General features: G+C 62.8%; 56 protein-coding genes (1 of these 56 running past the window's edge). 20 read left to right on the top strand and 36 right to left on the bottom strand.

Translation table 11 applies throughout. The features are described from left to right. The 9 genes from PVZ78_RS26905 to minC all read right to left on the bottom strand — a co-directional run. On the bottom strand, positions 1–1084 hold the 5' portion of the coding sequence (locus tag PVZ78_RS26905) for an amidohydrolase (RefSeq protein WP_124314212.1). It extends 263 nt beyond the left edge of the window; 1084 of the gene's 1347 nt are visible here — the first part of the coding sequence; the start codon lies at positions 1082–1084; the stop codon falls past the left edge of the window. A gap of 107 nt (positions 1085–1191) precedes the next feature. Beyond that, complete coding sequence (locus PVZ78_RS26900; protein WP_009050224.1) at positions 1192–3348, bottom strand: mechanosensitive ion channel family protein; 2157 nt, start codon at positions 3346–3348, stop codon at positions 1192–1194. A gap of 79 nt (positions 3349–3427) precedes the next feature. Continuing rightward, positions 3428–3604: a hypothetical protein gene (locus PVZ78_RS26895; protein WP_007927853.1), complete on the bottom strand. Its 177-nt coding sequence runs from the start codon at positions 3602–3604 to the stop codon at positions 3428–3430. A 202-nt stretch (positions 3605–3806) separates the two neighbouring features. Further along, positions 3807–5096 (bottom strand): M18 family aminopeptidase, encoded by a 1290-nt coding sequence (locus tag PVZ78_RS26890; protein ID WP_007928670.1) that lies wholly within the window; start codon positions 5094–5096, stop codon positions 3807–3809. A gap of 105 nt (positions 5097–5201) precedes the next feature. Next, positions 5202–6038: a hypothetical protein gene (locus PVZ78_RS26885; RefSeq protein ID WP_009050223.1), complete on the bottom strand. Its 837-nt coding sequence runs from the start codon at positions 6036–6038 to the stop codon at positions 5202–5204. A 157-nt stretch (positions 6039–6195) separates the two neighbouring features. Next, positions 6196–6831: an RluA family pseudouridine synthase gene (locus PVZ78_RS26880; RefSeq protein ID WP_007928667.1), complete on the bottom strand. Its 636-nt coding sequence runs from the start codon at positions 6829–6831 to the stop codon at positions 6196–6198. Between the two features lie 117 nt (positions 6832–6948). Continuing rightward, positions 6949–7203, bottom strand: a complete 255-nt coding sequence (gene minE / locus PVZ78_RS26875; RefSeq protein ID WP_007928666.1) for a cell division topological specificity factor MinE — start codon at positions 7201–7203, stop codon at positions 6949–6951. Then, positions 7204–8016, bottom strand: a complete 813-nt coding sequence (gene minD / locus PVZ78_RS26870) for a septum site-determining protein MinD (RefSeq protein WP_009050222.1) — start codon at positions 8014–8016, stop codon at positions 7204–7206. Positions 8017–8184: 168 nt separating this feature from the next. Next, on the bottom strand, positions 8185–8922 hold the full coding sequence (minC, locus tag PVZ78_RS26865) for a septum site-determining protein MinC (RefSeq protein ID WP_009045065.1): 738 nt from the start codon (positions 8920–8922) through the stop codon (positions 8185–8187). A 121-nt stretch (positions 8923–9043) separates the two neighbouring features. Between minC and PVZ78_RS26860 the strand changes: the two genes are divergently transcribed. Together PVZ78_RS26860 and PVZ78_RS26855 are read left to right on the top strand one after the other, a co-directional pair. Continuing rightward, the gene (locus PVZ78_RS26860; RefSeq protein WP_009050221.1) at positions 9044–9976 is read left to right on the top strand and encodes a lipid A biosynthesis lauroyl acyltransferase; all 933 of its coding nucleotides are present in this window, start codon (positions 9044–9046) and stop codon (positions 9974–9976) included. A gap of 229 nt (positions 9977–10205) precedes the next feature. Further along, positions 10206–11378 (top strand): patatin-like phospholipase family protein, encoded by a 1173-nt coding sequence (locus PVZ78_RS26855; RefSeq protein WP_025805599.1) that lies wholly within the window; start codon positions 10206–10208, stop codon positions 11376–11378. Between the two features lie 90 nt (positions 11379–11468). Here the strand turns inward: PVZ78_RS26855 and PVZ78_RS26850 are convergent, their stop codons facing one another. From PVZ78_RS26850 to puuE, 10 genes are all read right to left on the bottom strand, one after another. After that, a complete protein-coding gene (locus PVZ78_RS26850) occupies positions 11469–12323 on the bottom strand; it encodes a pirin family protein (RefSeq protein ID WP_016704393.1) in 855 nt (284 codons plus the stop codon). 142 nt (positions 12324–12465) lie between these two features. After that, the gene (locus PVZ78_RS26845) at positions 12466–13251 is read right to left on the bottom strand and encodes an outer membrane protein OmpK (RefSeq protein ID WP_009050218.1); all 786 of its coding nucleotides are present in this window, start codon (positions 13249–13251) and stop codon (positions 12466–12468) included. 41 nt (positions 13252–13292) lie between these two features. Beyond that, a complete protein-coding gene (locus PVZ78_RS26840) occupies positions 13293–13634 on the bottom strand; it encodes a hypothetical protein (protein ID WP_138984941.1) in 342 nt (113 codons plus the stop codon). Between the two features lies 1 nt (position 13635). After that, positions 13636–14421 carry an outer membrane protein OmpK gene (locus tag PVZ78_RS26835; protein WP_016704392.1) on the bottom strand — a complete coding sequence of 262 codons (786 nt, stop codon included), beginning with the start codon at positions 14419–14421 and terminating at the stop codon, positions 13636–13638. A gap of 145 nt (positions 14422–14566) precedes the next feature. Next, positions 14567–15925: a nucleobase:cation symporter-2 family protein gene (locus tag PVZ78_RS26830; protein ID WP_009050216.1), complete on the bottom strand. Its 1359-nt coding sequence runs from the start codon at positions 15923–15925 to the stop codon at positions 14567–14569. A 157-nt stretch (positions 15926–16082) separates the two neighbouring features. After that, positions 16083–17402: a urate hydroxylase PuuD gene (locus tag PVZ78_RS26825; protein WP_273829572.1), complete on the bottom strand. Its 1320-nt coding sequence runs from the start codon at positions 17400–17402 to the stop codon at positions 16083–16085. Positions 17403–17453: 51 nt separating this feature from the next. Next, positions 17454–17957 carry an ureidoglycolate lyase gene (locus PVZ78_RS26820; RefSeq protein WP_009050214.1) on the bottom strand — a complete coding sequence of 168 codons (504 nt, stop codon included), beginning with the start codon at positions 17955–17957 and terminating at the stop codon, positions 17454–17456. Between the two features lie 148 nt (positions 17958–18105). Beyond that, positions 18106–19101 carry an allantoicase gene (gene alc / locus PVZ78_RS26815; RefSeq protein ID WP_009050213.1) on the bottom strand — a complete coding sequence of 332 codons (996 nt, stop codon included), beginning with the start codon at positions 19099–19101 and terminating at the stop codon, positions 18106–18108. A 78-nt stretch (positions 19102–19179) separates the two neighbouring features. Continuing rightward, a complete protein-coding gene (uraD, locus tag PVZ78_RS26810; RefSeq protein ID WP_009050212.1) occupies positions 19180–19695 on the bottom strand; it encodes a 2-oxo-4-hydroxy-4-carboxy-5-ureidoimidazoline decarboxylase in 516 nt (171 codons plus the stop codon). Continuing rightward, complete coding sequence (gene puuE, locus PVZ78_RS26805; protein ID WP_009050211.1) at positions 19692–20618, bottom strand: allantoinase PuuE; 927 nt, start codon at positions 20616–20618, stop codon at positions 19692–19694. The genes uraD and puuE overlap by 4 nt, the downstream gene beginning before the upstream one ends. Before the next feature lie 421 nt (positions 20619–21039). On the opposite strand from puuE, the gene uraH reads away from it, so the two are divergent. Continuing rightward, positions 21040–21393: a hydroxyisourate hydrolase gene (uraH, locus tag PVZ78_RS26800; protein ID WP_009050210.1), complete on the top strand. Its 354-nt coding sequence runs from the start codon at positions 21040–21042 to the stop codon at positions 21391–21393. A 184-nt stretch (positions 21394–21577) separates the two neighbouring features. Here the strand turns inward: uraH and PVZ78_RS26795 are convergent, their stop codons facing one another. The 3 genes from PVZ78_RS26795 to PVZ78_RS26785 all read right to left on the bottom strand — a co-directional run bounded on the left by PVZ78_RS26795 (position 21578) and on the right by PVZ78_RS26785 (position 24361). Beyond that, positions 21578–22204, bottom strand: coding sequence for a LysE family translocator (locus tag PVZ78_RS26795; RefSeq protein WP_009050209.1), 627 nt, complete (start codon positions 22202–22204; stop codon positions 21578–21580). Positions 22205–22267: 63 nt separating this feature from the next. Beyond that, positions 22268–23617 carry an NCS2 family permease gene (locus tag PVZ78_RS26790; protein WP_009050208.1) on the bottom strand — a complete coding sequence of 450 codons (1350 nt, stop codon included), beginning with the start codon at positions 23615–23617 and terminating at the stop codon, positions 22268–22270. Between the two features lie 309 nt (positions 23618–23926). After that, complete coding sequence (locus PVZ78_RS26785; protein WP_009050207.1) at positions 23927–24361, bottom strand: MarR family transcriptional regulator; 435 nt, start codon at positions 24359–24361, stop codon at positions 23927–23929. 82 nt (positions 24362–24443) lie between these two features. On the opposite strand from PVZ78_RS26785, the gene PVZ78_RS26780 reads away from it, so the two are divergent. Both PVZ78_RS26780 and PVZ78_RS26775 read left to right on the top strand, forming a co-directional pair. Beyond that, complete coding sequence (locus PVZ78_RS26780) at positions 24444–25610, top strand: aminotransferase-like domain-containing protein (RefSeq protein ID WP_273829571.1); 1167 nt, start codon at positions 24444–24446, stop codon at positions 25608–25610. Between the two features lie 12 nt (positions 25611–25622). Then, positions 25623–26225, top strand: coding sequence for a glutathione S-transferase family protein (locus PVZ78_RS26775; protein WP_053269691.1), 603 nt, complete (start codon positions 25623–25625; stop codon positions 26223–26225). Positions 26226–26397: 172 nt separating this feature from the next. Here PVZ78_RS26775 and PVZ78_RS26770 read toward each other — a convergent pair whose 3' ends face one another. The 5 genes from PVZ78_RS26770 to PVZ78_RS26750 form a co-directional block, all read right to left on the bottom strand. Next, on the bottom strand, positions 26398–26769 hold the full coding sequence (locus tag PVZ78_RS26770) for a glutathione S-transferase N-terminal domain-containing protein (RefSeq protein ID WP_101283139.1): 372 nt from the start codon (positions 26767–26769) through the stop codon (positions 26398–26400). A gap of 100 nt (positions 26770–26869) precedes the next feature. Further along, complete coding sequence (gene folE / locus PVZ78_RS26765) at positions 26870–27415, bottom strand: GTP cyclohydrolase I FolE (RefSeq protein ID WP_003204506.1); 546 nt, start codon at positions 27413–27415, stop codon at positions 26870–26872. Positions 27416–27492: 77 nt separating this feature from the next. Then, positions 27493–28050 carry a Smr/MutS family protein gene (locus PVZ78_RS26760; protein WP_009050203.1) on the bottom strand — a complete coding sequence of 186 codons (558 nt, stop codon included), beginning with the start codon at positions 28048–28050 and terminating at the stop codon, positions 27493–27495. 75 nt (positions 28051–28125) lie between these two features. Beyond that, positions 28126–28446: a hypothetical protein gene (locus PVZ78_RS26755; protein WP_007932271.1), complete on the bottom strand. Its 321-nt coding sequence runs from the start codon at positions 28444–28446 to the stop codon at positions 28126–28128. A 130-nt stretch (positions 28447–28576) separates the two neighbouring features. Next, positions 28577–29167 carry a cysteine hydrolase family protein gene (locus PVZ78_RS26750; RefSeq protein ID WP_273829570.1) on the bottom strand — a complete coding sequence of 197 codons (591 nt, stop codon included), beginning with the start codon at positions 29165–29167 and terminating at the stop codon, positions 28577–28579. Positions 29168–29404: 237 nt separating this feature from the next. Here PVZ78_RS26750 and prmB point away from each other — a divergent pair, with 237 nt between their 5' ends. Continuing rightward, entirely contained in the window at positions 29405–30313 is a 909-nt protein-coding gene (prmB, locus tag PVZ78_RS26745; RefSeq protein ID WP_009050201.1) for a 50S ribosomal protein L3 N(5)-glutamine methyltransferase, read from the top strand. Between the two features lie 126 nt (positions 30314–30439). Here prmB and PVZ78_RS26740 read toward each other — a convergent pair whose 3' ends face one another. Beyond that, on the bottom strand, positions 30440–31228 hold the full coding sequence (locus PVZ78_RS26740) for a hypothetical protein (RefSeq protein ID WP_041987628.1): 789 nt from the start codon (positions 31226–31228) through the stop codon (positions 30440–30442). A 98-nt stretch (positions 31229–31326) separates the two neighbouring features. After that, complete coding sequence (locus PVZ78_RS26735) at positions 31327–32280, bottom strand: alpha/beta hydrolase (protein ID WP_009050199.1); 954 nt, start codon at positions 32278–32280, stop codon at positions 31327–31329. Between the two features lie 141 nt (positions 32281–32421). Here PVZ78_RS26735 and aroC point away from each other — a divergent pair, with 141 nt between their 5' ends. The 5 genes from aroC to mtnC all read left to right on the top strand — a co-directional run bounded on the left by aroC (position 32422) and on the right by mtnC (position 36644). Beyond that, positions 32422–33513, top strand: a complete 1092-nt coding sequence (gene aroC, locus PVZ78_RS26730) for a chorismate synthase (RefSeq protein WP_007932265.1) — start codon at positions 32422–32424, stop codon at positions 33511–33513. Between the two features lie 34 nt (positions 33514–33547). After that, positions 33548–34696: an MFS transporter gene (locus tag PVZ78_RS26725; protein ID WP_273829569.1), complete on the top strand. Its 1149-nt coding sequence runs from the start codon at positions 33548–33550 to the stop codon at positions 34694–34696. Next, positions 34693–35313, top strand: coding sequence for a methylthioribulose 1-phosphate dehydratase (locus PVZ78_RS26720; RefSeq protein ID WP_124301960.1), 621 nt, complete (start codon positions 34693–34695; stop codon positions 35311–35313). The genes PVZ78_RS26725 and PVZ78_RS26720 overlap by 4 nt, the downstream gene beginning before the upstream one ends. 97 nt (positions 35314–35410) lie before the next feature. Further along, positions 35411–35956, top strand: coding sequence for a 1,2-dihydroxy-3-keto-5-methylthiopentene dioxygenase (locus tag PVZ78_RS26715; protein WP_053269685.1), 546 nt, complete (start codon positions 35411–35413; stop codon positions 35954–35956). A 4-nt stretch (positions 35957–35960) separates the two neighbouring features. Next, entirely contained in the window at positions 35961–36644 is a 684-nt protein-coding gene (gene mtnC, locus PVZ78_RS26710; RefSeq protein ID WP_016704386.1) for an acireductone synthase, read from the top strand. A gap of 95 nt (positions 36645–36739) precedes the next feature. Here the strand turns inward: mtnC and PVZ78_RS26705 are convergent, their stop codons facing one another. Further along, positions 36740–37018: a DUF3509 domain-containing protein gene (locus PVZ78_RS26705; protein ID WP_016704385.1), complete on the bottom strand. Its 279-nt coding sequence runs from the start codon at positions 37016–37018 to the stop codon at positions 36740–36742. 612 nt (positions 37019–37630) lie between these two features. Between PVZ78_RS26705 and PVZ78_RS26700 the strand changes: the two genes are divergently transcribed. From PVZ78_RS26700 to PVZ78_RS26680, 5 genes are all read left to right on the top strand, one after another. Then, a complete protein-coding gene (locus tag PVZ78_RS26700) occupies positions 37631–39463 on the top strand; it encodes a long-chain-acyl-CoA synthetase (protein ID WP_124301959.1) in 1833 nt (610 codons plus the stop codon). A gap of 97 nt (positions 39464–39560) precedes the next feature. Next, positions 39561–40079, top strand: a complete 519-nt coding sequence (locus tag PVZ78_RS26695; RefSeq protein WP_009045037.1) for an ankyrin repeat domain-containing protein — start codon at positions 39561–39563, stop codon at positions 40077–40079. Positions 40080–40193: 114 nt separating this feature from the next. After that, positions 40194–40724 (top strand): hypothetical protein, encoded by a 531-nt coding sequence (locus PVZ78_RS26690; protein ID WP_009050191.1) that lies wholly within the window; start codon positions 40194–40196, stop codon positions 40722–40724. Positions 40725–40822: 98 nt separating this feature from the next. After that, entirely contained in the window at positions 40823–41014 is a 192-nt protein-coding gene (locus tag PVZ78_RS26685) for a PLDc N-terminal domain-containing protein (RefSeq protein WP_009050190.1), read from the top strand. A gap of 322 nt (positions 41015–41336) precedes the next feature. Further along, positions 41337–43430 (top strand): LTA synthase family protein, encoded by a 2094-nt coding sequence (locus tag PVZ78_RS26680; protein WP_009050189.1) that lies wholly within the window; start codon positions 41337–41339, stop codon positions 43428–43430. 80 nt (positions 43431–43510) lie between these two features. On the opposite strand, the gene PVZ78_RS26675 is transcribed toward PVZ78_RS26680, so the two are convergent. Continuing rightward, on the bottom strand, positions 43511–43663 hold the full coding sequence (locus PVZ78_RS26675) for a DUF3309 family protein (RefSeq protein ID WP_009045034.1): 153 nt from the start codon (positions 43661–43663) through the stop codon (positions 43511–43513). A gap of 302 nt (positions 43664–43965) precedes the next feature. Between PVZ78_RS26675 and PVZ78_RS26670 the strand changes: the two genes are divergently transcribed. Together PVZ78_RS26670 and PVZ78_RS26665 are read left to right on the top strand one after the other, a co-directional pair. Continuing rightward, a complete protein-coding gene (locus tag PVZ78_RS26670) occupies positions 43966–44781 on the top strand; it encodes an SDR family oxidoreductase (protein ID WP_009045033.1) in 816 nt (271 codons plus the stop codon). 64 nt (positions 44782–44845) lie between these two features. Beyond that, positions 44846–45178 (top strand): YnfA family protein, encoded by a 333-nt coding sequence (locus PVZ78_RS26665; protein ID WP_007932246.1) that lies wholly within the window; start codon positions 44846–44848, stop codon positions 45176–45178. Between the two features lie 51 nt (positions 45179–45229). On the opposite strand, the gene PVZ78_RS26660 is transcribed toward PVZ78_RS26665, so the two are convergent. The 5 genes from PVZ78_RS26660 to mnmC form a co-directional block, all read right to left on the bottom strand. After that, complete coding sequence (locus PVZ78_RS26660) at positions 45230–45457, bottom strand: YheU family protein (RefSeq protein WP_007932245.1); 228 nt, start codon at positions 45455–45457, stop codon at positions 45230–45232. A gap of 101 nt (positions 45458–45558) precedes the next feature. Further along, entirely contained in the window at positions 45559–46743 is a 1185-nt protein-coding gene (locus tag PVZ78_RS26655; protein WP_273829568.1) for an osmoprotectant NAGGN system M42 family peptidase, read from the bottom strand. 127 nt (positions 46744–46870) lie between these two features. Then, on the bottom strand, positions 46871–48616 hold the full coding sequence (gene ngg / locus PVZ78_RS26650; RefSeq protein ID WP_273829567.1) for an N-acetylglutaminylglutamine synthetase: 1746 nt from the start codon (positions 48614–48616) through the stop codon (positions 46871–46873). Between the two features lie 3 nt (positions 48617–48619). Then, positions 48620–50392 (bottom strand): N-acetylglutaminylglutamine amidotransferase, encoded by a 1773-nt coding sequence (locus tag PVZ78_RS26645; RefSeq protein ID WP_273829566.1) that lies wholly within the window; start codon positions 50390–50392, stop codon positions 48620–48622. A 251-nt stretch (positions 50393–50643) separates the two neighbouring features. Continuing rightward, positions 50644–52650, bottom strand: a complete 2007-nt coding sequence (gene mnmC / locus PVZ78_RS26640) for a bifunctional tRNA (5-methylaminomethyl-2-thiouridine)(34)-methyltransferase MnmD/FAD-dependent 5-carboxymethylaminomethyl-2-thiouridine(34) oxidoreductase MnmC (RefSeq protein WP_273829565.1) — start codon at positions 52648–52650, stop codon at positions 50644–50646. A 141-nt stretch (positions 52651–52791) separates the two neighbouring features. Between mnmC and pap the strand changes: the two genes are divergently transcribed. Both pap and PVZ78_RS26630 read left to right on the top strand, forming a co-directional pair. Continuing rightward, positions 52792–54312 (top strand): polyphosphate:AMP phosphotransferase, encoded by a 1521-nt coding sequence (pap, locus tag PVZ78_RS26635; protein ID WP_009050182.1) that lies wholly within the window; start codon positions 52792–52794, stop codon positions 54310–54312. Between the two features lie 143 nt (positions 54313–54455). Continuing rightward, the gene (locus tag PVZ78_RS26630; protein WP_009050181.1) at positions 54456–55640 is read left to right on the top strand and encodes a thiolase family protein; all 1185 of its coding nucleotides are present in this window, start codon (positions 54456–54458) and stop codon (positions 55638–55640) included. Positions 55641–55694 lie beyond the last annotated feature (54 nt).

Raw genomic sequence — 55694 nt, 5'->3', positions numbered from 1 at the left:
TTTTCTCGGTCAGGGCCGGGTCGTTGATGGTCGGGTCGTACTTCTCGATGATGCTCACCTCGGCCTTGGCGCCACCGCTTTCGGCGATCTTTTCCACGGTCTGGCGCACATCGCTGTGCAGCTTCTGGCGGATGCCGTAGTCGTAGGAGCGGATGGTGCCGGTCATGTCCAGCGACTCGGGGATGATGTTGTAGCGCGTGCCGCCGTTGATGGTGCCGATGCTGACCACCGAGGGAAACGATGAGATATCGGTGCGCCGGCTGACCACGGTTTGCAACCCGACGACGGTCTGGGCGCCGACCGTGATCGGGTCGATGCCGTCCCAGGGGCGGCCGGCGTGGGTCTGCTTGCCGAGGATCCTGATACGCAGGTCGTCGGAGCTGGCCAGGGTCGGGCCCGGGCGATAGGCGATGCGCCCGGCCGGAATCCCGGCCCAGACATGCAGGCCGAACACCGCGTCCGGCTTGGGCGATTTCATGACGCCTTCCTGCACCATCATCTTCGCGCCCCAGGTGTTCTTGCCGTCGGGGACGAAATCGCTCGGGCCTTCTTCGGCGGGCTGGAAATAGAACACCACGGTGCCGGGCAGGCGCTCGCGCATGTCGCTGAGGATTTTCGCCGTGCTCAGCAGGATGGCGGTGTGGGCGTCATGGCCGCAGGCGTGCATGACGTCCACTTCCTTGTCCAGGTAGCGACCCTTGGCCTTGGAGGCGAACGGCAGGTCCGCGACTTCCTTGACCGGCAGCGCGTCCATGTCGGCGCGCAGGGCCACGGTCGGGCCGGGCAGGGCGCCCTTGAGCACCGCCACCACGCCGGTACGGGCGACGCCGGTCTTGACCTCCAGGCCCAGGGCGCGCAATTGCGTGGCCACCAGTTCGGCGGTGCGTTGTTCGGTGTTGCCGAGTTCCGGGTGGGCGTGGATATCGCGACGGGTTTCCAGCAGCGCCGGCTCCAGGGCCTTGGCCTGTTCGGCGATGTGCTGGCGTGCCTGTTCCATGGCGCTGTCGTCGACGGCGTTGGCGGCCTGGCTGGACAAGGCCAGGACGCCGATCAGGCAGGCTTGGGCGATAGCGGATAACTGCATAGGGACTCTCTCCATGATTATTGTTGTGCTGCTCAGGTGGCAAAACCTGTGACCGCCCCAACCGTGGAGAGTGCGGCCGCGCCCTTGCCAGTGCGCGGCCGGACGCCTTACTCCTCTTGCTGGGGCCCGCCGCCGGCGGTGATCACTTGCACGCTCATGCGTGGCGTGGCCAGGTCCATTCCGGCTTCGTCGAGGTGGCGCTTGAGGGACAGGTTGAAGGCCCGTGACACCTCCCATTGCTTGATCGGCGCGGTCTTGAAGCGGGCGCGCAGAATCGCGTTGCCGGACTCGAAGCTTTCCACCCCCTGGAACTCCAGCGGCGACCAGATGTTGCGCCGTTGCAGCGGGTCGGTGCGCATCTTCTGGCCGACATCGCGCATCAGCTTGATGGCCTCGTCTATGTCCATGTTGTACGGAATGGCCACCCGGAAGATCGCGTAGCCGAACTCCCGGGAGTAGTTCTTGATGCTCTTGATTTCGCTGAACGGGATGGTGTGCACGATGCCGTCGATGTCCCGCAGGCGCACGGTGCGGATGGTCAGGCCTTCGACGGTACCCAGGTGGCCGCCGACGTCCACGTAGTCGTCGATGGCCAGGGAGTCCTCGATGATGATGAACAGGCCGGTGATCAGGTCGGCCACCAGCGACTGGGCGCCAAAACCGATGGCCAGGCCGATCACACCGGCACCGGCCAGCAGCGGCGTGACGTTCATGCCCATGTTCGCCAGGGCGACGATCAGGGCGATGATGAAGATCGCCACGAACAGCACGTTGCGGATCAGCGGCATCATGGTCTGCGCCCGGGCATTGGCCAGGCCTTTGCGCGAACGGGTCAGGGCGTGATGCACCGCGGTGTCGCTGAGGATCCAGATCAGCCAGGCGAACAGCAGGGTGCCACCGAGGCTGAACAGCTTGACGCTGATTTCGTGGCCGTCGCCTTCGGTGAAGCGGATCAGCGACATGCCCCAGACCCGCAGGCCGAGCTCGATGAACACCAGCCACACCATCAGGTGGGCGAGGGTGTAGAAGAAGCCTTTCAGGCGCTCGGAGTACAGGGCGTGGCGCTTGTGCCCGCGCTGGGGCTTGAGGGAATGGCGGCGCACCAGGCCGTTGATCACCATGCACAGCACCAGCAGCACGGTGCAGATCAGCGACTGGCGCAGGGCAGTGCTGGTGTCGCCGGCGGAAATGAAGGTGGCGAACAGAGAGATGGCCACCAGCACCAGCGCTGGCAGGTACCAGAAGGTGCCGATGATCTCGATGGTGTCGCTCAGGGCGCGGCGGGTCAGGCGGCGGGACAGCGGCTGGTTGCGGATCAGGTGCGCGATCGGCCGCCGGAAACGCAGGATGAACACCCCGGTGGACAAGGCCGCCATGACATTGGCGAAGGTGGCCGCGGTGTGCGCCAGGTGGCTGCCCAGGCTGGCGATCAATCGTGGGTCGCTCAAGGCCTCGCCGAAGGCGGCGAAACTGCCGATCAGCCACAATGGGCGGAACGCCTGGCGGCGCAGAATGTACAGTGCGCGGTGACGGTTCGGACCGTCCAGCACGGAAAAGGCGATCACGCAGATCGCCGAGAAACAGGTGCCGACCACCAGTGCGTAAGCCAGGACCATGGCCAGGTCCTTGCCCAGGGACGACGGCAGTTTGTAGGTCATGTACACGGTCATGATCAGCGCGATCAGCCAGGGCCCCAGTTTGCGCAGGGCGAAGCGCAGCAGGTCCCAGGTCTTGGGGTGCTGCGGCAGTTCTTCGGTGAGGCCGAAACGCTCCCGCAGGCGGTGGCTGAGCCAGATCAGCGCCGCCGCCAGCAGGCTCCAGACCATCAGGATCAGGGCGAAGGCGAAGATGATCGGCAGCCATTCGCTGGCCGGCAGCATCAGGGCCGCCAGTTCATCCTGGGCCTGATCGAATTCGTTCGACCAGCGGGTGATCGGGCTGTCGGCGCCGGAGAACTGTTTTTCGAAGCTGGACAGGGTGCCGCCGATCAGGCCGAGCACGCCTTCTTCGGCGGGCGTCTGGGCTTTTTTCGTGGCGTCGCGGAGCTTTTTCAGGTCGGTCAGCAACTGGCTGCGTTGCTGGTCGTTTTCCAGGGATTTGATGACCTCGTCCAGCGACTGTCCCAGGGGCTGCTCGGCTTGTGGCTGGGTTTTACCGCTGTTGAGCAGGCCCGGCAGACCCACCGCCTGGGCTGATGACAGCGGCAATAGTGTCAGGAGACAGAGAAACAGGCAGTAGGGCAGAACGGAAAGACGAGCGAACACTGGGCGGTCAACCTCAGAAAAAGCGGATCGACCGAGTGTACGAGGCAGCTAATACCAATGCGAGCCTGGACGGCGCATTTTATTCGGCGAGTTTGGCGAGGATCTTGTAGATCACGGTGCCAAGGATCAGCAGCATACCGGCCCACATGCTGAAGATGCCGGCATTCTTGTCGCGGAAGTTGTAGCCGATGGCCAGCAGGATCATCCCCGAGAGAATGGGAATGAGCATGGCGTGGAACGAAGACATCGAGATCATGGCGACAGCCTTGTCGGAGGGGATACTCACCAGTCTAGGTGGCTTTGGCGGAGTTCGGGTTGATGTGCATCAGAAATGCCTCGATGCCTGGATTTTCGCGTCTTGTAGGAGCGAAGCTTGCTCGCGATGGCGGCGACGCGGAGGTACTGGACGACCGCATCATCGTTCATCGCGAGCAAGCTTCGCTCCTACAGAAGAGGGCTTACGGCAGGTCGCGGCTGGCGTAGAACGCGCTCAGTACCTTCACCAGATGCGCCAGGTCGTGGCTGCCGCACAGTTCGCGGATCGAGTGCATGGCGAAGGTCGGCAGGCCGATATCCACGGTGCGCACGCCCAGGTGGCTGGCGGTGATCGGGCCGATGGTCGAGCCGCAGCCCATGTCGCTGCGCACCACGAAGCTTTGCACCGGCACTTCCTCGGCCATGCACAGATGGCGGAAGAAACCGGCGGTTTCGCTGTTGGTGGCGTATCGCTGGTTGCTGTTGACCTTGATCACCGGGCCGGCATTGAGTTTCGGGCCGTGATTGGCATCGTGCTTGTCGGCGTAGTTGGGGTGCACACCGTGGGCATTGTCGGCCGAGACCAGCAGCGACTTCTGGATGGTACGCACGAATTCGTCGCCTTCGGGCAGCAGGCGGCGCAGGGTCTGCTCGAGCATCGGGCCGTCGGCGCCGCAGGCCGAGCAGGAGCCGACTTCTTCGTGGTCGTTGCAGACCAGCACGCAGGTTTCCTCGGTGTCGGCGTTGAGCAAGGCTTGCAGGCCGGCGTAGCAGGACAGCAGGTTGTCCAGGCGCGCGCCAGCGATGAAGTCGCCGTGCAGGCCGATCACCGCGGCGCTTTGGGTGTCGTAGAAGCTCAGCTCGTAATCGAGCACCACATCGGCGTTCAGGCCGTGTTCGCGAGCCAACTGGTCGGTCAGCACCGCGCGGAAGTCGACCCGCTCGTCGCCGGCGAATTGCGCGAGGATCGGCGGCAACTCGGTCTGGGCATTGATGGCCCAGCCCTGGTTGGCTTCGCGATTGAGGTGAATGGCCAGGTTGGGGATGATCGCGATGGGCGCCTTGAAGTCGATCAGCTGGCTTTCGACCTTGCCGTCGCGACGGAAGGTGACGCGGCCGGCCAGCGACAGGTCGCGGTCGAACCAAGGCGCCAGCAAGGCGCCGCCGTAGACTTCCACGCCCAGTTGCCAGAAGCCCTGGCGTTGCAGTTCCGGTTGCGGCTTGACCCGCAGGCACGGGCTGTCGGTGTGCGCGCCGACCATGCGGATCCCGCCTTGCAGGGGCGAATGCCGACCCAGCTTGACGGCCACGATGGAGGAGTCATTGCGGGTGACGTAGTAGCGACCGTTGGCTTCGGTGGTCCACGGCTCGCGCTCGTCGAGACGCTGGTAGCCCGCGGCCTCCAGGCGTTGAACGAGGCTGGCGGTTGCATGGAAAGGGGTAGGGGAGGCCTTGAGGAAGTCGATCAGGCCCTGGTTCAACTCTTCGCGCATAAGTAACTCCAGACAGCAGTGGCGCGAGTTTACCGTATCGGCTCGCGGCATTGCAGGCGCAATGCCGTTGAGGGAGACAACATTCATCGCGGCAGGGAGAACGGCTCAGCCGGTGATCAGGTTGCCTTTGAGGAACACTTCGCGGCGTTGCTTGCGGCCCACATATTCATGCTTGCTGGCCTGGTAAACCTGGTTGAATTTCTCTGCGCAAATGCCCGGCAGTTGATCGAGGTATTCCTCCACCAGCGCGTCGTACTGCGCTTCGGTGATCAGTTTGTAGACTTCGCGACGGTAGAAGAACCCCAACTGAAAACCCAGGGTTTCGCTGGGATGGGGCGTGATGGTCGCGAAGCAGTTCTCGAAGTCGATGGCCTTGAGTGGAGCCTGGGGGCTGATCATGATGTTGCCGGCCCAGAAGTCCATGTGGGTGATGTTCTTTTGCGCGAGGGAGTGCAGCAGGCCGAATGCATCGCGGATAAAGGGCTCGATCTTGTCCGGGTTGTTGCGCAACCACTGTACGCCGTCGACGTAATCGTCCAGCAGGCGGGTAAGGATGAAGTATTCCTGTACCAGTCCCAGGCGATCCCGGGTATAGCCGAATCCTTCAAGGTCGGACATCTGTACGCCGCGTCGCTGGGCTTCGACGGTGTTGATCAGCTCTTCCAGCGGCCAGTCGAAGCGGCCGTTGCGCTGGGGCTTGCCCAGGGTGACGCGAACTTTCGCCTTGAGTGTATCCAGAGGCTGCACCTTGGCGAACAGCGGTGTCTCGCCGTTCGCCAAAGGCGCGCTGGCGCGGGTCTGTTTGTGTGCGTGACGTTGGCGGATAAGTTGTTCGAGGGCTGTGCAGGCGTTTGCCGAAGGTTTTTCGCGAAGGTGCAGGGTGGTATTCAGAAAGCAGAAGGTGAAAGGGTAATCGCGTTGAAATGGCTGACTGCTGAGCACGAGGGCTTCCTGCCTTAATATCGAATAGCCACTATTTTAATATTTTTTTCACAAATTCATAACAAATTATTCGGATTAATCTTAATTTTTGGTCGGATTTTTCTGAGGTTGTGTGCCCCTCAATCGAGGGGCGTCCCGCTACGGTGGCCGCTCTCGATCAGAACGGTGCCGGGCATTCGAAGCGCAGGCGTTCGCCACTCTGCGGATGGGTGAAGCTGAGCATGCTGGCGTGCAGGCACAGGCGTGGCCAGGCGGCCAGCGCTTGTGGATGCGCATACAGACCGTCGCCCAGCAGCGGGTGACCGATGGACAGCATATGCACCCGCAACTGGTGCGAGCGCCCGGTGATCGGGGTCAACTCGACACGGCACCAGTCGCCGCAACGTTCCAGCACGCGCCAGAAAGTCAGGGCGTTCTTGCCGAATTCGTGGTCCACCACGTGCCGCGGTTTGGTCGGCGGGTCGTAGCGCAGTGGCAGGTCGATGCTGCCGCTGTCCAGTTCCGGTTGGCCCCAGCACAATGCGGTGTAGGCTTTTTCGGTCTCGCGGTCGTGAAATTGCCGGGACAGTTCGCGGTGGGTATCGGGGTCGCGGGCCAGCAGGATGATGCCGGAGGTTTCCCAGTCCAGCCGGTGGACGATGCGGGCTTCCGGGTAGCCATTTTCCTGCAGGCGGGTGATCAGGCAATCCTTGTTGTCATCGGCCCGGCCAGGCACTGAGAGCAGCAGGGTAGGTTTGTCCACCACCAGGACAGCGGCGTCCTGGTGAATGATGCGGATATTCGACAGCGGCATTAAAACAGCCTCGTAACAAACGCCAACGGCGGCTCGATCAGCCCGGCTTCTACAGGAGCAGGCTTGCTCCTGTAGAAAAACCGAGGGATCGAGCCGCCGTGGCTCCAGCCTGGTCGATCAGCGATCAGGCAGGGTGATATTGAGTTCCAGGATCGAGCAGCTGCCCTGGTTTTCCAGAGCGACGTGCACGTCATCGGACCCGATATTGACGTACTTGCGGATTACTTCCACCAGTTCCTTCTGCAAGGCAGGCAAGTAATCGGGGGTAGTGCGTTGGCCGCGTTCATGCGCCACGATGATCTGTAGACGCTCTTTCGCTACCGACGCGGTGCTTACTTTTTTGCTGGCACGAAAGAAGTCAAAAAGGTTCATTTACCTACCTCCAAACAGGCGCTCGAAGAATCCCTTCTTCTCGACATTGAGGAACCGGTGTTCCTTTTCCTTGCCCAGCAAGCGATCAACGGTATCGCTGTAGGCCTGGCCGGCGTCGCTCTGGTCGTCGAGAATCACCGGCACGCCCTGGTTGGAGGCCTTGAGCACCGCCTGGGATTCCGGGATCACGCCCAGAAGGCGCACTGCAAGGATTTCCTTGACGTCTTCGACACCGAGCATTTCCCCTTTTTCGACGCGCTCCGGGTGGTAGCGGGTGATCAGCAGGTGTTCCTGGATCGGCTCTTCGCCTCTTTCGGCGCGGCGGGACTTGCTGGCCAAAAGGCCGAGCATACGGTCGGAGTCGCGCACCGAGGAAACTTCAGGGTTGGTCACGACAATCGCTTCGTCGGCGAAGTACATGGCCAGGTGGGCGCCTTTCTCGATACCGGCCGGGGAGTCGCAGACCACGAAATCGAAGGTCTCCTTGAGCTCCATCAGCACTTTTTCCACGCCTTCCTGGGTCAGCGCGTCTTTGTCGCGGGTCTGGCTGGCGGCCAGTACGTAGAGGTTTTCCAGGCGCTTGTCTTTGATCAGGGCTTGCTGCAGGTTGGCTTCGCCGTTGACCACGTTGACGAAGTCATACACCACGCGACGTTCGCAACCCATGATCAGGTCGAGGTTACGCAAGCCGACGTCGAAGTCGACGATGACAGTTTTGTGGCCGCGCAGAGCGAGGCCGGTACCGATAGCGGCGCTGGTGGTGGTCTTACCCACACCACCCTTGCCGGATGTAACCACGAGAATCTTGGCCAAGGTGTTTCACCCCTAAGGAAGAAGGACTTTTTAGCCCCTGAAAAACATCTCTATGAAAACTACTGCAGTCGGACAGCCTTGGCTGGAGGTCGGTTAACACCTGCTCCTACTTCGTTTGAGCCGTATTCGCTAGGTTTTAGAGATGCCTGGAAAATGCGGCAGTATCCGTTAAAGACGTGTGATGTTCAACACGTCACCCGACAGGCTGACCTGGACCCCGGCGCCCCACAACGGGTCGCGCCGCAGGTCCTCGGAAACCTTGTACTGGCCGGCGATGGACACCAGTTCAGCGCTCAACTGCTGACAGAAAATCCGTGCCTTGGTGTCGCCCTTGACCCCGGCCAGCGCTCGACCGCGCATCGGGCCGTATACATGGATGTTGCCATCGGCCAGAAGTTCCGCACCCGGACTGACCGACGAGGTCACTACCAGATCACCACCCTGGGCATAGATCTGCTGTCCGCCGCGTACTGGCGAAGTGATGATGCGGGTGGGCTTGATGGTCGGCTCAGGCGGTTTTTCAGGCTTTTTCCGGGCTTCGTTTTCCTGCGGTTCCAGCGGCCGCTCGCGGGCGCCGGAGGGAGGCAGGACCGGCAGATCAACGGCGATCGCCGCGGCGATGTCTTCGATGCGGCTGGCGCGGATCGCCAGGGTGCGCAGACCATGGTGACGGCAGACGCGCATCAGGCCGGGCAGATCGACGGCGCCTTCGCTGGCCGGCAGTTTGTCCAGCGCCAGCACCAGCGGGGCGTTACTGAAGAAATTCGGGGCTTGCGCGACCTTCGCCGCCAGTTGGCGATCGAGGCCTTCGAGGTCGTTGCGGGCCAGTTCCAGCACGGTGATGGCCAGCATGCTGCCCTTCAACTGGAACACAGGATCCAGGTCTTGCGATTCGGTTTGGCTCATGGTCGGCATAAAGCGGCTTGTCACTAAAAGTGCCGAGACTTATAACGAGAACGCCCGCGGGCCGCAAGCCGGGTCGAACCGATGTAGAATGCGCGACCTTGTTGTCTGTCCGGAATCTGTAATGGATCGCCCGCGTTTTCGAGCTGCATTTCTTTATCCCCGTTTTTGGCCGCTGTGGCTGGGCCTGGGCCTGCTATGGCTGGTGGTCCAGTTGCCCTATCCGCTGCTGCTGTGGATCGGCCGTGCCCTGGGCGCGTTGATGTACCGGGTGGCCGGCGAGCGTCGGCGGATCGCCAAGCGCAACCTGGAACTGTGTTTCCCCGAGAAGTCCGCGGCCGAGCGCAAGCGCCTGCTCAAGGAAAACTTCGCCTCCACTGGCATCGCCTTTTTCGAGATGGCCATGAGCTGGTGGTGGTCCAAGCCGCGCCTGGCGCGCCTGGCCCATGTCGAAGGGCTGGAGTACCTCAAGCAGGCGCAGCTGGAAGGCAAGGGCGTGATCCTCATGGCCCTGCACTTCACCACCCTGGAAATCGGCGCGGCGTTGCTGGGCCAGCAGCACACCATCGATGGCATGTACCGCGAGCACAAGAACCCGCTGTTCGATTTCATCCAGCGCCGTGGCCGCGAACGGCACAACCTGGATTCCCTGGCCGTGGAGCGTGAAGACGTGCGCGGCATGCTCAAGCTGCTGCGTGCCGGGCGTGCCATCTGGTACGCACCGGACCAGGATTACGGCGCCAAGCAGAGCGTGTTCGTGCCGCTGTTCGGCATCCAGGCGGCGACGGTTACCGCCACCAGCAAGTTCGCCCGGCTGGGCAAGGCCCTGGTGGTGCCTTTCACTCAGCAGCGGCTGGCCGATGGCAGTGGTTATCGCTTGGTGATTCACCCGCCGTTGCAGGATTTCCCGGGTGAGACCGAAGAGGCCGATTGCCTGCGCATCAACCAGTGGATCGAAGGCGTGCTGCGCGAGTGCCCGGAGCAGTACCTGTGGGCGCATCGCCGTTTCAAGAGCCGCCCGCCAGGCGAGCCGAAGCTGTATAAGAAGCGCGGTTGAAATTATCGCGTTAGGCTCTAGGACGAAAGGTCGGCGAGCGAAGGTCAGGCAAGGCAAAAACAGGCGAGGAACGGCCGGGGTCGCGTTCGACTGTAGGGGCCTACATGAGCATTCCGAGCCTGTTTTTAACGCAGCATGACCTGCGTAGCGCCGAAGGCGCCCAGCGCGTAGCCACTTTTCGTACAGAGCCAAGATTGAAAGCCCTTTATCAGCGCCATGGAGTGTAGCGATGAGCCCAGCGGAACCGGTCACAGGATTGATTCTTTCCGGCGGTGGGGCTCGTGCGGCATATCAGGTGGGGGTATTGGCGGCAATTGCCGAGTTGCTGCCGGCGGGGACGAGCAATCCGTTTCCGGTGATTGTCGGGACCTCGGCCGGGGCGATCAACGCGGTCAGCCTGGCCAGCGGCGCGCTGGATTTCACCGCGGCCATCGAACGTCTTACGGCGTTCTGGCAGGGCTTTCGCAGCCATCAGGTGATCCGCAGCGACTGGCCCGGGGTGATCCGCCAGGCCACCCGGTTCGTCGGTCACAGCCTGCTCGGCCTGGGCGCGCAGGTGCCGGTGGCGCTGCTCAACAGTTCACCGCTGCGGCAGTTGTTGAACGATAAGCTGCAGCTGTCCGGCATTCGTCAGGCGATCGCGCAAAAGCACCTGCAAGCGGTGGCGGTCACGGCCTTCGGTTACGAATCGGGCCAGGCGGTGACCTTCTACCAGGGCGGCGGCACCATCGATGCCTGGCTGCGCCATCGGCGTATCGGCCTGCCCACCGAACTCACGGTTGAACACTTGCTGGCCAGTTCGGCGATTCCGTTGCTGTTCGCGCCGGTGAAAATCGACCAGGAGTTTTTCGGCGACGGCGCGGTGCGGCAATCGGCGCCCATCAGTCCGGCGTTGCACCTGGGGGCCAGCCGGGTGCTGGTGGTCGGGGTCAGCGGCAACCCTCGCGGCATCGATCCGCAGGCGCCCCAGCAACGCAGCTACACCGGGCAGCAGCCGACGCTGGCGCAGATCGGTGGCCACATGCTCAACAGTACCTTCATTGACAGCCTGGAGAGCGACATCGAACTCTTGCAGCGACTCAACCAGTTCAGTCATCTGCTGCCGTCGGGCACGCCCGTCCGCGCCCTGGGCGTGGCGCCGGTGGAGGTGCTGGTGATTGCGCCCAGCCAGCCGATCGACGAGATCGCTGCCCGGCACCGGCATGAGCTGCCGGCGGCACTGCGCCTGTTTCTGCGCGGGCCGGGGGCAACCAAGACCAGCGGTGCCGGAGTCCTGAGTTACCTGTTGTTCGAGTCGGGGTATTGCAGCGAACTGATCGAACTGGGACGCAGCGATGCCCTGGCCAAGCGCGACGAGCTGCGGCGCTTCCTGGGATTGGCGGCAGAAGTCGAGACGGCCTGAAAAAGCATCGCGAGCAAGCTCGCTCCTACAGGGAGTTCATTATCTCTGTAGGAGCGAGCTTGCTCGCGATAGCGTTTCTAAGGGCAATGCTCAGGCCGTCAGTTTGTCATCGCGAAAATCCCGCAACGCCTGCTCGATCTCTTCCCGGGTGTTCATCACGAACGGGCCGTACTGCACGATCGGCTCGCCCAGGGGCTTGCCGGCGATCAACAGCACACGGGCGCCATTGGCACTGCTCAACTGGATCTCGCCCTGGTCGGACAGGCGCACCAGCTTGCTGCTGGCGACCGGTTGCGGATGCCCGGCCAGCTCAACCTGGCCTTCATAGACATACAGCAGGGCCCGATGTCCTTCAGGCAGACGCGGGCTGATGCTGGCGCCAGCAGGCAGGCGCAGGTCGAAGTAGTGGGGCTCGGTGTCTGGTCGCTCCACGGCGCCGGTCTGTTGCACCTGGCCGTCATCGAAGCGGCCGGCGATCACCACCACTTCCACGCCATTGGCGGTGGTCAGGCGCGGGATGTCCTGGGGTTGAATGTCCCGGTAACCGGCCTTGTCCAGCTTGTGCTTGCCCGGCAGGTTCAGCCATAGCTGGAAGCCGCGCATCACGCCTTCTTCCTGCTCCGGCATCTCGCTGTGGATGATGCCCTTGGCAGCGGTCATCCACTGCACGCCACCGCCTTCCAGCAGGCCGACGTTGCCCAGGTGATCCTCATGGCGCATGCGGCCTTCGAGCATGTAGGTGACGGTTTCGAAACCGCGATGGGGATGGGGCGGGAAGCCGGCGATGTAATCGTCGGGGTTTTCCGAGCCGAACTCGTCGAGCATCAGGAACGGGTCGAAACGCTCGACACCCTGGCCACCGAAGACCCGGGTCAGTCTGACGCCGGCGCCGTCCGAAGCGGGCTGGCCGGTATGGACGCTGAGTACTTTGCGAAATTGAGTCATCGATGCAACTCCTGATCAGATTGGAATGAGCGACATGCTATGCCAGCTCAACTGATCGATGGTTGCGAATATCGGCGCGTTACTATCGATTTGTTCGATGTAATCCGTTCCCGCGACCCGCACGGGAACGGTGCTCACAGCATCAGAAGTGGTACTTGAGCAGCAGGCTGGCGGTGTTCTGGTCGGTGTCGAAGTACGGGGTGTCCTTGACCCCGTACTTGTTCTTCCAATAGTCGTATTCGATACCGACATACAGCTGTTTGTCGCCCAGTTTCAGCGCCTTGCCCAGGTCGTACTTGATCTGCGGGTTGATGTGCAGGTTGGCGTGGTACTCGCCTTTGGAATTCTTGTCGTTGTCCACTACCCAGTCGATGAAGCCGTCGATCAGGATGTCCGAACGGCCCACCGGAATGGTGTAGGACCATACCGGGGTGATCTGCCAGACATTGTCGCCGGCACGGCTGCCTTCGGTCTGGCGGTTGTAGAAGTTCAACTGGAAGTAATCGAACCCGGGGATCGCCAGGTCAAAACCCGGACCGATCAGGTAGGACTCGTTATCGCCTTCGCCGAACTCGTAAGTCATGGCCAGTAATACATCCTTGATCGGACCGAACTCCAACTTCTGATCAAAGATCTTGCCGAATGAAAGACGCGGGCTGAACTCGCCGTAATAAGTATTCGGACCGACGTTGCCGTCCTTTTTACCGTTGTAGAAGATCTTGTCGATAAACAGGAAGTTGTCGCCGTACTTCCAGGCATCGGCATGTTCGAACGTAACGGTCTGTTGGATTTCTGGATTGATCGCGAAGTCTTTGCCGTAGAGGTAAGTCAGGCTGTTGTTCTGCCATTGCAGCAGATCGCCGGCGGTGGCCTGGGCCCCTGCCAGCAAGGATCCGGCAAGCATCAGGCCTTTACAGATGCGGTTCATTCGGTTGCTCCCAAAAAGTAAGTGGTTCCACGTTTTTTTCTTTAAAGCCGGTGCTCTGGTGTGGCACCTTCCAGTGGCTGAAAAATCATCCGATCGGTCAGCTTTGTTGCTGATAGCAAGAGCTGAGCCAAGGCGAAAAAAAACGCAAAAACTCCCGCGCGGCTGTACGAATACAGTCGATCGAGAGTGAATTCGGTTCTAAATCGGTACGCCTTGGTACTTTCCAGAGGCCTGGATAAGTTGGCTTTCTGGTCAGTTTTTAAATCCGGGCTTTTTTTTTCACCGGATTCAGGCGGCCGCGGAGAATACTGACTCCCACGGCCTTGCTCAAGTGCTCTGCAATAGCGCACTTGAAACAACTTTGGAGCACGTTTGCCGGCCATCCTAGAAATGCACCTTCACCAGCAGGCTGGCGGTGTTCTGGTTGGTGTCCAGGTTCGGACTGTTCTGGATGCCGTACTTGTCTTTCCAGTAGCTGTATTCGAGGCCGACATACAGCTGCTTCTCGCCCAGGCGCAGGGCCTTGCCCAGGTCGTATTTGATCTGTGGGTTGATATGCAGGTTGGCGTGGTAGGTGCCGCGGTCGTTCCGGTCGTTGTCCACCACCCAGTCCAGGTAGCCGTCGATCAACAGGTTCGAGCGACCCAGCGGGATGCTGTAGGACCAGGAGGGGGTGATTTGCCAGACACCGTCGCCGGGGCGCGGGCCTTCGGTCTGGCGGCGGTAGAAGTTCAGGGTGAAATAGTTGAAGCCCGGAACGGCGAGGTCGAAACCGGGGCCGATCAGGTAGGCCTCGCTGTCGCCTTCGCCATATTCGTAGGTCATGGCCAGCAACACATCCTTGACCGGGCCGAAGGCCAATGAGCGGTCGAGGATCTTGCCGAACGACAGCCTGGGGCTGAACTCGCCGTAAAAGGCGTGGCGGCCTTTGTTACGGTCTTCCTGGCCGTTGTAGAAAATCTTGTCGACGAACAGGAAGGTGTCGCCGTACTTCCAGCGGTCGGCGTGTTCGAAGGTCACCGTCTGCTGGATCGACGGGTTGATCGCGAAGTTCTTGCCGTACAGGTACGTCAGGCTGTTGGTCTGCCACAGCAGCAGGTCGCCAGCCATGGCCTGGGTTGTCGCCAGCAGTGTGCCGCCGAGCAGCAGGCGTGCGTGTGCATGTCTCATCGTGTTGCTCCCTGTTTGTTTTTATTGTCAAGGCGCAGGCAGCCGCCGACTGCGACCGGGCGCGGTGCCGGGTCTGCCTGTCGTGCGTGTATTTCGGGTATCGACGGTCAAGCAGGGGCGACCGCCAGGCCGCCCCGTTCAGGCTTCAATGCTGGTGGGCGTGTCGGGGATTGCTGGCGGCCCGTTCGGTACCGCCCAGGATGTTGAACAGCAGGTTCAGGGCCAGGGCACTGAGAGTGGCCATGGCGATTCCGCTGTGGGTGATCGGGCTCATCCACAGCGGCAGGTGGGCGAAGAATTCCGGGCGGACCACCGGAATCAGGCCCATGCCGATGCTCACCGCCACCAGCAGTTGATTGCGGCGGTCGGCGATGTCGGCTTCCTGGAGGATCTTGATCCCGGTCGCCGCCACCATGCCGAACATGGCGATGGCTGCGCCACCCAGTACCGCCGGTGGAATCGAGGCCACCAGGAAAGCCGCCTTGGGTAGCAGGCTCAGGACTATCAGCAGGCCGCCGGCGACTAGGGTCACCGAGCGGCAACGCACGCCGGTCATCTGTACCAGGCCGATGTTCTGGGCGAACGAAGAGTGGGTGAAGGTGTTGAGGAAACCGGCGAAAAACGAGGCGCCGGCATCACACAGCAGGCCGCGACGTAGCATGCGCGGGGTGACTTCCTGGCCAGTGATCTTTCCCAGGGCGAGGAACATCCCGGTGGACTCGACGAAGATGATCACTACCACCAGGCACATCGAAAGGATCGGCGCCAGATGGAACTGCGGCATGCCGAAATGCAGCGGAGTGACCACCTGCACCCAGGGCGCCTGGGCCATGCCGCTGAGGTCGACCATGCCGATCAGGCCGCAGAGCACGTAGCCCAGGCCCATGCCGATCAGCACGGAAATATTCACCCAGAAACCGCGCATGAAACGGTGCACCAGCAGGATGGTGCCCAGTACCAGCGCGGCGATGGTCAGGTAGATCGGGGAACCGAATTCGGTATTGTGGCTGCCGCCGCCCGCCCAGTTCACCGCGACCGGGAACAGCGACAGGCCGATGGAGGTGATGACGGTGCCGGTGACCAGGGGCGGGAAGAAACGCACCACCTTGGACATGAAGGGCGCGATCAGCATGCCGAAGAAACCGGCGGCGATGGTCGCGCCAAAGATCCCCTGCAAACCGATGCCCGGCATGCCGGCCATGGCCACCATGCTGCCCACGGCGGCAAAGCTGGCGCCCATCATCACTGGCATGCGGATGCCCATGGGGCCGATGCCGAGGGATTGCACGATGGTGGCGATGCCGGCGACCAGCAGGTCGGCATTGATCAGGAAAGCGATTTCTTCACGACTCAGACCCGCGGCCTGTCCGATGATCAACGGCACCGCGATGGCGCCTCCGTACATCAGCAGGACATGCTGCAAACCGACCAGGATCAGTTGCAAAAGGGGCAGTCGCGCAATGGCGGGTGCGTCGGGGATGCGCGGTTCGGTTAACGCGGACATGCAACACCTCGGATCTTTTTATTCTTGTGATTAGAAAGCTGTGTGGTTGCGAACAGCTTTTTTGCAGCAGGCCAACCGCGTGGCGGTTGATCGCGGGCAAGCTCGCGCCTACAGGTATTGCATGAGCTGCAGGAGCGAGCGGGCTGGCACCGCAGTACTAGTTGGTGCGCGCCCCCTGGTTGATCCAGGCGCCGATCAGGTCACGTTCCTGCTGGGTCATCTGGGTGATGTTGCCCAGCGGCATGATCTGGCTGGCGACTGCCTGGGCCTGGATCCGTGGGGCCTGGAGCTTGATCTGCTCCGGGGTATCGAACATCACGCCGGCCGGCGCGGCACTGAACAGCGGGCTGGTGGGCTTGGCCGAGTGGCAGACGGTGCAACGTTCCTGGATCACGTTGTGCACCTTGTCGAAGCTCGGGCCCGGGGTTGCCGTGGACGCTTGCGTCGGAGCAACTTCGGGAGCTGCCGGAGCTGCCGGAGCCGCTGCGGCCTCAGGCTTGGCGCCGCCGCCGATGGCGGTTTCCGGCAGTGGCTGGTACTCGATCTTCGCCGGCGCCTTGGCCACTTCCGGACCCTTGGCCATTTGCGCGGGGCCGGTGACGTAGGCCAGGCAGATCATGCCCAGGGCCGCGACCGGCAGGGTCCAGGCGAACTTGTGGCTGTCGTGGCGGGTGTTGAAGTAGTGACGCACCAGCACCGCCAGCACCGCGATCCCGGCCAGGATCAACCAGTTGTACTGGCTGCCATAGGTGCTCGGGAAGTGGTTGCTGATCATGATGAACAGCACGGGCAGGGTGAAGTAGTTGTTGTGGCGCGAACGCAGCAGGCCCTTGGCCGGCAGGGTCGGGTCCGGCGTGCGGTTTTCCGCGATGGCGGCCACCAGCGCGCGCTGGGCCGGCATGATGATGCGGAACACGTTGCCGACCATGATGGTGCCGATGATGGCGCCGACATGCAGATAGGCGCCGCGACCGCTGAACACCTTGCTGAAGCCATAGGCCGCGGCGATCAACAGCACGAACAGGATGAAGCCGAGCAGGGCGGGTTTCTTGCCCAGGGGCGAGTCGCAGAGGAAGTCGTAGACGAACCAGCCGGCGATCAGCGAACCGATGCCGATGGCCACGCCTTCAGGGCCGGTCAGGCCGCTGCCGGGCGCTACCAGGTAGAGCATCGGGTTGTAGTAGAACACCAGGCAGAGCAGGGCGATCCCCGACATCCAGGTGAAGTAGGCTTCCCACTTGAACCAGTGCAGGTTCTCCGGCATGGACGGTGGGGCCAGCTTGTATTTTTCCAGGTGATAGATGCCGCCACCGTGGATTGCCCAGAGGTCGCCCGACAGGCCGTCCTTGGGGTTGACGCGATTGAGGTTGTTTTCCAGCCAGACGAAGTAGAACGACGCGCCGATCCAGGCCACGCCAGTGATCATGTGAACCCAACGCACGCTCAGGTTGAGCCATTCCAACAGATGTGCTTCCACAGTCTTTACCTCTCGCCTGTCACCCTTGTTTTCGGGTGATCAGACCTTCTCTTATTGGTGGGGGGCGAGGATCAAACACTCATCCTCTTCAAAGAAATGCTCATCGCAGTTATTGCCTGTGCCACTGCGATCAACCACCAGGAAGTCATCCCGCTTTTCGATCGTCAGCACCGGGTGGTGCCAGACGCCGCGATGGTAATTAATGCCCTGCCTGCCATTGCTGACGAAGGCGCGGACCAAGCCCGATACAGGTGCATCGCCAAGTGGCGCGACCACGATCAGAAAGGGGTTGCCGAGCAGCGGAATGAAAGCCTGGCTGCCCAGCGGATGGCGCTCCAGCATGCGTACGGTCAAGGGCATGTCCAGCGCGTCGGCGCGGAAGATGCTGATGATCGCCTTGTCGTCCGGCGTGGCGGTTTCCACGGTAGCCAGACGATGGAAGCGCATGGTCGAACCGTTGTTGATCATGAAGTGATCGCTGCCGTCGGTTTCGATCACGTCACCGAAGGGGGCGAAGGCTTCTTTGGTCAGCGGTTCGATCATCAATGTGCGCATGCTGTTCTTCTTAATCTGTGAGTTCGGTTTTTCGGCAAGTCATGTTTTTTGCAGGAGCGAAGCTTGCTCGCGATGGCGTCAAACCAGACAGCAGATGTCGACCTGACAACCGCTATCGCGAGCAAGCTTCGCGCCTACAGGCTCGGCATTACTTCGCGACCTTGCCGAGGATCCGCAGGCGGCTGACGCCACCGTCCGGGAACACGTTCAGGCGGATATGGGTGATCGGGCCCAGGGCCTTGATCTGCTCGGCGAAGGTGTGTTCGGCGTGCATTTCCAGCTTCTGGCTCGGCAGCAGTTCGCGCCAGAACAGCGACTGGGTTTCGATCTGGCTGTCGGTGCCACCCTTGACGAAGGCGCCCTGGATCGAGCAGCTGTCCGGGTAGTTGCCCTTGAAGTGCAGGGTGTCGACGATGATCTTCTCGATCTCGCCCGGATGGCCCAGGGCGACGATCACCCAGTCATTGCCCGGCGTGCGGCGGCGGGCGGTTTCCCAGCCATCGCCCATGTTGATGCCGCGGCCCGGGTTGAGGATGTTGCTCATGCGGCCGAAGTGTTCATCGGAGCAGGCCAGGGCGCGGCCACCGTTGAGGGCGGCTGCCAGGTCGACCTGTTCGTTGTCGCCGACCGCCGACCAGTCGCGGTACGGGATGCCGTGCACGCGCAGACGGGCCACGCCGCCATCCGGGTAGATGTTGAAGCGCAGGTGGCTGAACGCCTGGTCGTTGCTGATCTCGTGGTAGTGATGGCTGTTGCCTTGCAGCTCGACGGCCGGCAGCACTTCCACCCACTGGGTGTTTTCGTTCGGCTCGCCTTCGGTCAGGAAGCAGGCTTCCAGGGAGGCCGATGGCGGGAAGTTGCCGGTGAAGAATGAGGTGTCGATGTCCACACCCTTGATCTGGCCAGGCACGCCCAGGCGGATCACAGCGCTGTCGTAGCCTTCGAAGCGCTTGCGGCGCGACTCCCAGCCGTCCATCCACTTGCCGTTGTCATCGAATACGCCCTCCTTCCATACGGCCGGGGTCGGCTGGAACAGACGGTTGGCGTCCGCGAACCAGTCATCGGTCACCGAGATGATCTTGGTGCCCAGGCGGGCGTCGGCCAGGTTGACGAACTTCTCGAAAGGTACGGCGTAAGCTTTCATTCTTCTTGTCTGCCTTTAATTGAGTGGCTTGGGATGCTTGCAGGGCCCTGGGTACGTTTCGTACTCGGGCCAGGCTTGCTAGAGAGTCAGTAATCGGAACAGGGCGATCTTGTTGATCTCCGCCAGCGCGCACCGGAATTCGGTGTCCACCGAGTTGTGGATGCGGGCTTCGAACGCCGCGAGGATCTGATGCCGGTTGCTGCCTTTTACCGCCATGATGAAGGGAAACTTGAACTTGGCCTTGTAGGCATCGTTCAGCTCGGTGAAGCGCTGGAACTCTTCGGCCGTGCATTGGTGAATACCGGCGCCAGCCTGTTCATGGGTGCTGGCTTCGGTCAGCTGCCCCTGGACGGCGGCTTTGCCGGCCAGGTCCGGGTGAGCGTTGATCAGGGCCAACTGGCTCTGGTGATCAGCGCTCAACAGGATGTCGCTCATGCGCTGGTGCAGGGTGTCGATCCGGTCGATCGATGCGTCCTGGCCCAGGTCGAAGGCCTTTTCGGCGACCCATGGCGAATGTTCGTAGATATCGGCGAAGGCTTTGACGAAGGCGTCGCGGCTCAGGGTCGAGGGTTTCAGGGTTTGGAAGGTGCTCATTTCGCAGCTCCCGGGAACGGGTGGGTTTGTTGCCAGTGGCGGGCGATATCCACGCGGCGGGTGAACCAGACCTGATCGTGACCCTTGGCGTACTCGATAAAGCGTTTCAGGGCGGCCAGGCGCGCCGGACGGCCGATCAGGCGGCAGTGCAGGCCGATGGACAGCATCTTCGGCGCCTCGGCGCCTTCGGCGTACAGCACGTCGAAGGCATCCTTGAGGTACTGGTAGAAATCGTCGCCCTGGTTGAAGCCCTGGACCTGGGTGAAGCGCATGTCGTTGGTGTCCAGGGTGTAGGGGATCACCAGGTGCGCCTTGCCGGTCGGGTTGTTGGGTTCCCAGTAGGGCAGGTCGTCGTCGTAGGTGTCGCAGTCGTAGAGGAAACCGCCTTCTTCCATCACCAGGCGCCGGGTGTTCGGGCCGGTGCGGCCGGTGTACCAGCCCAGCGGGCGTTCACCGGTGATTTCAGTGAGGATGCGGATCGCCTCGAGCATGTGCTCGCGTTCCTGGGCCTCGTCCATGTACTGGTAGTCGATCCAGCGGTAGCCGTGGCTGCAGATCTCGTGGCCGGCTTCGACCATGGCGCGGATCACGTCCGGATGGCGCTGGGCGGCCATGGCGACGGCGAAGATGGTCAGCGGAATGTCGAATTCCTTGAACAGCTTGAGGATCCGCCAGACGCCGGCGCGGCTGCCATACTCGTACAGCGATTCCATGCTCATGTTGCGCTCGCCCTGCAGGGGCTGGGCGGCGACCATTTCCGAAAGGAAGGCTTCTGATTCCTTGTCGCCGTGCAGGATATTGCGCTCGCCGCCTTCTTCGTAATTGAGCACGAACGACAGGGCGATGCGGGCATTGCCCGGCCAGTGAGGGTGAGGAGGGTTGGAGCCGTAACCGATCAGGTCGCGTGGGTAGTCAGCGCTCACTGCAGTCTTCCTTCTTATCGTGATAACGGTGGCGTGGCGGGGCCTGAGGGGGAAAGGCAGGCTGGCGTCACAGCGATGGAACGATTGTATACAACTTTTAAATCAGTTTGTAAGCCCGATTTTTTGCATTTTTCATCGATTGTGTTCATCCCTGGGTACTGCAAGAAACCTGCCTGGTTGGTCAGCTAATGGATGAAAAGTCTCCTGCTCTCATGGTCTAGCCGCTGATCAAGGGAATACGGGGACTTGCTCGAAGTACCCGGAAATGGGTGATTTTTATTGTGTACAATTTTTTTTAAAAGTGTCTTAATAAATTCCTTGCCGCATCCTTTCGTGCTCCGAAACGGTGCGGTCTCCTTATCAACTGACTTCAGGAGGCGCGAGGTCTGGACGTGTGAGCGCGCACAGACACGCAGAATCAATGGGACGTTTGACTACACACGTGTTGGATGCCGCGCATGGCTGCCCAGGCAGCGCCATCAAGGTCGAGTTGTACCGGGTCGAAGGTGCGCAACTGGAACTGGTCGCCAGTGCCCTGACCAACAGCGATGGCCGTTGCGATGCGCCGTTGCTGCAAGGCGATGACTACCGCACCGGGGTTTACCAGCTGCAATTCCATGCCGGCGATTACTACCGTGCTCGCGGCGTACAACTGCCTGAGCCTGCGTTTCTCGATGTGGTGGTGCTGCGCTTCGGCATCTCGGCCGAGCAGGAGCATTACCACGTACCGCTGCTGATCTCGCCCTACAGTTATTCGACCTACAGAGGAAGCTAGGACTTTCCCCCCACGAAGCCTGCGCAAATAGCTTCTTTGGTCTTTCGCCCGCTCACACTGCGGGCTTTTTTTCGTCTGCGAAAATGTGCTGTGGGTGAGGACGCCATCGCGGGCAAGCCACGCTCCTACAGGATTGGCTTCTGTAGGAGCGAGCGGGCGGCGATCCGACTTGCCCGCGATGCTCTCAGCGGCTCAACAGCGATGCAGCGCCCGCGCCGCTGAACAGCCCGGCGCTGACCCGGTTGAACCAGCTCTGGCCCTTGCCGCTGCGCAGGTAGCGCGCCGCGCCATGGGCGCCCAGGCCGTAAGCCAGCTTGCACAGCAGGTCGAGCAGGGTCCAGGTGACGATCATGATCAGCAGTTGTGGCAGGAAGGGTTGTTCGGCGCTGAGAAACTGCGGCAGAAATGCGGCGAAGAACAGAATGTCTTTCGGGTTGCTCGCGCCCAGCACAAAAGCGCGCCCAAACAGTGCGCGAAAGCGCGGTTTCGGTGCGGCCTGGGGCACTTCGGCGCCGAGGGAGGGCTGCCGCGATTGCTGCCAGCTTTGCCAGGCGAGATAGAACAGGTACAGCGCACCGACGATTTTCAGGGCGCTGAACAGCTGCTCCGAAGCCAGCAGCAGGGCGCCCAGGCCCAGGGCCGAGGCACTCAGCAGGCAGATCGAGGCAAACACGCCGCCGAGAAACGCCGGGTAGGACCGGCGCAAACCGTAATTCAGACTGTTGCTGATCATCAGCAGGGACAGCGGGCCCGGAATCAGGATCACCACCAGTGCCGCGCCGCTGAACAGCAGCCAGGTTTCCACGCTCATTGCCTTTCTCCTTATGTGCAAAAGCCTCACCCGACGGGGTGAGGCCGTTTGAAACCGATGTGCCTACAAGAAAATGAACTTGGCGATAAAGATCGCGCACAGCACCCACAGGCTGATGGAGATTTCCTTGTACTTGCCCGTCCCGGCCTTCAAGGCCACGTAGGTGATGAAACCCAGGGCGATACCGTCGGCGACCGAGAAGGTCAGCGGCATCATGATTGCGGTGACGATCGCCGGAATGCTGTCGGTGGCCTCTTCCCAATCGATGTGGGCCATGCCGCCCATCATCAGCATCGCCACATAAATCAGCGCACCGGCGGTGGCATAAGCGGGGATCATGCCAGCCAGCGGTGCGAAAAACATGGCTGCGATAAATAGCACACCTACGGTCACTGCGGTAAGACCAGTCCGACCACCCGCGGCGACACCCGCGGCACTTTCCACGTAGCTGGTCACGGGCGGAACGCCAACCACCGCACCGAATACGCTGGAGGCGCTGTCCGCCTTCAGGGCGCGGGAGAGGTTCTCGATCTTGCCGTCGGGGTTGACCAGGCCGGCGCGCTGGGCCACGCCCATCAGGGTGCCGGCGGTATCGAACATGTGCACGAAGAGGAAGGCCAGCACCACGCTGATCATGCTGACGTTGAACACCCCGGCGACGTCCATGGCCATCCAGGTCGGTGCCAGGCTCGGCGGGGCCGACATGATGCCCTCGTAGTGCACCAGGCCCAGGCCCCAGCCGGCCAGGGTCACGGTGATTATGCTGATGAGGATCGCGCCGAACACCCGGTGGTAACTGAGCACGGCAATCATCAGGAAGCAGATCGCCGCCAGCAGCGGGCCGGGTTCGCGCAGGGAGCCGAGCTTGATCAGGGTGGCCGGGCTATCGACCACGATGCCCGCGGTCTTCAAGCCGATCAGCCCGAGGAACAGGCCCACGCCGGCGCCCATGGCGAAGCGCAGGCTGGCCGGAATGCTGTTGAGCAGCCATTCGCGGATCCGCGAGAAGGTCAGGAACATGAACAGCACGCCGGACACGAACACCGCACCGAGGGCGGTTTCCCAGTTGTAGCCCATGGTTCCGACCACGGTGTAGGTGAAAAAGGCGTTCAGCCCCATGCCGGGCGCCAGGCCTACCGGCCAGTTGGCGTACAGCCCCATCAACAGGCAACCCAGGGCGGCGGCGATGCAGGTGGCGACGAAGGCCGCGCCGTGGTCGATGCCGGCGTCGGCCATGATGTTGGGGTTGACGAAAATGATGTAGGCCATGGTGATGAAGGTTGTCAGACCGGCGATCAGCTCGGTCTTCACCGTGGTGCCATGCAACCTGAGTTTGAAGATGCGCTCCAGCCAGCCACTGTTCAGCGGCGGCGAGAGTTCCAGCGTAGGGGCTTCGGATTTGCGGCTTTCCACAGCGAGTACTCCTCAAGAGTTTTATTATTTTTTCCAGAGCCGGACACGTGAGGGTGGGCAGCGGCTCTTTGAGGCATGTAAGGCTTGCGGGCTTTTATTGACCTATGGGTCAGGAACTCGCACGTGGCGAATTATGCTTTTGTATACAAAGAAAGCAAATAATGTTTTTTAGGTTGTGTGCGAAAAGTTCGCCAGAAATGCTATATGCCTGTAGCCGCTGGCGCAGCGCTCGTAATGGGGCTGACACGGGTCTTGCAGAAGCATCGGCTATGCAGATTGACGACCGCTGTGCGCTCGCAGGCTGTGGTGTCAGCGGTTTTCGCCCAGGGCCTTGTTCACCGCCAGCCAGCCATCCACCGCTGCTTCGCCGGCCTCGGCGAATACCCGTTGCAGCAGTTTCACCTGCTCGCGCCGCAGCGATTGCTCAAAGCGCGCGCCGTCCTCGGTCAGCTCCAGCAGGCGTTTACGCTTGTCGCTCTCTGGGGCAACGCTGTTGACCAGGTGCATCTCCATCAATTGGCGCAGCGGAATGTTCAGCGCCTGCTTGCTCACGCCCAGTGCCGTGAGCAGTTCTTTCACACTCAGCCCCGGGTAGCGGGCGATGAAAAACACGATGCGCTGATGCACGCGACTCAGGCCGCGGCGCTCGAGCATTTCGTCGGCCTTGGCGGTGAACGCCTGGTAACCAAAGAAGAAAGCTTCCATGGCGGCTTGTTGCGTGGTCTGGTTTTTAAGGTCAAGCATATTGACGTATCTGCGAAAGTCGGCGTAATTTCGGTCAAGCAGTTTGACGTATTTTCCTCCGCCTTCGCTACGGGTGACCCTCATGGCCTTCTCCGAACGTGTTTCGCGTCTTAAAAGCTCATTGATCCGTGAAATCCTTGCCGCCGCGCAGCGTCCGGAAGTGATGTCGTTCGCCGGAGGCCTGCCCGCCGAAGCGATGCTGCCGAAGACCGATTGGCAGGCGATGCCGGTGTCCATGGGCCAATACGGCATGAGCGAGGGCGAGCCACAGTTGCGCGAGGCCCTGGCGGCGCAGGCCCGGGCGCTGGGCGTGCCGTGCGAGGCGAGCCAGGTGCTGGTGGTCAGCGGTTCCCAGCAGACCCTCGATCTGGCGGCCAAGCTGTACATCGACAAGGGCACCGAGATCATGCTGGAAGCGCCGACCTACCTGGCAGCGTTGCAGATCTTCCAGCTGTTCGGCGCCGATTGCCTGACCGTGCCGCTTCAGGCCGATGGGCCGGACCTGGCGCAATTGCGCGCCCGCCTGGAGCAGCATCGTCCCGCGTTCATCTACCTGATCCCGACCTTCCAGAATCCTTCGGCGGTGCGCTACAGCGAGACCAAGCGCGATGCCGTGGCGGCGTTGCTCGATGAGTTCGAGGTGACCCTGATCGAGGACGAACCTTACCGCGAGCTGACTTTCGATGGCGGCAGCGCCACGCCCATCGTCGGGCGCCTGCGCAAGGCCAGCTGGATCTACACCGGCACCGTGTCGAAGACGCTGCTGCCAGGGCTGCGGGTCGGTTACCTGATCGCCAGCCCGGACCTGTTTCCCCATCTGCTGCGGTTGAAGCAGTCGGCGGACCTGCACACCAATCGAGTCGGCCAATGGCAGGCGCTGCAATGGATAGGTACCGAGCAGTATCAGCAGCATCTGGGCGAGTTGCGTGATTTCTACCGGGTCCGCCGCGACGCTTTTCAAGCAGCCCTGCAACGTCATTTCGGCGATCTGGCCGACTGGCAGGTGCCCCAGGGCGGGCTGTTTTTCTGGTTGACCTTGAAACAGCCGCTGGACACCCGCACTTTGCTGAAGGCGGCGCTGGAGCAGGATGTGGCATTCATGCCGGGCGAACCCTTCTTCTCCGAGCCGGACCGCAATCCAGGTCACCTGCGGTTGAATTTCAGTCATATCGATCCGGCGCGTCTGGACGAAGGTCTCAAGCGGCTGGCCACCGTGGTACGTCAAGCACAGGCTGCACAGGCAGCCTAAGAGGAGAGGGCCATGTACAAGGTTTATGGGGATTACCGGTCCGGCAACTGCTACAAGGTCAAGCTGATGCTCAATCTGCTGGGCCAGCCTTATGAGTGGCACGCCGTGGATATCTTGAACGGGGATACGCAGACCGAGGCGTTTCTGGCGAAGAACCCCAACGGCAAGATCCCGGTACTGGAGCTGGAAGACGGCACTTGCCTGTGGGAGTCGAACGCGATTCTCAACTTCCTCGCCGATGGCAGCGAATTCCTGCCGAGCGAGCCGCGTTTACGCACGCAAGTGCTGCAATGGCAGTTTTTCGAGCAATACAGCCATGAGCCGTACATTGCCGTGGCACGTTTCATCCAGCTTTATCTGGGCCTGCCGCAAGAGCGCCTTCACGAATACGAGAAGCTGCAAAAGCGCGGCTACAAGGCCCTGGACGTGATGGAGCACCAGTTGGCGCGCACGCCGTATCTGGTAGGCGAGCAGTATTCGATTGCCGATATCGCGCTCTATGCCTATACCCATGTCGCCCATGAAGGCGGCTTCGATCTGGCGCGCTACCCGGGCATCCAGGCCTGGATGCAGCGGGTGGAAAGCCATCCACGGCATGTCGGGATGCTCGACTGAGCTTCTGCGGGAAACAAAAAACCGACCCTTGGGTCGGTTTTTTATGGTCTGGTTCTTGTGGGGGCTGTTCTGGCGCTATCGCGGGCAAGCCTCGCTCCTACAGAAACTCGGTCGTAAACCTGTAGGAGCGAGGCTTGCCCGTGCTGACGTCCTTCAGAACGCCACCAACCATTCAAGCTGTTGCAAAGCGCTTGTCCAGATAATCGATGATCACCTTGGACTCGTACATCCAGGTGGTCTGGCCGTTTTCTTCGATGCGCAGGCACGGCACCTTGATCTTGCCGCCTTGCTCCAGCAGGGTCTGGCGGTCCTGCTCGTTGTTTTTCGCGTCACGCAGGGTCACTGGAACGTTCAGGCGGTGCAGGGTGCGACGGGTTTTCACGCAGAAGGGGCAGGCGTGGAACTGGTACAGGGTCAGGCCCTTGGCGGCCTGTTCGACCTGGGCTTGGGCCGCGGCGGGGCGCTGCTGCTTGCGTGGGCGGGTGATGAAGTCGATGAAGATGATGAGCTGGCCCAGGCCGACTCGAAGCGCTTTGACGATCACGATATTGCCTCTTGCCCATGAAAGAAGGGGCGGCAGCTTACCTGATTTTTGCCAGGCGAAAAAAAACCGGCGATGAACGCCGGTTCTTTCGGGCAGCCGATTACTTGATCAGGCTGAGAAACTCGCTGCGGGTCGCCGCGTTTTCGCGGAATTCGCCCAGCATCACCGAGGTGATCATCGACGAGTTCTGCTTCTCCACACCGCGCATCATCATGCACATGTGCTTGGCCTCGATCACCACCGCGACGCCCAGGGCGCCGGTCACTTGCTGGACCGCATCGGCGATCTGGCGGCTGAGGTTTTCCTGGATCTGCAGGCGGCGCGCGTACATGTCGACGATGCGCGCGACTTTCGACAGGCCCAGCACCTTGCCGCTTGGAATGTAGGCGACGTGAGCCTTGCCGATGAAAGGCAGCAGATGGTGCTCGCACAGCGAGTAGAGCTCGATGTCCTTGACCAGCACCATTTCGCTGTTATCGGAGCTGAACAAGGCACCGTTGGTGACTTCTTCCAGCGTTTGTTCATAACCGCGGCAGAGGTACTGCATGGCTTTGGCGGCACGTTTTGGCGTGTCGAGCAGGCCCTCGCGGGAGACGTCTTCGCCCAATTGGCCGAGGATCGCCGTGTAATTCTGTTCCAGGGACATGAAACTACCTGTGGGATTTTACGCAAAGGGCAAGGGTACGGTGGCGGACTCGACGCTGCAAGCGCGACGAAGCGGCTTTACTCGTCGCGACCTTCCATCATGGTGCGTTTGAGCATCACATAAACGGCCCCAGCGCCGCCGTGCCTGGCCTGGCACGAGGTGAAGCCGAGCACCTGGGGATGCTGGCGCAGCCAGGTGTTGACGTGGCTCTTGATCATCGGCCGCTTGCCGTCCAGGCGCACGGCCTTGCCGTGGGTGACGCGCACGCAGCGGATTTCGAACTTGGTGGCTTCGGCGAGGAACGCCCAGAGGGTTTCCCGGGCCTTTTCCACGTTCATGCCGTGCAGGTCGAGGCTGCCCTCGAAAGGGATCTGGCCGACCTTGAGCTTGCGCATCTGGCTTTCCTGAACCCCGTCGCGGGCCCACATCAACTCGTCTTCCGGGCCGACGTCGATCACGAACTGATCGGACAGCCCATCGACGGTCGTGGTCTCGGTGCGCACGCTGGCAGCCTGGCGCAGCTTGGCGATCTGCGCCCGGTCAGCCTTGGGTTTGCCGGTTTCGGCGCGATCGTGCTTGATCGGCTTGACGCCTTGGATCGCGCTTTTGAACAGGGAAAAATCGTCGTCTTGCATGTCAGCCTCCGCGAAGACCGAGCAGTTTACCCAACTCGACGGGAGAGGGGCGGGACAAAACGTGTTGCCATCGATTCAGTCATGTTTCTTCATCAGGTGTGGAGCCATGTTCAAGGTCTGCGGCTGGCGCATGCGGCGCCGGCAGCGACGCCACAGCCAGACGCCGACATACAGCAGTAACAGACCGACCGCTAGAATCACCGCGGAACCTGCCGGACTTGCATTCAATTCGCCCAGCGCCGGAGGGCGCCCCAACAGGCTGGCGGCCCCGGCCATCGCCAGCAGCACACCGAAGGTCGCCAGCAACGCGGAGAATCCCGCGCCCAGGCGCAAACGCCAGTTCCGCGGGCCTTTGGGCCGCAGACGACGTGCGTCAAAACCATCGGATATCTTCATTCCGACCTTCCTCAATGGGTATCGGCCCTTCGACCGAAAGATGACCGGGTGGTTCCTGAGGCTAAGGCAATTACGGCAAATGAGAGGCTTTTACGGATGAGCGGCCCGTGGACCGCTCATTGCAGGTCGATCAGATCAGATCTTTGGTCAGGGCGAGGGTGGCGAAGTTGTCCGCCATGATGGCCATTTCGGTCTGCTGGACGTGCTCGGCGCTGAGGATGCCGCCCTTGTAGGGCAGGTCGCGGGTGGCGCAGGCGTCTTCCACCAGGGTGCAGCGAAAGCCCAGGTTCTTCGCCGCGCGCACGGTGGTGCTGACACTGGAGTGGCTCATGAAACCGCAGACGATCAGGTCCAGGGAGCCCAGGTCCTGCAGGCGCTTTTCCAGCTCGGTGCCATGGAAGGCGCTCGGCAGCAGCTTGCCGATGATGGTCTCGTCGCCCTGGGGTTCGAGGTCGGGGATGAATTCGCCGCGCTCACCCTGGGGGTCGAACAGACCGCCGACGGTGCCGAGGTGGCGCACGTGCACAACCGGGCGGCCGGCGGAGCGGGCGGCAGCGACCAGTTGCTTGATGTTGGCGACCGCGGCGTCCATGCCGGACAGGGCCAGCGGACCGCTGAGGTACTCTTTCTGGGCGTCGATGATCACAAGGGTCGCGTGGCTCAAATTAGCCGCTGCATAACCACGACCGCTGAGTTGAAACATCGTCTTTGGAACGGACATTCTGGGGCTCCTGTGAGTGGGGCTTTTGCGACATTGTCCTCTGGCGGAGCGCTTCTGTGAATCGCTACTAACGTAAGGTGCGTGGTTGCTGGCCTACAGCCGTGTCAAGGGCTATGGAGAATCGGGTCGAATGCGGGGAAAACCGCCTGGACGCCCCGCAGACTCAGATTTTTCATGCGTCGTCCTCAGACGTTTTGGCTGTTAGAATCGCCAGTCGTTTTTTCAGGAGTCTGTCCCGTGATCACTTCCCGCCTGCGCACCCTGCGCGACCACATCCGTTGGGCTGTCAGCCGCTTTCATGGGGAGGATCTGTTTTTCGGCCATGGGACCGACAACGCCTGGGACGAAGCCCGCCAGTTGGTACTGGGTGCCTTGCACCTGCCGTGGGAAATAGCCGACAGCTATCTGGACTGCGCGCTGGAAGATGACGAACTGGTCAATCTGCAGCGTCTGCTCAAGCGGCGCATCGAAGAGCGCGTGCCGACCGCCTACCTGCTGGGCGAGGCCTGGTTCTGTGGCCTGTCGTTCATTGTCGACGAGCGTGTGCTGATCCCGCGTTCGCCGATCGGCGAGCTGATCGAAAAACGTTTCGAACCCTGGCTGGGTGCCGAGCCCGCGCGGATTCTCGACCTGTGCACCGGTTCCGGCTGCATCGGCATTGCCTGCGCCTACGAATTCCGCCATGCGGAAGTGGTGCTGGCCGACTTGTCGTTCGAAGCCCTCGAGGTGGCGAACCAGAACATCGAGCGCCATGGCGTCGATGAGCGGGTGTTCACGGTGCAGGGCGACGGTTTCGAGGGCTTGCCGGGCCAGCGTTTCGACCTGATCGTGTCGAATCCGCCGTATGTGGATGCCGAGGACTTCGCCGACATGCCCGAGGAGTACCAGCATGAACCGGAGCTGGGCCTGGCTTGTGGCGACGATGGCCTGAACCTGGTGCGGCGCATGCTGGCCGAGGCGGCCGATCATCTGACCGAGAAGGGCCTGTTGATCGTCGAGGTCGGCAACAGCCAGGTCCATGTTGAAGCCCTGTACCCGGAAGTCGACTTCGCCTGGCTGGACTTCGAGCGCGGCGGCCATGGCGTGTTCATGCTCACCGCCGAGCAGTGCCGGCAGCACCAGGCGTTGTTCAGCTCCCGGGTCTGATCGGCGTTTCTGTAGGAGCGAGCGGGCGGCGATCCGACTTGCCCGCGATCCAGGCACCGGGGTGTGCCTGGACGGACGCTATCGCGAGCAAGCTTCGCTCCTACAGGTATCCGCGTAAGTCTGGAATCAGCGGTGGGTCGCGATCCAGATCAGCAACCCGGCCTGGAACACCGCAAAGGCCACCAGGCAGGTGATGGTAAAGCGCAGTCCGGTGTCTTCGCGCTTGTACTTGGCAACCTTTTCTTCGTGCTTGCGCAGTTTGACTTCCTGCTCTTCGAGGTTCTGCTCGGCCTGTTGCAGCATCTGCGCGGCTTCGAGGATCTCGACGAATTGCAGTTTTTCGGTGTTCCAGTTGGCCAGCAGTTCGCCGACCTGCACATCCTTGACGCTGCCCTTGAGATGCTGGGCATCGGCGTAAACCACATCGAAACCCTGGACCCTCAGGAAATGATCGCGTCGCAGGCGCGTGGCCTCGTTCAGCGCATCCTTGTTCGCCAGTTCGAAACCGTCCACGCGGTAGTGCGGCCATTTCTTCTGCGCCCAGCTTGCGCCCTGCGCCAGCAGAAAGCGGCCGATGCCACGGTTCGCCGGCTCGATCTGCAGGTTTTCCGGCTCGAAGCGCACCCGCCGAGTCGCATGATCGACCCAGACATCCAGGTGATTCTGCTCCTTGCGCACCCGTTGGCCCGGCAACTGGAGGGTCATGCGCAACAGGCTGCGCTCCTTGTTGCTGCGCTCGGCATAACCGAACTCGATAAAGCGCAGCGGCCGTCCGCCCGTGGCGCGATCGGTTTGCAGCGGGGCCAGGCGAAGCATCCGGTGATGCTCGGCGTGGACATCCGCCCACGGCAACGCCACGGCTTCGGGAGCGGGGTTTTCAACCTCGGTTTCGGGAGGGTTCTGGGTATCGGTCATAACGGCGAGATCCTGTCCAAGCGCTACTTGCCGACGGCAAGTGAACGGCCGGCAAAGGCTTATCGGCCGTTTTTTTCAGGACTGGAGGGGAAAACGCGTCAACGGGCGTGAAGTCCGTCAATAAAACCGATGATGCGGCTGCCGAGTTCCGAGGCCAGGGGCAGTTGCGGGTCCTTGTAGGAGGCCAGTTGCCGCTTGACGTCGTTGGGCACGATGCGCAGCACATGGTTCATGCCCTCGATCAGCGCCAGCTGGGCATCCGGCTTGGCGACCTTGAGCATCCGCGCGTCGTCGACGCCGACCTGGATATCGTTGCTGCCCTGGATGATCAGGGCCGGCATTTTCAGGCGGGCGAACGCGGCGGCCGGGTCTTCTTTGAACAGGGTGATCAGGTACGGCTGCACGCTGGGGCGGAAGATCACTTCCAGCGGCGGCGGCACGTCGGTGTCGACCCGGCCGGCCTTGAGGCTGTCGAGCAGTTCGTTGCTGCGCAGCATCAGCGGCGCCGGCAGGCGATAGCTCAATTGCTGGCGCAGCACCTGGTCCACCGGGCGGGCGGTGCCGGAGATGGAAATCACTGCCGCTGCATCGACCTGGGGCGCCGCCAGGGTGGCGATCAGCGCGCCTTCGCTGTGGCCGAGCATGATCAACGGGCCCAGGCGCGGGTCGCTCTTGAGTTTTTTGCCCCAGGCCACGGCGTCGGCGACGTAGGCATCGAGGGTCAGGTTGCGTTCGTCCGGGGTGGCGGCAAGGCTCGCGGCCACGCCGCGCTTGTCGTAGCGCACGCTGGCGATGTTGTGCTTGGCCAGCACCCAGGCCAGGCGCTTGAGGCTGTCGTTGCGCCCGCCGTCGGGGTTGTTGCCATCGCGGTCGGTAGGGCCGGAGCCGGAGACGATCAGCACCACCGGCACCGGGGCGTCGGACTTGGGCAACAGCAGCGAGCCGTATAACTCGCCATTGCCAGTGTCCAGGCTGATGGGACGTTGCAGCACGGCCGCGTGGACCAGGCCGGTGAACAGGGTAAGGCTCAAGAGAAGAACTCGCAGCATCATCACGCCATCATGGAGAAGGTGCCGGTTGGACTTCCCGGCACGGATAAGGTTCGAGGATGAACTAGTTGGGTAGGCTGCGTATACTGGCGCGCTCAGTAATCCAGATTGAGTTATTTCGGCTGATTTCACGGAGCGTCCCGCATGTCTGGCAATACCTACGGCAAGCTGTTCACTGTCACCACCGCCGGCGAAAGCCATGGTCCGGCGTTGGTCGCCATTGTCGACGGCTGCCCACCGGGTCTTGAGCTGTCGCTGGACGATCTGCAGCGCGACCTGGACCGGCGCAAGCCCGGCACCAGCCGCCACACCACCCAGCGCCAGGAAGCCGATGAAGTCGAAATCCTCTCCGGCGTGTTCGAAGGCAAGACCACTGGCTGCTCCATCGGCCTGCTGATCCGCAATACCGACCAGAAGTCCAAGGACTACTCGGCGATCAAGGACCTGTTCCGCCCGGCCCACGCCGATTACACCTACCACCACAAATACGGCATCCGCGACTACCGCGGCGGCGGTCGCAGCTCGGCGCGGGAAACCGCCATGCGCGTGGCGGCCGGGGCCATCGCCAAGAAGTACCTGGCCAGCCAGGGCATCGTGGTGCGTGGCTACATGAGCCAGCTGGGCCCGATCGAAATCCCGTTCAAGACCTGGGACTCGGTGGAAGACAACGCCTTCTTCAGCCCCGACCCGGACAAGGTGCCGGAGCTGGAAGCCTACATGGACCAGCTGCGTCGCGATCAGGACTCGGTGGGGGCGAAGATCACCGTGGTCGCCGAGGGCGTGATGCCGGGTCTGGGCGAGCCGATCTTCGACCGCCTGGACGCCGAGCTGGCCCACGCGCTGATGAGCATCAACGCGGTCAAGGGCGTGGAGATCGGCGCCGGTTTCGCCAGCGTTGCCCAGCGTGGCACCGAGCATCGCGACGAGCTGACCCCGCAAGGTTTCCTCAGCAACAACGCTGGCGGCATCCTTGGCGGGATTTCCTCCGGCCAGCCGATCGTCGCGCACCTGGCGCTCAAGCCGACCTCCAGCATCACCACCCCGGGTCGCTCGATCGACATCGATGGCAACCCGGTGGACGTCATCACCAAGGGCCGTCACGACCCGTGCGTCGGCATCCGCGCCACGCCGATCGCCGAAGCCATGATGGCCATCGTGCTGATGGATCACCTGCTGCGTCATCGTGGCCAGAACGCCGACGTGCGCGTCAGCACGCCGGTGCTGGGCCAGTTGTAATGGCGTCCCTGCCAGTCGCCACGGTCTGACGGCCGTGGCGGCGCTCCCGTACTGGCGGCTCTCCAGTTTCTATCTGTTCTATTTCGCCTTGCTGGGTTCGACCGCGCCATTTCTGGCGCTGTATTTCGATCACCTGGGGTTTTCCAGCGCGCGCATCGGCGAGCTGGTGGCGATTCCCATGCTCATGCGCTGCGTGGCGCCGAATATCTGGGGCTGGCTCGGCGACTACACCGGCCAGCGCCTGGCCATTGTGCGTTTTGGCGCGATCTGCACGCTGCTGAGCTTTTCGCTGATTTTCGTCAGCAAGAGCTACGCCTGGCTGGCGATGGTCATGGCCTTGCATGCGTTCTTCTGGCACGCAGTGCTGCCGCAATTCGAAGTGATCACCCTGGCCCACCTGCAAGGCCAGACCGCCCGCTACAGCCAGATCCGCCTGTGGGGTTCGATTGGCTTCATTCTCACGGTGGTGGCGCTGGGGCGGCTGTTCGAGTGGCTGAGCCTGGATATCTACCCAGCGGCGCTGGTGTTGATCATGGCCGGCATCGTGCTCAGCAGCGCCTGGGTGCCCAATGCCCAGCCAGCGGCCCAGGGCAGTCGCCTGGCGGCTGGAGGCTTTCTTGGCCAGCTGCGCAGCCCCGGCGTGCTAGCCTTCTATGCCTGCGTGGCCTTGATGCAAATGAGCCACGGCCCCTACTACACCTTCCTGACCCTGCACTTGGAACACCTGGGTTACAGCCGCGGCTTGATCGGCCTGCTGTGGGCGTTGGGGGTGGTCGCCGAAGTGCTGATGTTCCTGGCGATGAGCTGGATTCTCTCGCGGTTTTCGGTGCGCCGGGTGCTGCTGGCGAGTTTCCTGCTGGCGGCCCTGCGCTGGCTGCTGCTGGGCGCCTTTGCCGAGCACCTGTGGGTGCTGTTGTTTGCCCAGGTGCTGCATGCCGCGACTTTCGGCAGCTTTCATGCCGCGGCCATTCATTTCGTGCAACGCAGCTTCGGTGACCGCCAGCAGGGCCAGGGCCAGGCTCTGTACGCGGCCCTGGCCGGCACCGGCGGCGCATTGGGCGCGCTGTATTCCGGCTACAGTTGGAACGCCCTGGGCGCGACATTGACCTTTAGTATTGCAAGCCTCGCAGCGCTGGCGGCAGCCGTTATCATTGCCACACGTATGCAAGAGGAGAGGCCATGAGCCTTAGCCGCGAACAGCTGGCACAGGACATCATCGAGGTCGGGCGCTTTCTACATGCCCGCGGCTGGTCGCCGGCCACCAGCAGCAACTATTCCACGCGCCTGTCGCCAAGCGCGCTATTGCTCACGGCTTCTGGCAAGCACAAAGGCCAGTTGGGCCTGGATGACGTGCTGGCCACCGACCTGGCGGGCAACAGTCTGGAACCGGGTAAAAAGCCGTCGGCCGAAACCCTGTTGCACACTCAGCTGTACCGCTGGAACCCGCAGATCGGCGCCGTGTTGCATACCCATTCGGTGAACGCCACGGTGCTGTCGCGCCTGACCGCCGAGGACTTTATCGAGTTCGAGGGTTACGAGCTGCAAAAGGCCTTTGCCGGCATTGCCAGCCACGAGTCGCGGGTGCGCGTGCCGATTTTCGACAACGATCAGGATATTGCCCGGCTGGCGAGCAAGGTCCAGCCCTGGCTCGACGCCCATGCCGATTGCGTCGGCTATCTGATTCGCGGTCATGGCCTCTACACCTGGGGGGCGCGCATGAGTGACGCGCAGCGCCAGATCGAGGCCTTCGAGTTCCTGTTCGAGTGTGAGTTGAAGACTCGCGCCCTGTTAAACCGTTAAGGCTTTCTTCGACTGAAGTAGCCACCGCCTGATGACATGCACCGCCTGACCGGCCTGGAAAGCCTGCGGGCACTGCCGATAACGAGGAATTGCCAAGATGAGCAGCCTGTCCGTTTACCACGTATCCAGCCCGGACCTGCCGAACAAGGTGCTGACCCATTTCGACGATATCGCCGCGACCCTGGCCGAGCAGGGCGTGCGTTTCGATCGTTGGCAAGCCGCCACCAGGATCCAGCCGGGCGCCAGCCAGGAGGAAGTGATAGGCGCCTATCAGGAGCAGATCGACCGCCTGATGACCGAACGCGGCTACATCACCGTCGATGTGATCAGCCTCAATAGCGATCACCCGCAGAAGGCCGAGCTGCGCGCCAAGTTCCTCGACGAACACCGGCATGCCGAGGACGAGGTGCGCTTTTTCGTCGCCGGTCGCGGTCTGTTCAATCTGCACATCGGTGATTACGTGTACGCCGTGCTGTGCGAGAAGAACGACCTGCTTTCGGTGCCGGCCGGTACCGCGCACTGGTTCGACATGGGCGAGAACCCGTACCTGGTGGCGATCCGCATGTTCAATAACCCGCAAGGTTGGGTCGCCAACTTCACCGGTTCCGATATCGCCAGCCAGTTCCCGCTTCTGGAGGATTGAGCGGATGCCGATCAAGGCCATTCTCACCGACATCGAAGGCACCACCAGCGCGGTGAGTTTTGTCTTCGAGGTGCTGTTCCCCTACGCGGTGCAGCAGCTGCCGGACTTCGTGCGCAAGCACGCCAACCGGGCCGATGTCGCCGAGCAGTTGCAGGCGGTGCGTGAGGCCCGCGGCGAGCCGGAGGCGGATGTCGAGCGGGTGATCGAGATCCTGCTGGGCTGGATCGCGGAAGATCGCAAGGCCACGCCACTCAAGGCCTTGCAAGGCATGGTCTGGGAACAGGGGTACCGGGCCGGGCAGCTCAAGGGCCATGTCTACCCGGATGCGGCGGCGGCGTTGCAGCACTGGCATCAGGCTGGTTATCGGTTGTACGTCTATTCGTCGGGCTCGATCCAGGCGCAGAAGCTGATTTTCGGTCGTTCCATTGCCGGGGACCTGACGCCGCTGTTCAGCGGTTTTTTCGACACCACCTCGGGGCCGAAGCGGGAAGCGCAGTCCTATCGGCGCATTACCCAGGCCATCGGTTGTGCGCCCGGGCAGATTCTCTTTCTGTCCGATATCGTCCAGGAGCTGGATGCGGCCCAGTCCGCCGGCCTGGCCACCTGCGGCCTGGTGCGCGAAGGCGGGGAACTGGCGGGGCATGCGAATGTGGCGAGCTTTGCCGATATCGATCCGCGGAGTTTCTGAAAGCAATCAGGCCGTGTCAGCGCAAGGCTGGCACGGCCTGAGTGGGGCTATCCGTCATATATCCGTTGACACCGCGAATCCACAGCGGTGCGGATTTAAAGCGAGTGATACGTCGGCAGGGCAAAACGGTTCTGGCTTTGCAGCAGGGAAATCTGCGGCAATTCGCTGGCCTGTTCGGCCAGGTCGCGACGCAACGCACTGATCACCCACGACAGCTGATCGCCCGCATGCAACTGTGCATAAGAGATCGAGCGCTTGAGCTGTTTACCTTCGCTGTTACGCAGCGTCAGCAGGATGCCGCCATCGGGCCGTGGCTGAGTGGTCACTTCGTAGTTGGAGAACAGGGAAGCGAATTTTTCTTGGATCAGGCTCATGTCTATCAGCTCCATTGGTTCTTGAATGGCAAACCTGGAGTGATAGGTGCAGCGATTGTGCCAGCCTCAATTTTTTAAAAAGTCTTTATAAATCATATTGTTATAAATATTCGTCATTTGTGTGTCCGTGCAATTTGCATGAATGGCCATCGTGCATCCTGCATTTTGCGAGATCGCAGGCGTGGGCGAGGGCCGGGGCGTAACGCTGTGACTGTCGGTTCACGTAAAAGATTCAACCGGCAAACCGGCCCTCAAGCGCGAGGCACCTGGCGGCGCGGGGGAGATACAAAACTTTGCAAAAACTCCGTGTACAGGCCAAGAAGCGCTGACGTATTTTTTTGCCAGCGACAGGCTGTACAAGTCAATCAGACGCTTCATCGACATGGACAGTCATGCGTCGTGATCCCTAGGGTCATGGGCGCCTGATAATAAGAAAATAGGACGTCATCCATGAACGCCATGCTCCGCATCACTGCCAATAGCGCGCCCCCTGTTTCTCTCCAGTTTGCCGTGGCGGCCCGCCCTCGGCCCCCAGCCGAATAGCCCCATCGACCCTTGTCTGCCTGCCGGTCTGGCCCGTGCAGGATCCTTTTGCGTCGAACAGGAGCCGTCATGAGCACTCGTCAGCACGACATGATCACCTGGGGCATGATGCTGCGAAAGTTGCCCTCCATCGCCCGGGCGTTGCCGCGGGTCATCAAGGGCATGCAGATAGCCAACGTCAAGCGTGCCGATCAGCCCTGCGGGCTGGGCTGGACCTTCGAGCAGGCCACGCAACGCAACCCTGACGGCCCGGCGCTGCTGTATGGCGACCGGGTGTTGAGTTATGCACAGGCCAACCAGTGGGCCAACCGGATCGCCCATTACCTGGCGAGCCAGGGCATCGGCAAGGGCGACGTGGTGGCGATCTTCGTCGAGAACCGTCCCGAGTTGCTGGTGAGCGTGCTGGCGGTGGCCAAGCTCGGCGGTATCTGCGCCATGCTCAACACCGCGCAGACCGGCAGTGTGCTGGTGCACAGCGTGAACCTGGTGAAGCCGGTGGCGATGATCGTCGGCGTCGAACTGCTGGATGCCTATTCGGCGATTCGCGACCAGGTCGCCATCGACGAGGCGCGTACCTGGTTCGTCGCCGACCCAGATGTGGCGCCCGGGCCAACGCCCGCCGGCTGCATCGACCTGATGGCCGCCAGCGCCGCCAGCGACTCGAGCAACCCCCCGAGCACCGCGCGGATCTACCTCGACGATCCGTGCTTCTATATCTACACCTCGGGCACCACCGGGCTGCCCAAGGCCGGCATTTTCAAGCATGGCCGCTGGATGCGCACCTCGGCCAGCTTCGGCATGATCGCCCTCGATATGCAGCCGGCCGACATCCTCTACTGCACCTTGCCGCTGTATCACGCCACCGGGCTGTGCGTGTGCTGGGGCTCGGCCATCAGCGGGGCCTCGGGGTTTGCCATTCGCCGCAAGTTCAGCGCCAGCCGGTTCTGGGAAGACGCCCGCCGGTTCAAGGCCACCACCATCGGCTATGTGGGCGAGCTGTGCCGTTACCTGATCGACCAGCCCGCCAGCGAGCACGACCGTGACAACAGCGTGGTGAAGATGGTCGGCAACGGCCTGCGCCCCGGCGTGTGGGGGGCGTTCAAACAGCGTTTCGGTGTAGAGCATATCTGTGAGTTGTATGCCGCCAGCGACGGCAATATCGGCTTTACCAACGTGCTCAACTTCGACAATACCGTGGGCTTCTCCCTGGCGCCCTGGGCGCTGGTGGAGTACGCCCACGACACCTGTGCGCCGATCCGCAACGGCTCGGGTTTCATGCAGAAGGTCGCCCGGGGCGGGCAGGGCTTGCTGCTGGCGAAGATCGACGACAAGGCGCCGCTGGACGGCTATACCGAGCCGGAAAAGAACCTGAAGGTGATCCTCACCGACGTGTTCGAGAAGGGAGATCGTTACTTCAATACCGGCGACCTGCTGCGCGATATCGGTTTTGGCCATGCGCAGTTCATCGATCGCCTGGGCGATACCTATCGCTGGAAGGGCGAAAACGTCTCCACCACCGAGGTGGAGAACATCCTCCTGCAACATCCGCAGGTCGCCGAGGCGGTGGCCTATGGCGTCGAGGTGCACAACACCAACGGTCGCGCCGGGATGGCGGCGATCACTCCGGCCGAGTCCCTGGCGACCCTGGATTTCACCGAGCTGTTGCAGTTCGCCCGCGAGCATCTGCCGGGCTACGCGGTGCCGCTGTTCCTGCGGGTCAAGGTGAAAATGGAGACCACCGGCACCTTCAAGTACCAGAAGACCCGGCTCAAGGAAGAAGCCTTCGACCCGTCGAAAACCGGTGGCGATCCGGTGTACGCCTGGTTGCCGGGATCGGCGACTTACGTCCAGGTGACGGAGGCGGTCCTGGCGGACATTTGCGCTGGCCGGCACCGTTATTGATTCTGGCTATGGCCGCTCTTGAGAAAAAAGGGATGACAGGGCAGGAGGCGCTTGGGGACACTAGCGGCTTTCCGATTGGCCGAAAGTGGAGTTCCCGATGTCAGACAAAAGCCGCCAGATGACCGCAGAAGAAGCCGCCGAGTTTACCGAGCAGGTCTTCAACGTCGCCCGTCAAGGCGACGCCCAGATGCTCGACAAGCTGGCGAGCAGCGGTCTGCCGGTCAACCTGCGCAATCACAAGGGCGACACCCTGCTGATGCTGGCCAGCTACTACGGGCATGTGGACGCGGTGCAGGTGCTGCTCAAGCACAAGGCCGACCCCGAGATTCGTAACGACAACGGCCAGAGCCCGATCGCCGGCGCGGCCTTCAAGGGCGACCTGGCAGTGGTCAAGGCGCTGGTGGAAGGCGGCGCCGAGGTGGAAGGTTCGTCCTTCGACGGGCGTACCGCGCTGATGATGGCGGCGATGTTCAACCGCACGGAAATCGTCGACTACCTGATCGGCAAGGGCGCCAACCCGCGGGCCACCGACGCCAACGGCGTGAGCGCACTGGACGCGGCGAAGACCATGGGCGCCGTCGACACCACCGCGCAGTTGCAGAAGTTGCTGGGCTGAGCTGAATGGCGCATGCCGCCGGGCCAAGGCCAGGCCTTGGTCGCGGCGGTAGGTTCGCGGGGCGGGTTTAGGCTATCCTGCGCGCCCGCCATTGACCCGTAACAGGATTCGCCCATGAAAACCGTCCTCGCCGAACTCATCACCAAAATCAGCTCCGGCTGCATGGGCGAAGAAGAAATCCTGCGGATCGCCGACGAGGCCGCCCAGGCCTACGCCGATCCCCAGGCCTTCCTGGCCGCCAATCCGGACATCAACTACGACGACAGCTTCCCGATCCCGCTGGGCGAATGGGTGGTGGTCGGCAGCCTGCCGGAAACCGTGCTGTTCCAGGCCGACACCTACATGGACCTGTTCGCGCAGATCGTCGCGTCTTTCGGCCCGGGCGTGGCGTTCAACATCAAGCCCAAGCAACTGGCCAAGACCGAGGCCCTGACCGCGCTCAACCGCATCCAGATCCAGATGGGCAGCATGAACCCGGAAAACGGCGGCTACGTGCTGATGAACTTCAGCCAGCTGCTGGACGACGAGCTGCAAGTGGTGCTGGTCTACGGCAACGACGTGCCGCGCGTGCTGGAGCTGTGCGCCGAAGCCGGCATCGCCGCCGCTCCGTCCCTGGAAGCGCTCAAGGTCGCGGTTCACGTCTGAGCTGCCGAGCCACGGACCTGACCGCGCGGGCGATAAAAAGGAACCCAGGCGCTGGCCGGCTATCCTAAGTGGGCAAGCCCTCACTTAGGAGCGACACCATGGGTTCCACCTTCAATACGCTGGTCGGCCTGATCATCCTCGCGCTGGACATCTGGGCGATCATCAATGTGCTAAAAAGCAGTGCCGAAACCGGGATGAAAATCCTCTGGGTGCTGCTGATCATCCTGTTGCCGGTTCTGGGCCTGATCATCTGGGCGATTGCCGGGCCGCGCGGTAACGTGAGGTTCTGAAGGCTGGCGCGGGTTCGAAAAGGGGCCGCCAGGCCCTTTTTTATGTGACCAAATATGCGCTGCACGAAATTTTCACAAAGTCTCCATGACAATTCGCCAGCGCTGTTTTTCCGCTACACCCCGTGCGATCTCCGGTTGCGATCCCTGACTCTGGCCATTGCCGGCCGGGTGAGGGCGCCTGCCAGTAATCAATGGCAATGCCGCTGCTGATCGTGCAACATTTGCGCACCGCGCCATCCCCCCAGCCCTGAATGGCTACAAGAGGGCAAAGCGCAGCTGCATTTTTTTCGCAACTTCAACTTCCATTGGGTCCTAAAACGATATGGCAAACCCGGACGCCCTGAGTCAGCAGCGAGCCTCGAGTCGCCTGCTGCAACCGACCGTCAAATCGCATCTGGCTTATACGCTGCTCTGCGCGCTGGCCATGATGGTCATGCTGTCCTTGCTGCGCGTGGCGCTGCTGGTCTACAACCGCGAGATGATCCTCGACACACCGGCCTCGACCTTCCTTGAAGCCTTCGCCAACGGCCTGCGCTTCGACGTGCGCCTGGTGGTCTACCTCAGCATCCCGCTGCTGCTGGCCCTGTTCAGTGCCCGGGCCATGGCGGCTCGCGGTTTCTTCCGCTTCTGGCTGACCATCGTTTCGAGCATCGCGCTGTTCCTCGGCCTGATGGAAATGGACTTCTACCGCGAGTTCCACCAGCGCCTCAACGGCCTGGTCTTCCAGTATGTGAAGGAAGACCCGAAAACCGTGATGAGCATGCTCTGGTACGGCTTCCCGGTGGTGCGCTACCTGCTGGCCTGGGCGCTCGGCACCTGGCTGCTGAGCCTGGCGTTCAAGGGCGCCGACCGCGCGACCCGGCCACGCGGCCCGTTCAGCGGCGGCAGCATCGGCACCCGGCAGGTCGCCCCGTGGTACGCCCGTATCGGCGTATTCGTGGTCTGCCTGCTGGTCTGCGTGGTCGCCGCCCGCGGCACCCTGCGCCAGGGCCCGCCACTGCGCTGGGGTGACGTCTACACCACCGAATCGAACTTCGCCAACCAGCTGGGCCTCAACGGCACGCTGTCGCTGGTCGAAGCGGCCAAGAGCCGGATGGGCGAAGACCGCAGCAATATCTGGAAAGCCACCCTGCCGCAGCCCGAGGCGCAGCAAGTGGTGCGCGACCTGCTGGTGATGCCGGACGACAAGCTGGTGGACGCCGATATCGCCGCCGTGCGCCGCGACTACACGCCACCGGCCGACAAGACCCTGCCGATCAAGAACGTGGTCGTGATCCTGATGGAAAGCATGGCCGGTCACTCGGTGGGCGCCCTGGGCGCTCCGGGCAACATCACCCCCTACCTGGACCAACTGTCCAAGGAAGGCCTGCTGTTCGACCGCTTCTTCTCCAACGGCACCCATACCCACCAGGGCATGTTCGCCACCATGGCCTGCTTCCCCAACCTGCCGGGTTTCGAATACCTGATGCAGACCCCGGAAGGCAGCCACAAGCTGTCCGGCCTGCCGCAGGTGCTGAGCGCCCGCAAGTATGACGACGTGTACGTCTACAACGGCGATTTCGCCTGGGACAACCAGTCGGGCTTCTTCAGCAACCAGGGCATGACCAACTTCGTCGGTCGCAACGACTTCGTCGATCCGGTGTTCTCCGATCCGACCTGGGGCGTGTCCGACCAGGACATGTTCAACCGTGGCCTGGAAGAGCTGAAGGCACGGGAAAACGGCAAGCCGTTCTATGCCCTGCTGCAGACCCTGTCCAACCACACCCCGTACGCCTTGCCGACGCCGTTGCCGGTGGAGAAGGTGACCGACCGTGGCAGCCTGAACGAACACCTGACCGCCATGCGTTATTCCGACTGGGCCCTGGGCCAGTTCTTCGAGAAGGCGCGCAAGGAGCCGTACTTCAAGGAGACGCTGTTCGTGATCGTGGGTGACCACGGTTTCGGTAACGAGCGCCAGATCACCGAAATGGACCTGGGCCGCTTCAACGTGCCGATGCTGATGATCGCCCCGGGCATCCAGGAGAAATTCGGCCAGCGCAACCACACCGTGGGTACCCAGGTCGATATCGTGCCGACCATTATGGGCCGCCTGGGTGGCGAAGTGCGTCACCAGTGCTGGGGCCGCGACCTGCTCAACCTGCCGCAGGGCGATACCGGCTTTGGCGTGATCAAGCCGTCGGGCAGCGAGCAGACCACCGCCATCGTCACCGCCGACCAGATCCTGGTACTGCCGCGCGAGAAGGAAATGGCGCCGAAGATCTACCAGTACGAACTGGGTGCCAATCCCCATGCCGAAGTCGTGCCGGACGCACCGCGTACCGCCGAGTTGAAGCACAAGCTCGAAGCCTTCCTGCAAACCGCTACCAAGAGCCTGCTGGATAACACCGCAGGCGTGGTGCACGGCACGCCGGACTGATTCATCGCGCGAATGAAAAGAGGCCCTCGGGCCTCTTTTTTTTCGACGGTTGAACAGTACCGAGCTTGAACGAGCGATGCCTATATCCGGCCCAGTAGCACGAGAATCAGCAACACCACCAGGACCACACCGATGATGCCGGATGGGCCATAACCCCAGCTTCTGGAGTGCGGGAACACTGGAAGACCACCGATCAGCAGAAGAATCAGAATAATGATCAGGATTGTGCCCATGTCGTTGTCCTTATTGGATGATCGAAGGCGCGGCTGGATTCAAGGCAATTAATCCGCACCGCTTAATCATTCCGACTCTGGGCTTTCAAGGATGATTCCAAGTTTTCTTAATGCTTTTTGCACGCAGGACTATTTCCTTTCGTATCTGCTGCCGGTGGCCATCGAGTTGAACGTGCAATGCCCTGGAAGTCGCACCGAGGCCCCGGTTTGCCTGGGGCATTCAGCAATCTGATGGTGCGTGGGCGGCACAAAATCCTTCGCTACACTCGCCTCATCTCTCCCGGAACAACAAGGCAACTCCTATGCAAAATCGCATGATGATCACTGGCGCCGGATCCGGCCTGGGTCGCGAAATCGCTCTGCGCTGGGCGCGCGAAGGCTGGCAGTTGGCCTTGTCGGATGTCAGCGAGCCCGGCCTGCAGGAAACCCTCAGGCTGGTGCGCGAAGCCGGCGGCGACGGCTTCGTGCAACGTTGCGACGTGCGTGACTACAGCCAGTTGACAGCCTTCGCCCAGGCCTGCGAGGTCAAGCTCGGCGGCATCGATGTGATCGTCAATAACGCCGGCGTGGCGTCCGGCGGTTTCTTCAGCGAGTTGTCCCTGGAAGACTGGGACTGGCAGATCGCGATCAACCTGATGGGCGTGGTCAAGGGTTGCAAGGCGTTCCTGCCGCTGCTGGAAAAGAGCAAGGGCCGGATCATCAATATCGCCTCGATGGCGGCCTTGATGCAGGGCCCGGCCATGAGCAACTACAACGTGGCCAAGGCCGGTGTGGTGGCTCTCTCCGAAAGCCTGCTGATCGAGCTGGCCCAGCAGGAAATCGGCGTGCACGTGGTATGCCCGTCGTTCTTCCAGACCAACCTGCTGGATTCGTTCCGCGGCCCGACCCCGGCGATGAAGGCCCAGGTCGGCAAGCTGCTGGAAAGCTCGCCGATCAGCGCGGCGGACATCGCCGATTACATCTACACCCAGGTCGCCGCCGGCGAATTCATGATCCTGCCCCATGAACAGGGGCGCATGGCCTGGGCCCTGAAGCAGAAGAACCCGCAACTGCTGTACGACGAAATGACCCTCATGGCCGACAAGATGCGCGCCAAGGCCAAGCAAAACGCCAGCTGAGCTTGCCGCTGACCCTGTGCGTCGTTAGGGTTGCCAGCATCTGGCATCCCTGACGAGACCTTGCATGCTCAATTACCTGTGGTTCTTCCTCGCCGCGCTGTTCGAGATCGCCGGCTGCTACGCCTTCTGGATGTGGCTGCGCCAGGGCAAAAGCGCCTGGTGGATGGTCCCGGCGCTGGCGAGCCTGATGCTCTTCGCCCTGTTGCTGACCAAGATCGAAGCGAGCTACGCCGGCCGCGCCTATGCGGCGTACGGCGGGATCTACATCATCGCCTCGATCGGCTGGCTGGGCATGGTGGAGCGGGTGCGGCCGCTGAGCTCGGACTGGCTCGGGGTGGCGCTGTGCGTGATCGGCGCGAGCATCATTCTGTTCGGGCCGCGCTTTACCAACGGTTGAGGGGCTGGCCGGGTTTTGGGCGCCGCCATGGCATTCGCTCCCGGCCGAAGATCAGTCGAACAATTCCTTGGGCACGTCGTGCTTGAGCATCAACTGGCACTGCTCGCTGTCCGGATCGAACACGATCACCGCCTGGCCCTTGGTCAGCGCCTGGCGCACGCGCAGGACGCGGGTTTCCAGCGGGGTGTCGTCGCCATTGTCGGTGCCGTCGCGGGTGACGAAGTCTTCGATCAGGCGGGTCAGGGTGTCGACTTCCAGTTGGTCATGGGGAATCAGCATAGGGGCCTCCGGCAAACAATCCCGGATCCTACTGCGCCGGGCCCCGCGCGGCTAGGCAAACCTCGCGCGGGGCCCGGCTTTTCACTTCAGGGCTTATCACCTCAGGACTTTTGCCCCACCAGGCTGTCCACCGACGGCACCCGGGTGTCGCTTTCCATTTGCGTGTCGTGCTCCAGCTGATGACTGAAGCGGTCCAGGGAGCCCTGGGCCGGCTGCGCGTCGCTGGCGAACACCGGCGGGCTGAGGATGTAGGCGCCCAGCAGCCGACTGAGGGCCGCCAGGCTGTCGATATGGGTGCGTTCATAGCCGTGGGTAGCGTCGCAACCGAAGGCCAGCAGGGCGGTGCGGATGTCGTGGCCGGCGGTGACCGCCGAGTGGGCATCGCTGAAGTAGTAGCGGAACAGGTCGCGGCGCACCGGCAGCTCGTGCTCGGTGGCCAGGCGCAGCAGGTGCCGCGACAGGTGATAGTCGTAAGGCCCGCCGGAGTCCTGCATGGCCACGCTCACCGCGTGCTCGCTGGAGTGCTGGCCGGGGGCGACCGGGGCGATGTCGATGCCGACGAATTCGCTGACGTCCCAGGGCAGGGCCGCCGCCGCGCCGCTGCCGGTTTCTTCGGTGATGGTGAACAGCGGATGGCAGTCGATCATCAGCGGCTCACCGCTGTCGACTATGGCCTTGAGCGCGGCCAGCAACGCGGCGACCCCGGCCTTGTCGTCGAGGTGGCGGGCGCTGATATGGCCGCTTTCGGTGAATTCCGGCAAGGGGTCGAACGCGACGAAATCGCCGACACCGATGCCCAGCGACTCGCAGTCGGCGCGGGTGGTGCAGTAGGCGTCCAGGCGCAATTCGATGTGGTCCCAGCTGATGGGCATCTCGTCCACCGCGGTGTTGAAGGCATGCCCGGAGGCCATTAGCGGCAGCACGCTGCCGCGCACTACGCCGTTGTCGGTGAACAGGCTGACCCGGCTGCCCTCGGCGAACCGGCTGGACCAGCAGCCCACCGGGGCCAGGGTCAGGCGGCCGTTGTCTTTCACCGCGCGCACGCTGGCGCCGATGGTGTCCAAGTGCGCCGAGACGGCGCGGTCCGGGCTGTTCTTCTGGCCCTTGAGGGTGGCGCGAATGGTGCCGCGGCGAGTCAGTTCGAAGGGAATACCCAGTTCCTCCAGGCGCTCGGCCACGTAACGCACGATGGTGTCGGTGAAGCCGGTGGGGCTGGGAATGGCGAGCATTTCCAGGAGGACTTTCTGCAGGTAGTTGAGGTCCGGTTCGGGAATCGGTCGGGTCATGGAAACTCCTGGTGAAGTGGAGCCAGTGGGTGCGTCATCGCGGGCAAGCCTCGCTCCTACATGAATATCTGTGCCTGTAGGAGCGAGGCTTGCCCGCGATGAGGCCGGTACTGTCTGCACATGGCTTTCAAATCGCCGGCTGACTGTGGGGAAACAGCAGGTCGACGAACCTTTCGGCCGTCGGCTGCGGCTCATGGTTGGCCAGGCCGGCGCGCTCGTTGGCCTCGATGAACGCGTACTGCGGCTGGTCGGCCGCCGGCACCATCAGGTCGAGGCCGACCATGGGGATATCCAGCGCCCGCGCCGCACGGATCGCCGCGTCCACCAGCTGCGGATGGAGAATCGCGGTGACATCCTCCAGGGTGCCGCCGGTATGCAGGTTGGCGGTGCGCCGCACGAACAGCCGTTCGCCGGCCGCCAGGATGCTGTCGTAGCCATGCCCGGCGGCCTGCAGGGCGCGCTGGGTTTCTTGGTCCAGGGGGATCTTGCTTTCGCCGCCGGTGGCGGCCTGGCGACGCCGGCTTTGTGCCTCGATCAGCTCTCTGATGGAATGCTGGCCATCGCCGATCACCTCGGCCGGCCGGCGAATGGCCGCGGCGACCACCTCGAAGCCGATCACCAGAATGCGCAGGTCCAGACCCTCGTGGAAGCTCTCGAGCAACACCCGGCTGTCGAACCGCCGAGCGTTGTCGATCGCCTGTTGCAGCTCTTCGATGGTACGCAGATCCACGGCCACACCCTGGCCTTGTTCCCCGTCGAGTGGCTTGACCACCACCCGTTCATGCTCGTCGAGAAACGCCAGGTTGTCGTCGGCGTTGCCCGCGAGTTGTTGCGCCGGCAGGTTCAGCCCGGCCTGTTTCAGCACCTTGTGGGTCAGGCTCTTGTCCTGGCACAGGCTCATGCTGATGGCGCTGGTCAGATCGCTCAGGGATTCGCGGCAGCGCACCCGGCGGCCGCCATGGCTGAGGGTGAACATCCCGGCTTCGGCGTCGTCGACCTGCACGTCGATGCCGCGACGATGGGCTTCCTCGACAATGATCCGCGCATAGGGGTTGAACGCTGCCTCGGGCCCGGGGCCGAGGAACAGCGGCTGGTTGATGCCGTTCTTGCGCTTGATGGCGAAGGTGGAGAGGGTGCGAAAACCCAGCTTGGCGTAGAGGCTCTTGGCCTGGCGATTGTCGTGCAGTACCGACAGGTCGAGGTAACTCAGGCCGCGGCTCATGAAGTGTTCGATCAGGTGCCGGACCAGCACTTCGCCGACCCCCGGGCGGGTGCAATGCGGGTCCACCGCCAGGCACCACAGGCTGCTGCCGTGCTCCGGATCGTGGAAGGCCTTCTGGTGATCCAGGCCCATGACGCTGCCGATCACCGCGCCGCTGTCTTCGTCTTCGGCCAGCCAGTACACCGGCCCGCCGGCATGGCGCGGGGTCAGCAGATTCTGGTCGACCGGCAGCATGTTGCGGGCCAGGTACAGCTGGTTGATGGCCTGCCAGTCCGCCGCGCTCTGCGCCCGGCGGATGCGGAAGCCGCGAAACACCCGGGTGGCCTGGCGGTAGTCGCTGAACCACAGGCGCAGGGTGTCCGACGGGTCGAGGAACAACTGGGTCGGCTCCAGGCCGAGAATCTGCTGCGGCGCGGCGACATACAAGGCGATGTCGCGTTCGCCGGGGTGTTCGTTGAGCAGCTCCTCGGCCAGGCTCGTCGGGTCGGGAAAGGTATGGCCGATCAGCAGCCGGCCCCAGCCGCAGTGCACGGCGATGGGGGCGGTGCCGAGGGCGCTGCGGTCTTCGGCGAAACGCGCCTGCAGACGCTCGTAGGAGGGCGCCTGACCGCGCAGCAAGCGTTGGCTGTAAGCCGTGGCGTGGAGTTTCATGGGTCAGATTCCTTGTTCGCTGAGCCACAGGTTCAGCGCGGCCAGTTGCCACAGCTTGGAACCGCGCAACGGCGTCAGTTGGCCTTGTGGGTCGGTCAGCAGGCGGTCGAGCATCGCCGGGTTGAACAGGCCGCGGTCCTGGCTTGGGTCGAGCAGCAGCTCACGCACCCAGTCCAGGGTGTCGCCCTGCAGGTGCTTGAGGCCGGGCACCGGGAAGTAGCCTTTCTTGCGGTCGATCACCGCGCTGGGGATCACCAGGCGCGCGGCTTCCTTGAGCACCTGCTTGCCGCCATCGGGCAGCTTGAACTTGGCGGGTACTCGCGCCGACAGCTCCACCAGCCGGTAGTCGAGGAACGGCGTGCGCGCCTCCAGGCCCCAGGCCATGGTCATGTTATCCACACGCTTGACCGGGTCGTCGACCAGCATCACCGTGCTGTCCAGGCGCAGTGCCTTATCCACAGGCGCGGTGGCGCCAGGCTGGGCGAAGTGCTCACGGACGAAATCGCCGGCGGCGTCGTTGGCGGTCAGCCACTGCGCTTGCACGGTGGCCGCGTAGTCGTCGTAGCTGCGGTCGAAGAACGCCTCGCGGTAGGCCGCGTAAGGGTCGCTGGCGCCATCCACCTGCGGATACCAGTGGTAACCGGCGAACAGCTCGTCGGCGCCCTGGCCGCTCTGCACCACCTTGCAATGCCTGGCGACTTCCCGCGACAGCAGGTAGAAGGCGATGCAATCGTGGCTGACCATGGGTTCGCTCATGGCGCGGAACGCCGCCGGCAGCTGTTCGATGATCTCGCGCTCGTCGATGCGCAACTGATGGTGATCGGTGCCGTAGTGCTGGGCGATCAGGTCCGAATACTGGAACTCGTCGCCGCGTTCGCCCCCGGCATCCTGGAAGCCGATGGAGAAGGTCGACAGGTTATCCACACCCACTTCGCGCAGCAGGCCGACCAGCAGGCTCGAATCGACGCCGCCGGACAGCAGCACGCCGACATCCACCGCCGCCCGTTGACGGATCGCCACGGCTTCGCGAGTGCTGTCGAGCACGCGGTCGCGCCAGTCTTCCAGGCTCAGCCCGGCTTCATCGGCGCGCGGGCCGTAGGGCAGGGTCCACCAGGTTTGCTGCTCGGTGCGGCCGTCGGCTTCGATGCGCATCCAGGTGGCCGGCGGCAGTTTCTCGATGCCCGCCAACAGGGTGCGCGGCGCGGGCACCACGGCATGGAAGTTCAGGTAATGGTTGAGCGCCACCGGGTCGAGCAGCGGGTTGATGTCGCCACCCTTGAGCAGCGCCGGCAAGGCCGAGGCGAAACGCAGGCGCTGGCCGGTGCGCGACAGGTACAGCGGCTTGACGCCCAGGCGGTCGCGGGCGATGAACAGGCGCTTGGCGTCACGTTCCCAGATGGCGAAGGCGAACATGCCATTGAGCCGCGGCAGCAGCTCGGTGCCCCAGGCGTGATAACCCTTGAGCAGCACCTCGGTGTCGCCGCCGGAGTAAAAGGCGTAGCCCAGGATTTCCAGCTCGGCGCGCAGTTCGGGGAAGTTGTAGATCGCGCCGTTGAAGGCCAGGGACAGGCCCAACTGGTTGTCGATCATCGGCTGGGCCGAGCCGTCCGACAGGTCCATGATTTTCAGGCGTCGGTGGCCCAGGGCTATCGGGCCCTGGCTATGGAAGCCCCAGGCATCGGGACCACGAGGGGCGAGGTGGTGGGTGATTCGTTCAACCGCTGCCAGGTCGGCGGGTTGATGATCAAAACGTAGTTCTCCAGCTAATCCGCACATAAGTCCTTACCGGTTTTTCCGTTGGGGAGGGGGGAATCGCGACCGGCCAGAAACGGCAGGTACCCGGAAACTGACCCAGGTGAAACCCTGGAGTTTTAGACCGATGGGTTATAAGCGGCGGGGTGCTAGTGCGTTGCGGGCCGAGGTAAAGGCCTTGATCTGCCTGGAGTTTTGCCGCGCGGGCAGGGCCCGTGGGCGTTTGCGCGGCGATGGCGAAGCGATGCCAGGGCGCCTGGCATCGCGGTTCGCTTTCATGGCTTGCCGCGAATCAACCGACGCAAGGCAAAGCGATTGGGGTGACAGGCTTCGGCCACGCTGCGCGGCAGGGGCAGCGGTTCGTTGTCCAGCCAGGCGGCCAGCAACTCGCCCGACAGTGGCGCGGTGATCAGCCCGCGCGAGCCGTGGCCGCTGTTGATATACAGGCCGTCCAGCCAGGGGCAGGGCAGGTCCGGGACCTGGCGCGCATCCTTGCCCAGCACCGCGTAGACCTCGGCGAACGCCGCCTGGTCCGCCAGGGGACCGACGATCGGCAGATAGTCCGGGCTGGTGCAACGGAAGGCGGCCCGTCCTTCGAGGGTTTCCGCTTGCAGGCGGTCGGCTTCCAGGCGTTCCACCAGGTCCTGGGAGATCTCTTCGAGCATCTGCAGGTTGCCCGCGTGCTCGGCGGCGGTGGGCGTCAGGTCTTCGCTCTTGAAGTCGAAACTGGCGCCCAGGGTGTGTTCGCCCAGGCGCGCGGGGGCGACATAGCCTTCGGCGCACACCACCGTGGCCAGGTCCTGGCTGCGCGCGGTCTGCGGCAGGCGGGTGATCTGCCCGCGGATGCGCTTGAGCGGCAGCTCGGCGCTCGGCGGGAAGCGCTTGATCTCGGCGGCGCCGGCGAGGATCACCACCTCGGCACTGGCCAGCAGCCGCTCGCCGTCCCAGGCCTGCCACTGGCCATCGACCCGGCGCAATTCCAGTACATCGTGATGGGGCAGCAGGCGAATCCGTGGGTGCGCGGCTTGCCATTGGCACAGGGCCGGCGGGTGCACCCAGCCGCCTTCCGGGTAGAACAGCCCGCCGTGGGCCAGGCCGATGCCGGCCTGGGCCTGGGCCTGGGGCTGGTCCAGTTGATGCAACAGGTCCGTCGGGAAGGCGGCCGCCAACTGCGCCTGGCGCTCGGCTTCCTTGGCGTTGAAGGCCAGTTGCAGCACGCCGCAGCTGTCCCAGTCGACGCCCCGTTGCAGCTGTTCGAGCAGGCGCCGGGTGTAGCCGAAACCGCTGAGAATCATCTGCGACAGGGCGGTGCCGTGGGCCGAGAGTTTCAGGTACAGCACGCCCTGCGGGTTGCCCGAGGCTTCCTGGGCCAGTTGCCCGTGGCGCTCCAGCAGGCTGACCCGCCAACCCCGCGCGGCGAGGCTGGCGGCGCTGGCGCAACCGGCCAGGCCGGCGCCGATCACCAGGGCGTGTTTGTCCTGGATCCGTTGAGTGGGGCGGGCGAACCAGGGTTTGCTGGCGGCAGGCAGCGGCGTGTCTTCGGGCCAGCCGAGAAACTCGCCGCGCAGCACTTCCCACTTGTGGCCAATGCCCGGGGTGCGTTTCATCTTGAAGCCCGCGGCATTCAGCAGGCGGCGCACCCAGCCGGTGCTGGTGAAGGTGCTGATGCTCGAACCCGGAGCGGCCAGGCGCGCCAGTTCGGCGAACAGCTCGGCGGTCCACATCTCGGGGTTTTTCGCCGGGGCGAAGCCATCGAGGAACCAGGCGTCGACCTGCCCGTCGAGTTGCGGCAACTGCTCCAGGGCATCGCCGATCAGCAGGGTCAGGGTAACGCGGCCCTCGTCCAGCACCAGGCGTTGAAAGCCCTGATGCACGGCGACATAGGCGCGCAACAGGCGCTCGGCCAGGGGCGCCAGCTCCGGCCACAGGGCCAGGGCGCGCTGCAGGTCGGCTGGCGTCAGCGGGAATTTTTCCACGCTGACGAAATGCAGGCGTGCGCTGGGGTTGGCCTGTTGCTCGAACAACTGCCAGGCGCAGAGGAAATTCAGGCCGGTGCCGAAGCCGGTCTCGCCGATGACGAAGCGGCCACTGGGCGGCAACGCGGCAAAACGCTCGCGCAGGCGGTTCTGTTCGAGAAACACATGGCGGGTTTCATCCAGGCCTGAGTCGGTGGAGAAATACACGTCGTCGAAAACCCGCGAACGCGGGCGGCCCTGGTCGTCCCAGTCGAGTTGGGCATGGGACTGGGCATGGGGCTGGGTGTGGGACAGTTCAGCGGTCATGTTCGGCTCGGTAACGGCAAGGCGACCATTCTAGCCGATCGACACAGGGGGTAATGATCCACGGCAATGGCTGGCATCTTCCCTGCCGACAAATCAGGTGTCGATCCGCTAGTCTTGCTCCATCTTGCCAGGGAGTCGCTCATGTTCGAATCAGCCGAAATCGGTCACGCCATCGACAAAAAAACCTTTGACGCCGAAGTCCCGGCCCTGCGCGAAGCCCTGCTGGAAGCCCAGTTCGAGCTGAAGCAGAAAGCCCGTTTTCCGGTGATCGTATTGATCAACGGCATCGAAGGCGCCGGCAAGGGCGAGACGGTGAAACTGCTCAACGAGTGGATGGACCCACGCCTGATCGAGGTCCGCACCTTCGACCAGCAGACCGACGAAGAGCTGGCGAGGCCACCGGCCTGGCGCTACTGGCGGATGCTCCCGGCCAAGGGACGCATGGGCGTGTTTTTCGGCAACTGGTACAGCCAGATGCTCCAGGGACGGGTGCACGAGCTGTTCAAGGACGGCCGTTTCGACCAGGCCATCGCCGGCGCCGAACGCCTGGAGAAAATGCTGTGCGACGAAGGCGCGCTGATCTTCAAGTTCTGGTTCCACCTGTCCAAGAAACAGATGAAGGCCCGCCTCAAGTCGCTGCAGGACGACCCGTTGCACAGCTGGCGCATCAGCCCGCTGGACTGGCAGCAGTCGGAGACCTACGACAAGTTCGTCAAATATGGCGAGCGGGTGTTGCGTCGCACCAGCCGCGACTACGCGCCCTGGCATGTGATCGAAGGCGTGGACCCGCATTACCGCAGCCTGGCGGTGGGCAAGATTCTCCTCGAGGGCCTGCAGAGCGCGCTCAACCGGCCCGCGGTCGAAGCCGAGCCCCATGTGGCGCCGTTGGCCGAGGCGGTCGACAAGCTGACCCTGCTCGACAGCCTGGACATGAGCCAGCAACTGGACAAGGACGACTACGAGGAACAATTGATTACCGAGCAGGCGCGCCTGGCCGGCCTGCTGCGTGACAAGCGCATGCGCAAGCACGCGCTGGTGGCGGTTTTCGAGGGCAACGACGCCGCCGGTAAGGGCGGGGCGATCCGCCGGGTAGCGGCGGCGCTGGACCCGCGCCAGTACAGCATTGTGCCGATTGCCGCACCGACCGAGGACGAGCGTGCCCAGCCTTATCTGTGGCGCTTCTGGCGGCATATTCCGGCGCGGGGCAAGTTCACCGTGTTCGACCGTTCCTGGTATGGCCGGGTGCTGGTGGAGCGGGTCGAGGGCTTTTGCAGCCCGGCGGACTGGCTGCGCGCCTATGGCGAGATCAACGACTTCGAGGAGCAGCTCGAGGACGCCGGGGTGATAGTGGTCAAGTTCTGGCTGGCGATCGACAAGCAGACCCAGCTGGAGCGTTTCCAGGCCCGCGAAGAGATCCCGTTCAAGCGTTTCAAGATCACCGAGGACGACTGGCGCAACCGCGACAAATGGGATGCCTACCGCGCCGCCGTCGGCGACATGGTCGACCGCACCAGCACCGAGGTCGCGGCCTGGACCCTGGTGGAGGCCAACGACAAGCGCTGGGCCCGGGTCAAGGTGCTGCGCACCCTCAATCGCGCGCTGGAAGAGGCATTCGACAAGTCCGAGAAAAGGGACAAGAAAGGCAAGAAGAACAAGAAATAACCGTCGCCGGCGATGAGCGGGTCAAGGCACGGGCCCGGCGGCGCGATGGTTTTGCATATGCCGGATGAATGATCGTCGCGGTCGGGCAAGGGCTGGATTTATGCTCGACCCACTCACAACCGACAACAACAATGAGGTATGCCATGCGTGAAGTGGTGATCGTCGATAGCGTGCGGACCGGCCTGGCCAAGTCCTTTCGCGGCAAGTTCAACCAGACCCGTCCGGATGACATGGCCGCCCATTGCGTCAATGCGCTGCTGACCCGCAACGGTATCGACCCGGCCAGCGTCGAGGACTGCATCGTCGGCGCCGGTTCCAACGAAGGCGCCCAGGGCTACAACATCGGGCGCAACGTCGCGGTGCTGTCCCGCCTGGGCACCGGTACCGCGGGCATGACCCTCAACCGTTTCTGTTCTTCCGGCCTGCAGGCGATCGCCATCGCGGCCAACCAGATCGCGTCCGGTTGCAGCGACATCATTGTCGCCGGCGGCGTCGAGTCCATCAGCCTGACGATGAAAAGCGTCAACACCGACAACCTGATCAACCCGCTGCTCAAGGAGCAGGTGCCGGGCATCTATTTCCCCATGGGCCAGACCGCCGAGGTGGTCGCCCGGCGTTACAACGTGAGCCGTGAGGAGCAGGACCTGTACGCCCTGCAAAGCCAGCAGCGCACCGCGGCAGCCCAGGCGGCCGGGCTGTTCGACGACGAGATCGTGGCGATGGCGGTGAAGTACCGGGTCGAGGACAAGAACAGCGGCCAGGTGCAGATCCTCGACGGCGTGGTCGATCGTGACGACTGCAACCGCCCGGACACTACCCTGGAAAACCTGGCCGGCTTGAAACCGGTGTTCGCCGAAGACGGTTCGGTGACCGCGGGTAACTCCTCGCAGCTGTCCGATGGTGCGTCCATGACCCTGGTCATGAGCCTGGAGCGGGCCCTGGCGCTGGGGCTCAAGCCCAAGGCGTTCTTCCGCGGTTTCACCGTGGCCGGCTGCGAGCCGGACGAAATGGGCATCGGCCCGGTGTTCTCGGTGCCCAAGCTGCTCAAGGCCAAGGGCCTGCAAGTGGATGACATCGACCTCTGGGAGTTGAACGAGGCCTTCGCGTCGCAATGCCTGTACAGCCGCAACCGGCTGCAGATCGACAACGCCAGGTACAACGTCAACGGTGGCTCGATCTCCATCGGCCACCCGTTCGGCATGACCGGTTCGCGCCAGGTCGGCCACCTGGTGCGCGAACTGCAACGGCGCAACCTGCGCTACGGCATCGTCACCATGTGCGTCGGCGGCGGCATGGGCGCGACCGGGTTGTTCGAAGCGGTGCGCTAAGTCCGTCAGGCGGGGGCGGATATGTCTGCCTTACGAACCTATCGCGGGCAAGCC

Source organism: Pseudomonas sp. SBT1-2 (assembly GCF_028640875.1).
Classification (GTDB): domain Bacteria; phylum Pseudomonadota; class Gammaproteobacteria; order Pseudomonadales; family Pseudomonadaceae; genus Aquipseudomonas; species Aquipseudomonas chlororaphis_I.
This window is presented reverse-complemented; position numbering and strand designations above follow the sequence as displayed.

Excerpts from the sequence above, each read along its gene's own strand:
- PVZ78_RS26660 (WP_007932245.1), bottom strand. The coding sequence starts at position 45,457 with ATGCTGATTCCCCATGACCAACTGGAAGTCGACACCCTGACCCGCCTG.
- PVZ78_RS26895 (WP_007927853.1), bottom strand. The coding sequence starts at position 3,604 with ATGATCTCGATGTCTTCGTTCCACGCCATGCTCATTCCCATTCTCTCG.
- PVZ78_RS26735 (WP_009050199.1), bottom strand. The coding sequence starts at position 32,280 with ATGATGCTGCGAGTTCTTCTCTTGAGCCTTACCCTGTTCACCGGCCTG.
- PVZ78_RS26665 (WP_007932246.1), top strand. The coding sequence starts at position 44,846 with ATGCTCAATTACCTGTGGTTCTTCCTCGCCGCGCTGTTCGAGATCGCC.
- PVZ78_RS26720 (WP_124301960.1), top strand. The coding sequence starts at position 34,693 with ATGAGCCTTAGCCGCGAACAGCTGGCACAGGACATCATCGAGGTCGGG.
- PVZ78_RS26655 (WP_273829568.1), bottom strand. The coding sequence starts at position 46,743 with ATGACCCGACCGATTCCCGAACCGGACCTCAACTACCTGCAGAAAGTC.
- PVZ78_RS26630 (WP_009050181.1), top strand. The coding sequence starts at position 54,456 with ATGCGTGAAGTGGTGATCGTCGATAGCGTGCGGACCGGCCTGGCCAAG.
- PVZ78_RS26890 (WP_007928670.1), bottom strand. The coding sequence starts at position 5,096 with ATGCGCGAAGAGTTGAACCAGGGCCTGATCGACTTCCTCAAGGCCTCC.
- PVZ78_RS26835 (WP_016704392.1), bottom strand. The coding sequence starts at position 14,421 with ATGAGACATGCACACGCACGCCTGCTGCTCGGCGGCACACTGCTGGCG.
- PVZ78_RS26820 (WP_009050214.1), bottom strand. The coding sequence starts at position 17,957 with ATGCGCACATTGATGATCGAACCGCTGACCAAAGAAGCCTTCGCCCCC.
- PVZ78_RS26785 (WP_009050207.1), bottom strand. The coding sequence starts at position 24,361 with ATGCTTGACCTTAAAAACCAGACCACGCAACAAGCCGCCATGGAAGCT.
- PVZ78_RS26880 (WP_007928667.1), bottom strand. The coding sequence starts at position 6,831 with ATGCCGCTGTCGAATATCCGCATCATTCACCAGGACGCCGCTGTCCTG.
- minE (WP_007928666.1), bottom strand. The coding sequence starts at position 7,203 with ATGAACCTTTTTGACTTCTTTCGTGCCAGCAAAAAAGTAAGCACCGCG.
- PVZ78_RS26850 (WP_016704393.1), bottom strand. The coding sequence starts at position 12,323 with ATGACTCAATTTCGCAAAGTACTCAGCGTCCATACCGGCCAGCCCGCT.
- PVZ78_RS26780 (WP_273829571.1), top strand. The coding sequence starts at position 24,444 with ATGGCCTTCTCCGAACGTGTTTCGCGTCTTAAAAGCTCATTGATCCGT.
- PVZ78_RS26680 (WP_009050189.1), top strand. The coding sequence starts at position 41,337 with ATGGCAAACCCGGACGCCCTGAGTCAGCAGCGAGCCTCGAGTCGCCTG.
- PVZ78_RS26675 (WP_009045034.1), bottom strand. The coding sequence starts at position 43,663 with ATGGGCACAATCCTGATCATTATTCTGATTCTTCTGCTGATCGGTGGT.
- folE (WP_003204506.1), bottom strand. The coding sequence starts at position 27,415 with ATGTCCCTGGAACAGAATTACACGGCGATCCTCGGCCAATTGGGCGAA.
- aroC (WP_007932265.1), top strand. The coding sequence starts at position 32,422 with ATGTCTGGCAATACCTACGGCAAGCTGTTCACTGTCACCACCGCCGGC.
- uraD (WP_009050212.1), bottom strand. The coding sequence starts at position 19,695 with ATGAGCACCTTCCAAACCCTGAAACCCTCGACCCTGAGCCGCGACGCC.
- PVZ78_RS26685 (WP_009050190.1), top strand. The coding sequence starts at position 40,823 with ATGGGTTCCACCTTCAATACGCTGGTCGGCCTGATCATCCTCGCGCTG.
- PVZ78_RS26755 (WP_007932271.1), bottom strand. The coding sequence starts at position 28,446 with ATGAAGATATCCGATGGTTTTGACGCACGTCGTCTGCGGCCCAAAGGC.
- ngg (WP_273829567.1), bottom strand. The coding sequence starts at position 48,616 with ATGAAACTCCACGCCACGGCTTACAGCCAACGCTTGCTGCGCGGTCAG.
- PVZ78_RS26830 (WP_009050216.1), bottom strand. The coding sequence starts at position 15,925 with ATGTCCGCGTTAACCGAACCGCGCATCCCCGACGCACCCGCCATTGCG.
- PVZ78_RS26845 (WP_009050218.1), bottom strand. The coding sequence starts at position 13,251 with ATGAACCGCATCTGTAAAGGCCTGATGCTTGCCGGATCCTTGCTGGCA.
- PVZ78_RS26695 (WP_009045037.1), top strand. The coding sequence starts at position 39,561 with ATGTCAGACAAAAGCCGCCAGATGACCGCAGAAGAAGCCGCCGAGTTT.
- PVZ78_RS26855 (WP_025805599.1), top strand. The coding sequence starts at position 10,206 with ATGAGCCCAGCGGAACCGGTCACAGGATTGATTCTTTCCGGCGGTGGG.
- PVZ78_RS26775 (WP_053269691.1), top strand. The coding sequence starts at position 25,623 with ATGTACAAGGTTTATGGGGATTACCGGTCCGGCAACTGCTACAAGGTC.
- PVZ78_RS26760 (WP_009050203.1), bottom strand. The coding sequence starts at position 28,050 with ATGCAAGACGACGATTTTTCCCTGTTCAAAAGCGCGATCCAAGGCGTC.
- PVZ78_RS26700 (WP_124301959.1), top strand. The coding sequence starts at position 37,631 with ATGAGCACTCGTCAGCACGACATGATCACCTGGGGCATGATGCTGCGA.
- PVZ78_RS26860 (WP_009050221.1), top strand. The coding sequence starts at position 9,044 with ATGGATCGCCCGCGTTTTCGAGCTGCATTTCTTTATCCCCGTTTTTGG.
- PVZ78_RS26795 (WP_009050209.1), bottom strand. The coding sequence starts at position 22,204 with ATGAGCGTGGAAACCTGGCTGCTGTTCAGCGGCGCGGCACTGGTGGTG.
- PVZ78_RS26740 (WP_041987628.1), bottom strand. The coding sequence starts at position 31,228 with ATGACCGATACCCAGAACCCTCCCGAAACCGAGGTTGAAAACCCCGCT.
- mnmC (WP_273829565.1), bottom strand. The coding sequence starts at position 52,650 with ATGACCGCTGAACTGTCCCACACCCAGCCCCATGCCCAGTCCCATGCC.
- mtnC (WP_016704386.1), top strand. The coding sequence starts at position 35,961 with ATGCCGATCAAGGCCATTCTCACCGACATCGAAGGCACCACCAGCGCG.
- PVZ78_RS26690 (WP_009050191.1), top strand. The coding sequence starts at position 40,194 with ATGAAAACCGTCCTCGCCGAACTCATCACCAAAATCAGCTCCGGCTGC.
- alc (WP_009050213.1), bottom strand. The coding sequence starts at position 19,101 with ATGAAAGCTTACGCCGTACCTTTCGAGAAGTTCGTCAACCTGGCCGAC.
- PVZ78_RS26750 (WP_273829570.1), bottom strand. The coding sequence starts at position 29,167 with ATGTCCGTTCCAAAGACGATGTTTCAACTCAGCGGTCGTGGTTATGCA.
- PVZ78_RS26670 (WP_009045033.1), top strand. The coding sequence starts at position 43,966 with ATGCAAAATCGCATGATGATCACTGGCGCCGGATCCGGCCTGGGTCGC.
- uraH (WP_009050210.1), top strand. The coding sequence starts at position 21,040 with ATGGGACGTTTGACTACACACGTGTTGGATGCCGCGCATGGCTGCCCA.
- PVZ78_RS26840 (WP_138984941.1), bottom strand. The coding sequence starts at position 13,634 with ATGGCCGGCAAACGTGCTCCAAAGTTGTTTCAAGTGCGCTATTGCAGA.
- minC (WP_009045065.1), bottom strand. The coding sequence starts at position 8,922 with ATGAGCCAAACCGAATCGCAAGACCTGGATCCTGTGTTCCAGTTGAAG.
- PVZ78_RS26705 (WP_016704385.1), bottom strand. The coding sequence starts at position 37,018 with ATGAGCCTGATCCAAGAAAAATTCGCTTCCCTGTTCTCCAACTACGAA.
- PVZ78_RS26715 (WP_053269685.1), top strand. The coding sequence starts at position 35,411 with ATGAGCAGCCTGTCCGTTTACCACGTATCCAGCCCGGACCTGCCGAAC.
- PVZ78_RS26645 (WP_273829566.1), bottom strand. The coding sequence starts at position 50,392 with ATGTGCGGATTAGCTGGAGAACTACGTTTTGATCATCAACCCGCCGAC.
- pap (WP_009050182.1), top strand. The coding sequence starts at position 52,792 with ATGTTCGAATCAGCCGAAATCGGTCACGCCATCGACAAAAAAACCTTT.